The sequence below is a fragment of the Pseudomonas syringae group sp. J309-1 genome, assembly GCF_032582135.1.
GTDB classification, from domain to species: domain Bacteria; phylum Pseudomonadota; class Gammaproteobacteria; order Pseudomonadales; family Pseudomonadaceae; genus Aquipseudomonas; species Aquipseudomonas quasicaspiana.
On the sequence record NZ_JAWHNU010000023.1, the window covers coordinates 1 to 57,275 of the forward strand.

General features: G+C 57.3%; 53 protein-coding genes. 33 read left to right on the top strand and 20 right to left on the bottom strand.

Translation table 11 applies throughout. The features are described 5' to 3' along the window. Positions 1–142: 142 nt before the first annotated feature. On the bottom strand, positions 143–2,326 hold the full coding sequence (gene uvrD, locus RX972_RS14255) for a DNA helicase II (RefSeq protein WP_027902357.1): 2,184 nt from the start codon (positions 2,324–2,326) through the stop codon (positions 143–145). A 251-nt stretch (positions 2,327–2,577) separates the two neighbouring features. Here uvrD and hexR point away from each other — a divergent pair, with 251 nt between their 5' ends. After that, positions 2,578–3,444 (top strand): transcriptional regulator HexR, encoded by an 867-nt coding sequence (gene hexR, locus RX972_RS14260; protein ID WP_027902358.1) that lies wholly within the window; start codon positions 2,578–2,580, stop codon positions 3,442–3,444. 86 nt (positions 3,445–3,530) lie between these two features. On the opposite strand, the gene RX972_RS14265 is transcribed toward hexR, so the two are convergent. Further along, complete coding sequence (locus RX972_RS14265) at positions 3,531–3,863, bottom strand: hypothetical protein (protein WP_122398231.1); 333 nt, start codon at positions 3,861–3,863, stop codon at positions 3,531–3,533. A gap of 209 nt (positions 3,864–4,072) precedes the next feature. Here RX972_RS14265 and RX972_RS14270 point away from each other — a divergent pair, with 209 nt between their 5' ends. Beyond that, positions 4,073–4,297, top strand: a complete 225-nt coding sequence (locus RX972_RS14270; RefSeq protein ID WP_080238321.1) for a PA3496 family putative envelope integrity protein — start codon at positions 4,073–4,075, stop codon at positions 4,295–4,297. Here the strand turns inward: RX972_RS14270 and RX972_RS14275 are convergent. Then, positions 4,251–5,201 carry a LysR family transcriptional regulator gene (locus tag RX972_RS14275; protein WP_316876195.1) on the bottom strand — a complete coding sequence of 317 codons (951 nt, stop codon included), beginning with the start codon at positions 5,199–5,201 and terminating at the stop codon, positions 4,251–4,253. The two genes, RX972_RS14270 and RX972_RS14275, sit on opposite strands and share 47 nt — an antisense overlap. 184 nt (positions 5,202–5,385) lie before the next feature. Between RX972_RS14275 and RX972_RS14280 the strand changes: the two genes are divergently transcribed. The 4 genes from RX972_RS14280 (at position 5,386) to RX972_RS14295 (ending at position 10,613) form a co-directional block, all read left to right on the top strand. After that, positions 5,386–6,801: an acetyl-CoA carboxylase biotin carboxylase subunit gene (locus RX972_RS14280; RefSeq protein WP_027902361.1), complete on the top strand. Its 1,416-nt coding sequence runs from the start codon at positions 5,386–5,388 to the stop codon at positions 6,799–6,801. Between the two features lie 100 nt (positions 6,802–6,901). Then, positions 6,902–8,710 (top strand): sodium-extruding oxaloacetate decarboxylase subunit alpha, encoded by a 1,809-nt coding sequence (gene oadA / locus RX972_RS14285; protein WP_316876199.1) that lies wholly within the window; start codon positions 6,902–6,904, stop codon positions 8,708–8,710. 311 nt (positions 8,711–9,021) lie between these two features. Continuing rightward, positions 9,022–10,338 (top strand): type II toxin-antitoxin system HipA family toxin, encoded by a 1,317-nt coding sequence (locus tag RX972_RS14290; protein ID WP_316876200.1) that lies wholly within the window; start codon positions 9,022–9,024, stop codon positions 10,336–10,338. Beyond that, on the top strand, positions 10,335–10,613 hold the full coding sequence (locus tag RX972_RS14295; protein ID WP_099270124.1) for a helix-turn-helix transcriptional regulator: 279 nt from the start codon (positions 10,335–10,337) through the stop codon (positions 10,611–10,613). Before RX972_RS14290 ends, RX972_RS14295 begins: the two co-directional genes overlap by 4 nt. Before the next feature lie 52 nt (positions 10,614–10,665). Here RX972_RS14295 and RX972_RS14300 read toward each other — a convergent pair whose 3' ends face one another. From RX972_RS14300 to RX972_RS14315, 4 genes are all read right to left on the bottom strand, one after another. Beyond that, positions 10,666–11,259 (bottom strand): hypothetical protein, encoded by a 594-nt coding sequence (locus RX972_RS14300; RefSeq protein ID WP_316876203.1) that lies wholly within the window; start codon positions 11,257–11,259, stop codon positions 10,666–10,668. 164 nt (positions 11,260–11,423) lie between these two features. Continuing rightward, positions 11,424–12,098: a GNAT family N-acetyltransferase gene (locus RX972_RS14305; protein WP_231674915.1), complete on the bottom strand. Its 675-nt coding sequence runs from the start codon at positions 12,096–12,098 to the stop codon at positions 11,424–11,426. A gap of 10 nt (positions 12,099–12,108) precedes the next feature. Continuing rightward, positions 12,109–12,555, bottom strand: coding sequence for a GNAT family N-acetyltransferase (locus RX972_RS14310; RefSeq protein ID WP_231674916.1), 447 nt, complete (start codon positions 12,553–12,555; stop codon positions 12,109–12,111). Positions 12,556–12,727: 172 nt separating this feature from the next. Continuing rightward, positions 12,728–13,351: an FMN-binding negative transcriptional regulator gene (locus tag RX972_RS14315; RefSeq protein ID WP_316876207.1), complete on the bottom strand. Its 624-nt coding sequence runs from the start codon at positions 13,349–13,351 to the stop codon at positions 12,728–12,730. Between the two features lie 89 nt (positions 13,352–13,440). On the opposite strand from RX972_RS14315, the gene RX972_RS14320 reads away from it, so the two are divergent. Then, complete coding sequence (locus RX972_RS14320; RefSeq protein ID WP_316876208.1) at positions 13,441–14,988, top strand: PLP-dependent aminotransferase family protein; 1,548 nt, start codon at positions 13,441–13,443, stop codon at positions 14,986–14,988. A 203-nt stretch (positions 14,989–15,191) separates the two neighbouring features. Next, a complete protein-coding gene (locus RX972_RS14325) occupies positions 15,192–16,403 on the top strand; it encodes a YeeE/YedE family protein (protein ID WP_316876210.1) in 1,212 nt (403 codons plus the stop codon). 271 nt (positions 16,404–16,674) lie between these two features. Here RX972_RS14325 and tkt read toward each other — a convergent pair whose 3' ends face one another. Beyond that, positions 16,675–18,750 (bottom strand): transketolase, encoded by a 2,076-nt coding sequence (gene tkt, locus RX972_RS14330; RefSeq protein ID WP_316876212.1) that lies wholly within the window; start codon positions 18,748–18,750, stop codon positions 16,675–16,677. A 228-nt stretch (positions 18,751–18,978) separates the two neighbouring features. On the opposite strand from tkt, the gene RX972_RS14335 reads away from it, so the two are divergent. Next, a complete protein-coding gene (locus RX972_RS14335; protein WP_099270332.1) occupies positions 18,979–19,863 on the top strand; it encodes a bestrophin family protein in 885 nt (294 codons plus the stop codon). A gap of 210 nt (positions 19,864–20,073) precedes the next feature. On the opposite strand, the gene RX972_RS14340 is transcribed toward RX972_RS14335, so the two are convergent. Continuing rightward, positions 20,074–20,946, bottom strand: coding sequence for a LysR family transcriptional regulator (locus RX972_RS14340; RefSeq protein WP_099270115.1), 873 nt, complete (start codon positions 20,944–20,946; stop codon positions 20,074–20,076). Between the two features lie 197 nt (positions 20,947–21,143). On the opposite strand from RX972_RS14340, the gene RX972_RS14345 reads away from it, so the two are divergent. From RX972_RS14345 to RX972_RS14365, 5 genes are read left to right on the top strand one after another with little or no spacing between them, the layout of a single operon-like run. Further along, positions 21,144–22,139: an amino acid ABC transporter substrate-binding protein gene (locus RX972_RS14345; RefSeq protein ID WP_373562242.1), complete on the top strand. Its 996-nt coding sequence runs from the start codon at positions 21,144–21,146 to the stop codon at positions 22,137–22,139. Between the two features lie 29 nt (positions 22,140–22,168). Beyond that, positions 22,169–23,323, top strand: coding sequence for an amino acid ABC transporter permease (locus RX972_RS14350; RefSeq protein WP_122396669.1), 1,155 nt, complete (start codon positions 22,169–22,171; stop codon positions 23,321–23,323). An 8-nt stretch (positions 23,324–23,331) separates the two neighbouring features. Continuing rightward, positions 23,332–24,420 carry an amino acid ABC transporter permease gene (locus RX972_RS14355; protein ID WP_316876216.1) on the top strand — a complete coding sequence of 363 codons (1,089 nt, stop codon included), beginning with the start codon at positions 23,332–23,334 and terminating at the stop codon, positions 24,418–24,420. Continuing rightward, a complete protein-coding gene (locus RX972_RS14360) occupies positions 24,417–25,190 on the top strand; it encodes an amino acid ABC transporter ATP-binding protein (protein WP_095093048.1) in 774 nt (257 codons plus the stop codon). Before RX972_RS14355 ends, RX972_RS14360 begins: the two co-directional genes overlap by 4 nt. After that, positions 25,190–26,146, top strand: coding sequence for an isoaspartyl peptidase/L-asparaginase family protein (locus RX972_RS14365; RefSeq protein WP_231665580.1), 957 nt, complete (start codon positions 25,190–25,192; stop codon positions 26,144–26,146). Before RX972_RS14360 ends, RX972_RS14365 begins: the two co-directional genes overlap by 1 nt. A 274-nt stretch (positions 26,147–26,420) precedes the next feature. On the opposite strand, the gene RX972_RS14370 is transcribed toward RX972_RS14365, so the two are convergent. The 3 genes from RX972_RS14370 to RX972_RS14380 all read right to left on the bottom strand — a co-directional run bounded on the left by RX972_RS14370 (position 26,421) and on the right by RX972_RS14380 (position 30,557). Continuing rightward, positions 26,421–27,425: an asparaginase gene (locus RX972_RS14370; protein WP_316876218.1), complete on the bottom strand. Its 1,005-nt coding sequence runs from the start codon at positions 27,423–27,425 to the stop codon at positions 26,421–26,423. A 27-nt stretch (positions 27,426–27,452) separates the two neighbouring features. Next, positions 27,453–28,901 carry an alanine/glycine:cation symporter family protein gene (locus RX972_RS14375; RefSeq protein ID WP_099270109.1) on the bottom strand — a complete coding sequence of 483 codons (1,449 nt, stop codon included), beginning with the start codon at positions 28,899–28,901 and terminating at the stop codon, positions 27,453–27,455. 231 nt (positions 28,902–29,132) lie between these two features. Continuing rightward, positions 29,133–30,557, bottom strand: coding sequence for an aspartate ammonia-lyase (locus RX972_RS14380; protein WP_027898152.1), 1,425 nt, complete (start codon positions 30,555–30,557; stop codon positions 29,133–29,135). 312 nt (positions 30,558–30,869) lie between these two features. Here RX972_RS14380 and RX972_RS14385 point away from each other — a divergent pair, with 312 nt between their 5' ends. The 5 genes from RX972_RS14385 (at position 30,870) to RX972_RS14405 (ending at position 34,644) form a co-directional block, all read left to right on the top strand. Beyond that, positions 30,870–31,781 carry a LysR substrate-binding domain-containing protein gene (locus tag RX972_RS14385; protein WP_316876222.1) on the top strand — a complete coding sequence of 304 codons (912 nt, stop codon included), beginning with the start codon at positions 30,870–30,872 and terminating at the stop codon, positions 31,779–31,781. 213 nt (positions 31,782–31,994) lie between these two features. After that, positions 31,995–32,486 carry a 5-(carboxyamino)imidazole ribonucleotide mutase gene (gene purE / locus RX972_RS14390; protein ID WP_027902272.1) on the top strand — a complete coding sequence of 164 codons (492 nt, stop codon included), beginning with the start codon at positions 31,995–31,997 and terminating at the stop codon, positions 32,484–32,486. Between the two features lie 9 nt (positions 32,487–32,495). Then, a complete protein-coding gene (locus RX972_RS14395) occupies positions 32,496–33,578 on the top strand; it encodes a 5-(carboxyamino)imidazole ribonucleotide synthase (protein ID WP_099270106.1) in 1,083 nt (360 codons plus the stop codon). A gap of 198 nt (positions 33,579–33,776) precedes the next feature. Next, on the top strand, positions 33,777–34,025 hold the full coding sequence (locus tag RX972_RS14400; protein WP_027902270.1) for a GlsB/YeaQ/YmgE family stress response membrane protein: 249 nt from the start codon (positions 33,777–33,779) through the stop codon (positions 34,023–34,025). A gap of 85 nt (positions 34,026–34,110) precedes the next feature. Then, the gene (locus RX972_RS14405; RefSeq protein ID WP_027902269.1) at positions 34,111–34,644 is read left to right on the top strand and encodes a DUF3299 domain-containing protein; all 534 of its coding nucleotides are present in this window, start codon (positions 34,111–34,113) and stop codon (positions 34,642–34,644) included. Positions 34,645–34,751: 107 nt separating this feature from the next. On the opposite strand, the gene RX972_RS14410 is transcribed toward RX972_RS14405, so the two are convergent. Together RX972_RS14410 and RX972_RS14415 are read right to left on the bottom strand one after the other, a co-directional pair. Further along, entirely contained in the window at positions 34,752–35,660 is a 909-nt protein-coding gene (locus tag RX972_RS14410) for a D-hexose-6-phosphate mutarotase (protein WP_027901947.1), read from the bottom strand. Positions 35,661–35,853: 193 nt separating this feature from the next. Continuing rightward, a complete protein-coding gene (locus RX972_RS14415) occupies positions 35,854–36,255 on the bottom strand; it encodes an acyl-CoA thioesterase (RefSeq protein WP_027901946.1) in 402 nt (133 codons plus the stop codon). A 481-nt stretch (positions 36,256–36,736) separates the two neighbouring features. Here RX972_RS14415 and RX972_RS14420 point away from each other — a divergent pair, with 481 nt between their 5' ends. From RX972_RS14420 to RX972_RS14460, 9 genes are all read left to right on the top strand, one after another. Beyond that, positions 36,737–38,029 (top strand): MFS transporter, encoded by a 1,293-nt coding sequence (locus RX972_RS14420; RefSeq protein ID WP_099270104.1) that lies wholly within the window; start codon positions 36,737–36,739, stop codon positions 38,027–38,029. Between the two features lie 171 nt (positions 38,030–38,200). Beyond that, the gene (locus tag RX972_RS14425; RefSeq protein WP_231672782.1) at positions 38,201–39,190 is read left to right on the top strand and encodes a phosphate ABC transporter substrate-binding protein PstS family protein; all 990 of its coding nucleotides are present in this window, start codon (positions 38,201–38,203) and stop codon (positions 39,188–39,190) included. Positions 39,191–39,602: 412 nt separating this feature from the next. Next, a complete protein-coding gene (locus tag RX972_RS14430; RefSeq protein WP_316876374.1) occupies positions 39,603–41,612 on the top strand; it encodes an ABC transporter permease subunit in 2,010 nt (669 codons plus the stop codon). Positions 41,613–41,681: 69 nt separating this feature from the next. Continuing rightward, positions 41,682–43,298 (top strand): phosphate ABC transporter permease PstA, encoded by a 1,617-nt coding sequence (gene pstA / locus RX972_RS14435; protein WP_231672802.1) that lies wholly within the window; start codon positions 41,682–41,684, stop codon positions 43,296–43,298. A gap of 197 nt (positions 43,299–43,495) precedes the next feature. Beyond that, positions 43,496–44,329, top strand: coding sequence for a phosphate ABC transporter ATP-binding protein PstB (pstB, locus tag RX972_RS14440; protein ID WP_027901941.1), 834 nt, complete (start codon positions 43,496–43,498; stop codon positions 44,327–44,329). A gap of 67 nt (positions 44,330–44,396) precedes the next feature. Beyond that, entirely contained in the window at positions 44,397–45,158 is a 762-nt protein-coding gene (phoU, locus tag RX972_RS14445; protein ID WP_122396678.1) for a phosphate signaling complex protein PhoU, read from the top strand. A 207-nt stretch (positions 45,159–45,365) separates the two neighbouring features. Beyond that, positions 45,366–46,283: a response regulator gene (locus RX972_RS14450; protein WP_027901939.1), complete on the top strand. Its 918-nt coding sequence runs from the start codon at positions 45,366–45,368 to the stop codon at positions 46,281–46,283. A gap of 251 nt (positions 46,284–46,534) precedes the next feature. Next, positions 46,535–47,431, top strand: a complete 897-nt coding sequence (locus tag RX972_RS14455) for a M23 family metallopeptidase (RefSeq protein ID WP_316876231.1) — start codon at positions 46,535–46,537, stop codon at positions 47,429–47,431. A gap of 279 nt (positions 47,432–47,710) precedes the next feature. Then, a complete protein-coding gene (locus tag RX972_RS14460) occupies positions 47,711–47,899 on the top strand; it encodes a stability determinant (protein WP_122667121.1) in 189 nt (62 codons plus the stop codon). Between the two features lie 140 nt (positions 47,900–48,039). Here the strand turns inward: RX972_RS14460 and RX972_RS14465 are convergent, their stop codons facing one another. From RX972_RS14465 to phoB, 3 genes are all read right to left on the bottom strand, one after another. Then, on the bottom strand, positions 48,040–49,380 hold the full coding sequence (locus RX972_RS14465; protein WP_027901506.1) for a hemolysin family protein: 1,341 nt from the start codon (positions 49,378–49,380) through the stop codon (positions 48,040–48,042). A 120-nt stretch (positions 49,381–49,500) separates the two neighbouring features. Continuing rightward, positions 49,501–50,766 carry a phosphate regulon sensor histidine kinase PhoR gene (gene phoR, locus RX972_RS14470; RefSeq protein WP_231665609.1) on the bottom strand — a complete coding sequence of 422 codons (1,266 nt, stop codon included), beginning with the start codon at positions 50,764–50,766 and terminating at the stop codon, positions 49,501–49,503. Positions 50,767–50,892: 126 nt separating this feature from the next. Beyond that, positions 50,893–51,582: a phosphate regulon transcriptional regulator PhoB gene (gene phoB / locus RX972_RS14475; RefSeq protein ID WP_027901508.1), complete on the bottom strand. Its 690-nt coding sequence runs from the start codon at positions 51,580–51,582 to the stop codon at positions 50,893–50,895. Between the two features lie 183 nt (positions 51,583–51,765). Here phoB and RX972_RS14480 point away from each other — a divergent pair, with 183 nt between their 5' ends. Continuing rightward, on the top strand, positions 51,766–52,122 hold the full coding sequence (locus tag RX972_RS14480) for a hypothetical protein (protein ID WP_406643713.1): 357 nt from the start codon (positions 51,766–51,768) through the stop codon (positions 52,120–52,122). 96 nt (positions 52,123–52,218) lie between these two features. On the opposite strand, the gene ubiA is transcribed toward RX972_RS14480, so the two are convergent. Both ubiA and RX972_RS14490 read right to left on the bottom strand, forming a co-directional pair. Then, positions 52,219–53,109, bottom strand: coding sequence for a 4-hydroxybenzoate octaprenyltransferase (ubiA, locus tag RX972_RS14485; protein ID WP_316876235.1), 891 nt, complete (start codon positions 53,107–53,109; stop codon positions 52,219–52,221). Then, entirely contained in the window at positions 53,109–53,669 is a 561-nt protein-coding gene (locus RX972_RS14490) for a chorismate--pyruvate lyase family protein (protein WP_176560679.1), read from the bottom strand. Before RX972_RS14490 ends, ubiA begins: the two co-directional genes overlap by 1 nt. A 199-nt stretch (positions 53,670–53,868) precedes the next feature. Here RX972_RS14490 and RX972_RS14495 point away from each other — a divergent pair, with 199 nt between their 5' ends. From RX972_RS14495 to RX972_RS14505, 3 genes are all read left to right on the top strand, one after another. Next, a complete protein-coding gene (locus RX972_RS14495; RefSeq protein WP_002555879.1) occupies positions 53,869–54,036 on the top strand; it encodes a rubredoxin in 168 nt (55 codons plus the stop codon). 33 nt (positions 54,037–54,069) lie between these two features. Further along, on the top strand, positions 54,070–55,218 hold the full coding sequence (locus tag RX972_RS14500; RefSeq protein ID WP_316876295.1) for an NAD(P)/FAD-dependent oxidoreductase: 1,149 nt from the start codon (positions 54,070–54,072) through the stop codon (positions 55,216–55,218). A gap of 189 nt (positions 55,219–55,407) precedes the next feature. Then, on the top strand, positions 55,408–55,683 hold the full coding sequence (locus tag RX972_RS14505) for an HU family DNA-binding protein (RefSeq protein WP_003177201.1): 276 nt from the start codon (positions 55,408–55,410) through the stop codon (positions 55,681–55,683). Positions 55,684–55,797: 114 nt separating this feature from the next. Here the strand turns inward: RX972_RS14505 and RX972_RS14510 are convergent, their stop codons facing one another. Then, positions 55,798–56,493: an OmpW/AlkL family protein gene (locus tag RX972_RS14510; protein ID WP_099270093.1), complete on the bottom strand. Its 696-nt coding sequence runs from the start codon at positions 56,491–56,493 to the stop codon at positions 55,798–55,800. A gap of 234 nt (positions 56,494–56,727) precedes the next feature. Between RX972_RS14510 and RX972_RS14515 the strand changes: the two genes are divergently transcribed. Beyond that, the gene (locus RX972_RS14515) at positions 56,728–57,273 is read left to right on the top strand and encodes a hypothetical protein (RefSeq protein ID WP_316876308.1); all 546 of its coding nucleotides are present in this window, start codon (positions 56,728–56,730) and stop codon (positions 57,271–57,273) included. The last annotated feature ends 2 nt before the right edge of the window (positions 57,274–57,275 follow it).

Consider the following 57,275-nt stretch of genomic DNA (forward strand, 5'->3'; position numbering starts at 1 on the left):
CAATATATTCATCGACCAACAGATCGAATCGCGAGCAAGCTCACTCCTACAGGTCCCGTGTTTGCTGCGCGACAGCGCGGTGTCAGGGATACCGGGACCACTCCCACAGGAAGTATTTCCATTCAGAAAACGAGTCAGCAGTCTAAATAGCTTCCAGCTTCGCGTAGCCCATCATCAGCCACTTGCTGCCTTCGGCGAAGTTGACCTGGACACGCGCCTGAGCGCCAGCGCCTTCGAAGTTCAGGATCACGCCTTCGCCAAACACCGCATGTTGCACACGCTGCCCAAGGCTGAAGGCTGTCTCCGGAATACCGGTGCCATTGAACAGGCTGCTGTTGCTGACCTTCTGCGTGCCGCCAAAAGGTCGGGTGACACTATTGGACAAGCGCACTTCCTGAATCAGCAATGGCGGAATTTCACGTACGAAGCGCGACACCTTGTTGTAGGTCTCGCTGCCGTACAGGCGACGGGTTTCTGCGTAGGTCATCACCAGCTGTTGCATGGCGCGGGTTATGCCGACGTAGGCCAGACGCCGTTCCTCTTCCAGACGGCCCGGCTCTTCCAGGCTCATCTTGTGGGGGAACAGGCCTTCTTCCATGCCCACCAGGAACACGTAAGGGAATTCAAGGCCCTTGGCGCTGTGCAAGGTCATCAATTGAATGCTGTCTTCGTGCTCTTCGGCCTGGGTATCCCCGGCCTCCAGCGAAGCATGGCCGAGGAATGCCGCCAACGGTGTCAGCTCGGCGTCTTCTTCGTTGTTTTCGAAGTTGCGCGCGGCGCTGACCAGTTCCTCAAGGTTTTCTACCCGAGCCTGGCCTTTTTCGCCTTTCTCTTCCTTGTGGTAGTTGATCAGCCCGGACTGCTCGATGACGGTTTGCGTCATCAAATGCAGCGGCATCTCCATGACCTTGGCGGCAAGGTTTTCGATCAGCTCGACGAAACCGCCCAGCGCGCCTGCCGCACGGCCGGTCAGACCTTTATTGGCGATTAGTTGGCGAGTGGCTTCCCACATCGAAACATCGGCATGGCGAGCATGCTGACGAATCGATTCGACGGTTTTTTCACCGATGCCACGGGCCGGCACGTTGATGATCCGCTCCAGTGCCGCATCGTTGCCACGGCCTTCCAGCAAGCGCAGATAAGCCATGGCGTTCTTGATTTCGGCGCGTTCGAAGAAGCGCTGGCCGCCATAAATGCGGTACGGAATTCGCTCGCGCAGCAACGCTTCTTCAAGCACCCGGGATTGGGCGTTGGAGCGATACAGAATGGCGATTTCGCTACGGGCAAGACCGGTCTTGAGTGCGCTTTCAATGGTTTCAACCACGTAGCGGGCTTCGTCGTGTTCGTTGAATGCCGCGTACAGATTGATCAGCTCGCCATCACCGACATCAGTCCACAGCTCTTTGCCCATGCGGCCGCTGTTATTGATGATCAGGCCGTTGGCCGCTTTGAGAATACTGGCGGTCGAGCGATAGTTCTGCTCAAGACGAATGACTTCGGTGTCCGGGAAGTCCGACGAATACTGGTGGATATTCTCGATCTTCGCGCCGCGCCAGCCGTAAATCGACTGGTCGTCATCGCCCACAACCATCAGGCTGTCGCCACCCTGCGCCAGCAAGCGCAGCCATGCGTACTGCACGGCGTTGGTGTCCTGGAATTCGTCCACCAGCACATGGCGGAAGCGGCGCTGATAGTGAGCAAGCAGGCCAGGATTGTCGCGCCAAAGGTCGAGTGCACGCAGCAGCAGCTCGGAGAAATCGATCACGCCGGCACGCTGGCAGGCGACCTCATAAGCTTCATAGACCGACTTCATGGTAGTCAGAAACAGATCGCCGCTGGCCTGAATATGCTTCGGGCGCAGGCCTTCGTCTTTTTGACCGTTGATAAACCACGTGGCTTGTTTGACGGGCCAGCGTTGTTCATCAAGCCCCAGCTCGCGCATGACGCGCTTGACCAGGCGTTGCTGGTCATCGCTGTCCAGAATCTGGAAGGTCTGCGCCAGATTGGCTTCCTGCCAGTGCGCCCGCAACAAGCGGTGCGCAAGGCCGTGGAACGTGCCCACCCACATGCCTGCCGGGTTGATGCCCATCAGTTGTTCGATCCGGTGGCGCATTTCTGCTGCCGCCTTGTTGGTGAACGTCACCGACAGGACCGAATGTGGCGAGGCTTGCTCGACCTGGATCAACCAGGCGATGCGATGCACCAGCACACGGGTTTTGCCGGAACCAGCGCCGGCCAGGACCAACTGACGACCCACGGAGGCAGCTACGGCCTGACGTTGGGCATCGTTGAGGGAATTAAGCAGAAGGGAGAGATCATCGCGCATCGACGCATTCTAGGGTGCCGAGCGAAACCGGGCAAACCATGCTTTGCTCGAATCGACAAAAGCAGCATCTGGCGACGGGGGGCGAGCGGTTGTCGGGACGTGAGGGGGATAGGCATCAAGGTAGGCGACGGGCGCCGGGCGAACTGCGATTCATGATCAAAGGAGCGTTTAACTGGGCGTCCCGCAGGTCATGTAGTATAACTACAAAAAAGCTACATCCCGTCCCATGCACTTTTGCCGAGTCTGCCCCTTTGAATCTGCTGCAACACATCGCCCAGTCACGCCATCTGTTACGCAAGTCGGAGCTGAAAGTCGCCGACCACGTGCTGCTTGACCCTGCGGCTGTGATGCACAGTTCCATGGCCGATCTGGCGCATAGCGTTGGTATCAGCGAGCCCACCATCGTGCGCTTCTGCCGTGCCATTGGTTGTACCGGCTTTCAGGACCTGAAGCTCAAGCTGGCGCAGAGTCTGGCTGCCGGGGCGAGCTTCGGCCAGTTCGCGATCCACGAAGATGATTCGGTCGCTGACTACAGCCTGAAGATTTTCGATACCACGCTGCATACCTTGATGGAAGTTCGCGAAAATCTTGATCCCCATGCGTTGCAGCTTGCTGTGACTGCCATGGCGGCGGCCAAGCGGGTCGAGTTTTACGGGTTTGGTGCGTCGGGTGCGGTAGCGGCTGACGCTCAGCACAAGTTCTTCCGGCTGTTGCTCAGCGCGGCGGCTTATTCGGATCCGCACATGCAGGCCATGTCGGCGGTTACACTGGTCCCATCAGATGTCGCTGTTTGCATTTCCCAGTCCGGGCGCTCCAAGGATCTGCTGATTACGGCGAATCTGGTTCGTGAGACAGGTGCGACGTTGATCACTTTGTGCCCAAGTCAGACACCACTGGCTGAACTGTCGTCAGTCAATCTGGCGATTGATGTGCATGAAGACACCGAAATCTATACGCCTCTGACTTCGCGCATCGCGCATCTGGTAGTCATCGATGTGTTGGCAATGGGCGTTGCCATGGCGCGTGGCCCAAGTCTGGTCAACCACCTCAAGAGCGTGAAGCGCAGCTTGCGCAGTCTTCGTCTTTCGCCCAAGTCGATCAAGTCTCACGAGGATTGATCGCTTCGACTCCTGTACAAAAACTGCTACCAGCTACCCGAAAGTAGCCGGCAGCAGTTCACTGCTATGAAACCAATCCGGGTTTATCAATGAGTGACTTGCACGTCATCGATGCTTGCCAGCAGCTTGCCTTTGTAAAAGATACTGACCCCGGTGATGCTTGCGCCACTGGGTTGCGTGTACCTGACCGGTCTATCAAACAGTTCTGTTTCATCCCTCTCCACCGACAGGGTGATTTCGTCCTTTCTGCTTTCAACCATCAGATCGAGGCCTAGATGATTACCGGCAGCGGGGGATTCACTGCGAACCAGAACTGCCTGGAGGTGGTAAGGTAGCGACACGATGCCAGATACTTTTAAGGTATTAACGCCTGGCATTTTGTCGTCTTGCGCATGCCAGTCTCTGTTTTGAATGCTCATGATTTAGCTCCTTGCTAAAGTTAATTGCGTCCTGCAGGGCTACTATCTCAAGGTCTTGTTGATGGGTTGCACTACATAAATATAGCGGTTGTTACGTCTTGTTTCCGATGTGACACGTGTTGACGTTAACCATCCTGTCACGCATTCGCCGTCAGATCGTCACGCCCTCCGGGCATTCTGTACTCCCGCAACGCACTGGGAGACAGGATATGCCTCGGCACTACGATGACTCGCAACAGAGCAGCACCGTCAAAACCCGCCGTCAGCAGGAAGATCAGCGACGTATGGGGTTCCGTCGGGCAATAGAAAGCTATTCCGAAGCGCGTCGGCTCAATCAAGAGCTGTGCGACTTTGAAGAGAGCGTTTCAGAGCGCTTCTGGCAGGCGGCTAAACCTTTGGAAGACGCCCGTCGAAACGCTCCATCAGCTGGCTGATCTGCGCACGTTCGGTGCGGATGAACGCCAGGAAGGCGTGCGCCACGGGCGACAGGCGTCGATCCCTGGCCTGCACCACGCACCAACTGCGATAAAGCGGCAACTCTGCCACCGGTAACTCTTTCAGCATGCCGGTGGCGAGTTCCAGGCTGACCGCGTGTCGGGTCAGCATCGCGATGCCCAGCCCGGCCAGCACGCTTTCCCGTTGCGCTTCGTGAGCCGACATCTCTACGGTCGTGGTGAAGTGCACGCGCTTGTCCTTGAAATACTCTTCGCAGGCCTTGCGGGTCCCCGAACCATTTTCCCGAATCAGCAAGGTATAGGGCTCCAGATCCTTGAGCGCTAACGTACGTCCGTCGCATAACGGATGGTCCGGCGGAGCGACGGCTACAATCGGATTATTGAGAAACGGCAGGAATTCCAGGCCCATGTCTTGCGGCACCATGGACATCACGACCAGATCATCGCGGTTATCCGACAGCCTTCTGATCACTTGAGCGCGATTGACCACTGTCAGGTTGAGGACCACCTCCGGGTATTTACGCTTGAAGGCGGCAAACAAGTGCGGGATGAAGTATTTACAGCTCGATTCGACGGCCAGCTTCAATTGCCCTTGTAGCGAGCCCTGCATATCGGTGAGCTGCATATCCAGGCTTTCCAGTCGCCCGAAGATATCGCGACTGGCCGATTGCACCGCTTCTGCGGCCTCGGTCAGGTAGAGCTTTTTGCCGACGTATTCAAACAGCGGTTGGCCTACGAGCTCTTCCAGCTGGCGAATCTGCAGGCTGACAGCCGGTTGAGTAAGCGACATTTCCTCCGCTGCTCTGCTGTATGAACGCAGATCACACACTTCGTTGAAAATTCGTAATTGACGCAATGTCATACGCATCAATGACTTACGCATTTTTAACGACCCCGCTTGTTCGCTGAATCGTCAACTATAAGTCTTTACTTATACACAACCCAATTTTTACTCATTTTTGTTAATCCCTGATCGGGCATAGGGTGTCCCTGCGGCAATCAACCACATGCCCCGTTACAAAACCGGTTCAGCTATAAAAACCGGTTCAACGGTCGAGGGAATACTCGTGATAACAAAAATCCTGATCGCCAACCGTGGAGAGATCGCTGTCCGGATCGTGCGCGCTTGCGCCGAGATGGGCATTCGCTCGGTGGCAATCTTTTCCGACGCCGACCGTCACGCGTTGCATGTGAAGCGTGCTGACGAAGCCCACAGCATTGGTGCCGAACCGCTCGCGGGTTATTTGAACCCGCGCAAGCTGGTTAACCTGGCGGTGGAAACCGGCTGCGATGCGTTGCATCCCGGCTATGGTTTTCTATCAGAAAATGCCGAACTGGCTGACATCTGCGCTGAACGTGGGATCAAGTTCATTGGTCCGTCCGCGGAAGTCATCCGTCGCATGGGTGACAAGACCGAAGCACGCCGCAGCATGATCAAGGCAGGCGTACCTGTTACGCCCGGCACCGAAGGCAACGTGGCGGATATTACCGAGGCGCTGGTTGAAGGGGACCGCATCGGGTATCCAGTGATGCTCAAGGCGACCTCGGGTGGTGGTGGGCGCGGTATCCGTCGCTGCAACAGCCGCGAGGAACTGGAGCAAGCCTTCCCGCGAGTGATTTCCGAAGCGACCAAAGCATTTGGCTCAGCGGAAGTTTTTCTCGAAAAATGCATCGTCAATCCCAAGCACATCGAAGCGCAGATCCTCGGCGACAGCTTTGGCAATGTCGTGCATCTGTTCGAACGCGATTGCTCGATTCAGCGCCGCAATCAGAAGCTGATCGAGATCGCCCCCAGCCCGCAACTGACCCCAGAGCAGCGCGCCTACATTGGCGATCTGTCGGTGCGCGCAGCGAAGGCCGTGGGCTACGAAAATGCCGGGACTGTGGAGTTCCTGCTCGCCGAGGGCGAGGTGTACTTCATGGAGATGAACACTCGCGTGCAGGTGGAGCACACCATCACCGAGGAAATCACCGGCATCGACATCGTCCGCGAACAGATTCGGATCGCCTCCGGGCTGCCGCTCTCGGTCAAGCAGGAAGACATCATTCACCGTGGCTTTGCCCTGCAATTCCGGATCAATGCCGAAGACCCGAAGAACAACTTCCTGCCGAGCTTCGGCAAGATCACCCGTTATTACGCGCCCGGCGGACCCGGTGTACGCACCGATACGGCGATTTATACCGGCTATACCATTCCGCCATATTACGACTCCATGTGCCTGAAGTTGATTGTCTGGGCGTTGACCTGGGAAGAGGCGATGGACCGCGGATTGCGCGCTCTGGATGACATGCGTCTGCAAGGGGTTAAAACCACAGCGGCGTATTACCAGGAAATCCTGCGTAACCCTGAATTCCGTAGCGGCCAGTTCAATACCAGTTTCGTTGAAAGCCACCCTGAACTGACTAACTACTCGATCAAGCGCAAACCCGAAGAGCTGGCCCTGGCTATCGCTGCCGCCATCGCCGCTCACGCAGGCTTATGAATAAGCAGCGGCAAGCTCCAAGCCGCAGGCTTCAAGCAAAAGCAGATCTGCTCTTACTTGCCGCTTGTAGCTTGCAGCTTGTCGCTATGAGGAGATCCAAATGTCTAAGAAAATCTTCGTAACCGACACCATCCTGCGTGACGCCCACCAATCTCTGCTCGCAACGCGCATGCGCACCGAGGACATGCTGCCGATCTGCGACAAGCTCGACAAGGTTGGCTACTGGTCGCTGGAGTGCTGGGGCGGCGCGACGTTTGATGCCTGCGTGCGCTTTCTGAAAGAAGATCCGTGGGAACGCTTGCGCCAACTGCGGGCCGCATTGCCCAATACACGTCTACAAATGTTGCTGCGAGGCCAGAACCTGTTGGGTTATCGCCACTACAGCGACGACGTGGTCAAAGCTTTCGTCGCCAAGGCCGCGGTCAATGGCATTGATGTGTTCCGTATCTTCGACGCCATGAACGACGTGCGTAACCTGCGCGTCGCCATCGAGGCGGTGAAAGCCGCTGGCAAACATGCTCAGGGCACCATCGCTTACACGACGAGTCCGGTGCACACCATCGAGGCCTTCGTCGGTCAGGCCAAACAGATGGAATCCATGGGTTGCGACTCAGTGGCAATCAAAGACATGGCCGGTTTGCTGACGCCTTACGCCACGGGCGAACTGGTCAAGGCACTCAAAGCCGATCAGTCGCTGCCGGTGTTCATCCATTCCCACGACACGGCGGGTCTGGCTGCCATGTGCCAACTCAAGGCCATCGAAAATGGCGCGGACCATATCGACACCGCCATCTCCAGCTTCGCCTGGGGCACAAGCCACCCTGGCACTGAGTCCATGGTGGCCGCGCTCAAAGGCAGCGAATTTGATACAGGCTTGAACCTGGAACTGCTGCAGGAAATCGGTCTGTATTTCTATGCAGTCCGTAAAAAATATCACCAGTTCGAAAGCGAATTCACGGCTGTCGATACGCGGGTCCAGGTCAATCAGGTGCCGGGCGGGATGATTTCCAACCTTGCCAACCAGCTAAAAGAGCAGGGTGCGCTGAATCGTATGGGCGAAGTCCTGGCCGAGATTCCGCGGGTACGTAAAGACCTGGGTTATCCACCACTGGTCACGCCGACTTCGCAAATCGTCGGTACCCAAGCGTTCTTCAACGTTCTGGCCGGTGAGCGTTACAAGACCATCACCAATGAAGTGAAGCTCTACCTGCAAGGCGGCTACGGCAAGGCGCCGGGTCAAGTGGATGAAAAACTGCGTCGTCAGGCGATCGGTAACGAAGACCTGATCGACGTGCGACCTGCTGACTTGCTTAAGCCGGAAATGACCAGGCTGCGCGGCGAAATCGGTGCTTTGGCTAAATCCGAAGAAGACGTCCTGACCTATGCCATGTTTCCTGACATTGGCCGCAAGTTCCTCGAAGATCGCGCTGCTGGCGCGCTCAAGCCCGAAGAGTTGTTGCCTATTCCGGAAGCGGGTGGCGTGAGCAGTGCGAGTGGGGAGGGCGTACCGACCGAGTTCGTCATCGACGTGCACGGCGAAAGTTATCGCGTGGATATCACTGGCGTGGGTGTGAAGGCTGAAGGCAAGCGCCATTTCTACCTGTCCATCGATGGCATGCCGGAAGAAGTGGTGTTCGAGCCGCTCAATCAGTTCGTCAGCGGCGGTGCCAGCAAGCGCGCCCAGGCCACAGGGCCGGGCCACGTCAGCACTGCCATGCCCGGCAACATCGTCGATGTGCTGGTCAAGGAAGGCGACATGGTCAAAGCCGGTCAGGCGGTCTTGATTACCGAAGCCATGAAGATGGAAACCGAAGTCCAGGCGTCAATCGCCGGCAAGGTGGTCGCCATTCACGTGGCCAAGGGGGATCGGGTCAATCCGGGCGAGATACTGGTTGAGATTGAGGGTTGATCAGACACGGTCCCGTACTGTGGTGGGCTCATGTGGGAGCGGATTTATCCGCGAATGCTGCGGTGAAAACGCTGCATATGTTTCAGGTGTACCGGCCTCTTCGCGTATAAATTCACTCCCACAAGGCCGTAATGCCAAGCGTTGAATTTCAAGATTTCCTCGGGGGGCCTTCGTGGCTCCCTTTTTTTATCTCTACACTCATAACTGCATTACATTGCATTTTTAAACCCGAACAGCACAGCAAAAATGCACTATAGTGCAGATGCAGTCCGTTTATACGGCTTTCAGGTGCAATAAATTGCAGGTGGCCCATGTATAACCTCACTCTCCAGATCTATGGCGGTGGCGTTTGGAAGGATGCCATGACCCTTTCATTCGACGACCCTTCAAAAGGGTTTCTCGGCCCTTGCCGCTTCGCCTACAAAGCGGGGTATGTTCTGGGCGCCTATCCAGATTCTTTCTCCCAAGGTGTGAGCGCCCGCCTGCCGGTGGATTTTGAAACCTTTTCATTGCCCGAAGCCCCGGCTTTCCTGCATGACATTGCTCCTTCTGGCGCGGCCAAGCGCTTCCTCATCGCCCAGCTAGGTCGACAAAAGCCGGAAGGCTTGAGCGATGACTTGTACCTGCTTGGGCGTAGCACGCCCGCTCCTATTGGCAACTTGCGGATCAAGGAGTCAGTAGCGGTTCTGGAAGAGGGCGAGGCCATGGGCTTTACGCGTGGGGATGTCATCACCCGTGACCAGCATTTTCTTGAGTATGCCTATGAACAGGGCGCTGCCATTGGTGGGGCTACTGGTGCGGGGGGCGAAGCGCCGAAGTTGTTGATGACGCAGGGCGTCGACGGCTTGCTGTATCCCGATGCGGTGCTGGTTGATGAACAGGCTCGGGGGCACTGGTTCATCAAGCTCGCCCGAAACCAGGCCCTGAAAAACGATCAGGATATTCTGCGCAGTGAGTACTTGTACTACAGGGCGCTGCAAGGGCTTGGTATCGATACCGTTGCGACAGAGGACATGGCGCTGGAGCAGGCGAACAAACCGAGCCTGTGGATGAAACGCTTTGATCGTCGTATCACCGGGCAAGGCGTAGAGCGGTTGGCGGTGGAATCGATCTATTCGCTGGCCGGAGTGACATTGCCAGGTAGCCGCATGGATCATCTGGAAGTCATCACACTCTTGAGCGCCCTTTGGTCGCAAGCAGGGCAGGAGGAAGAAATACCTGATCTGGTGGCCGAATACCTACGCCGTGACTTGATCAACCAGATCCTTGGCAACTCGGATAATCACGGTCGCAATACGGCAATTATTCGCAGTCAAGACGGTTATCGACTTGCGCCCATTTATGATCTTGCACCCATGGTAATGGATGCCGAAGGCATCACGCGTACAACAAAATGGTCGAAGTCCATTGAGCGGGCAGGGATAGTGAACTGGCGGGCAGCGTGTGATTCACTGGCAGATATTCTTGATCCGCAGCAAGCTTTCGAGCGCTTGCGTCACGACGCCCAGCAGCTAAGAGCACTGCCGGATATGTTGCGTGACAGCGGTTTGCCGGACACGACGTTCAACCATCCGGCCATCGCTTTGGGCAAACTGGACGAGCGGCTGACGACCTGGGGGCTGCAATGACCTTATCCATCGACGCCCGCGCGCTGCTGATCGAAAGTGTTCAGCAGGGTATCGCTGACGGTAGCCTTGAAATGGGTGAAGCAGTTAAGCGCCTGCGGGTGGAGGGAGCGAGGCTGCATCAAAGTCAGTACGCCCGACTGTGCAAAATCTCGGTGCGCACGCTGATTCAGATCGAGCAGGGTGAGGGTAACCCGACGCTCAAGTCGTTGAACGCCGTGTTCCGGCCGTTCGGTTTGCAGATGGGCGTGGTGAGGCGTCATAAGCAGATCAGCTAATGGCGTCTCACCACGCATCAGGAATCAGAAGAAATCCAGCTCCTGTCGATTCTTATGGTTTTTTATAGCGCTGCTGAATGGCCTCAGCCACTTGCTTGAAGGTGATGCTTTTAGTCGCGATCTTCTGCATGCCGTCTTCAGGCAGGTAACCCAGTTTTACATACAGGACTTCTCCCTTTTCTCTCTGCGCCTCGGTCAGACCGAGAAGGGACTTTCTGATGGCTTCCAGGCTAGTCGGACTTGAAACAAATGTTACCCAGTCCGGTACCGGAATGGTGCTGGCGAAGTAACTGGCAACGTTGACCAACGCATCGCCCAAAGGAAATACGGCTTTGAAACGTTCCTGAGGTTTATACGTTGCGATGCCCATATAGATCTCGGGCAGCTCTTTGATCCTGTTCTCGATCCCTCGTTTTTGATTGGAAAGAAGAAACTCGAAAATTTCCAATGAGGTACCGACGATAACCAGCGACTGAGCACCAATAGCCGATTCATCAAAAAGGTAACCGTTAAAGGTGGAGGAAGTTAAGGCCTTCATCCTCCCTCCCTGATCGAGAATAATGCTGCCGTACTTTCCGTTATGCAGAACCGGGGAAACTGCGCGCCATGGGTTTTTGTGCACCGATGCCTTTGTGTGGATATTCATTCTCACAACGTCCTTGTTGTTTATTACGGGTTAGTGACTCTATGCCTGATAGGCATGACTGAACGTTAGTCGCTTAAACGAGATCGTAGGCGTTGATATGTGTCCAGTTATTGGATCGACGCAGTTCTGAGTTCACGAGCAACGCGAGTAGGGCCGAAAAATTCTTAGCGCTTTCGAAATGCCTCCAACCCTTCTACCTGCTGCCCCTCCTTGAAGTTATCCACTGCCAGCCAACCCTCAAATGCCTTCTGCAACTCAGGCCACTCCTCGTCGATGATCGAATACCAGGCTGTGTCCCGATTGATGCCTTTGACGACCATGTGCTGGCGGAAGGTGCCTTCATAGCTGAAGCCAAACCGCTCGGCGGCGCGTTTCGAGCGAGCGTTGTTGGCGTTGCATTTCCATTCCAGACGGCGATTGCCCAGCGCGAATGACTCTTTAGCCAATAGATAAATCGCCTCAGTACCTTTCGGCGTACGTTGCATCGATGCGCCGAAGGTCACATGACCGATCTCGATCCGGCCGTGGGCGGCGACAATGGACAGAAAGCTTATGCAGCCGTTGGTGGCCCCTGTGGCCTGATCGACGATGGCGTAGAACCAGGGATCGGTGTCGGCTGCGTGGCGGGTTAGCCAGGCATCAAAATCGCTGCGCTCCAGAAACGGACCGTACGGCAAATAGTCCCACAACTTCGGATCAGAGCCTGGGCCTTGCAGCGCAGCCCACAAACCATCGCCATGGCGCGCGACACTGAGTTTTTCCAGGCGGATGAAGCGTCCTTCCAGCGTTCGGGCATCTGGAAGTCTGGCGGGCTGCCAATCAGGTACAGGGTTCGGCATGGACTCTTTCCTAGATCATTTTGCGAAATTGAATGTAGCCCGGGCGTTCGGCGATACGTTCATAAAGCTGAATCGCGGTGGCGTTGGTTTCGTGAGTAAGCCAGTGCACCTTGTCGCAGCCATTGGCTTTGGCAGTGGTGTAAACGTGCTCTATCAACAGGCGGCCTACACCGGTCCCACGTTGTTCCGGTGCTACCAACAGGTCCTGAAGATAACAGGCATTGGCAATGCTCCAGTTCGAACGATGGTAGATGAAATGGACCATGCCCACCGCTTTGCCGTCTTGCCAGGCCAATGCCGCATTGGTCGGTTCGGACCGGTCGAGAAAGCGCGCCCAGGTACTGGCAATTACAGCGTCGGATAGCTCGGTTTTGTAGAACGTCAGGTAGGCCTGCCATAGCGGTAACCATGCTGCGTGATCGTTCTCGGTAACGGGGCGGATCTGAATGTCGGTCATGACAGTCTCCTGGCGGAATAGCTGACTGAATTAAGTGCTTTTCTGTAGGCGCTGCCGAAGGCTGCGAAGCATTTCTCCTGATACATCGCGATCGCAGCCTTCGGCAGCTCCTACAGGCTCTATGTTTGCCGCGAGACAGCGTGCAGATCCCGATTTGCGTCACAAGACACTTTCAGCTCATCTGGCGAGCCAGTTCCTGATCTTTTGAATCTGCGCTGGCCGTCAGCCCTTCACGTACGCCTGCGTAATCAGCAGCAGAGCGGTTCTGACCTAGCTTGCGTTTACCTTCCAGACGCTCGATGGGTAGCGAGAAGCCGACAATGGCACTGAGCATCTTGTCGATGTAATCGGCGGGCGCATCGGCCACGGCCCAAGGGGTGGCGCGCCCGTTTTCATGTTTGTCGGTCAGGCCACTGACCACGTCCAGCAGTCGCTGCGGATCATTGAAAACCTGCGCAACGCCGTACGCGTGAATGGCCACGTAATTCCAGGTGGGCACCACTTTGCCGTGCTCGGCCTTTGCTGGATAAAACGACGGGCTGATATAAGCGTCTGCACCGGGGAAAATCACCAGAGCCTGTGCGCCGCTCTCCAAAGCGCGCCACTGCGGGTTGGCCTTGGCCAGATGTCCGTACAGGGTGCCGTTCGAGCTTTCATTCGAGCGTAACAGCAGCGGCAAATGGGTAGCCTGCATACCTTGTTCGTCCTGGGTGACCAGGATCGCCAGTCGAGTCTGCTCAATCAGCGCGTGCAGGCTGCCCAGGTCTTCGTCTTTGAAAGCGCTCGGTATGTACATGGAAATATCTCTTGGCCGAAGTCTCAATCCTAGGCAGGCTATTGGTTGGTTGTAAGAGCCATTAATAGCCAATTCGATAGGGCCAATGTATGTCCGAACAACCGCCATCGTTCCCGTTCAGCCTTGCCGGTATTGAGCTTGATCGCCGTCAGGGTCTGAGTCGTCAGCTTTATCAGGCACTGCGCGCGCGTATCCTGGACGGGCGCTTGAACAGTGGGACGCGACTGCCAGCCAGTCGCGATCTGGCTGAATCCTTGAGCATCTCCCGCAACAGTGTGATGCGCGCCTACGATCAGCTCTACGCCGAGGGTTTCACCGACGGGCGTGTTGGAGACGGAACCTACGTGGCGCAATTACCCAATCAGGTGATGCCCGGCAAAAAATTATCCACAAAAGTGTCCACAGGGTTATCTACAGGCTTACCCACAGCTTTATCCACAAAACTGAAAAATGCTTCACCCAGTTCTCTTGATCAAGTTATCCACAGCCCGGCGATCAAGAAGCTTGAGAACCACCATCTGGGCACTTATTCGCCAAGCGCCCCGCGGGCTTTTCGGGTCGGCGTGCCGGCGTTCGATCTTTTCCCGTTTGCCGTTTGGGGCAAGCTTTACGCAGCTTTTTGGCGTAAGCCGGATCTGGGGATGCTCGGTTACGGCCCGGCCGCTGGCGACACACGTCTGCGCGAGCTGGTCGCTGCCTATCTCCGCACTTCCCGTGGTCTGAAGTGCACCGGTGAGCAAATAGTAATCACCAGCGGTGCGCAGCAAGCGATCAGCCTTTGTGCACAGCTGTTGTTGGAGGAGGGCGATGGCGTCGCGATAGAGAATCCAGGCTACCGCGCCGCCGGTCACGCGTTCGCCATTGCCGGAGCAAAATTGCATGGCATTGCTGTTGATGAAGACGGCATGCGGTGTGATCAGTTGCTGCAGCAGGCCTGCAAACTGGCTTACGTCACGCCGTCTCACCAATATCCGACGGGTGTGGTGATGAGTCTGGCGCGCCGCCTTGAGCTGCTCGCCTGGGCCGAGAAGGCACAAGGCTGGGTTGTCGAAGACGACTACGATGGCGAATACCGCTACAGCGGCGCGCCATTGGCACCCTTGGCGGCACTGGACCGAAGCGGGCGGGTTTTGTATGTCGGCACCTTCGGCAAGATTGCTTATCCGGGGTTGCGTCTTGGTTATCTGGTGCTGCCTGCCGGGTTGGTGGAACCTTTCAGCCGTCGACGTGCGGTGGACATGCGCCATTCGGAAGTCAGTACTCAGGTGGTGATGGCCGAGTTCATCGCTGCGGGCCATTTCCAGCGTCACATCCGCCGTATGCGCCGCGCTGCCTTGAGCCGTCGCAATACTCTGCTCAGTCACTGGCCCGAGAACATAACGGGCTGCGCAGCAATGCCCAAAGTTGTCGCGGGGCTGCATGTGGCAGTGAGAGTGGACAGCCTTGAGCGGGAAACAGAACTGATCGAAAAAGCCAAAAGTGTCGACGTTGAAATCAGCCCGTTGAGCGGTTATTGGCTGCCCGAATCCAGTGAGCCTGTGGATAACAGGGCAGGGCTGGTGCTGGGATTTGCGGCCGTGCCCGAGGCGGATATTGTGGATGCGCTGAAGAGGCTGACGCAGGTTTGGCGGGATTGATCAAGGTCAGCGCACATCCCCCGTGGGAGCGAATTTATTCGCGAAGAGGCCGGTACATTCACAGCATTTTCATCGTCAGGAATACTGCCTTCCCGGATGAATCCGGTCCCACGGGTTGAAGTGTTTGCCGATAGTTCGGCAGGATCACGAAAGCTTGTGCGCGATATACTCGCCGTTATTACCCTTTTAAACCGAGACCTCCCATGAGTACTTCTCTTGCTGCGGCACCGGCTCGCAAGCCCGGTGCGCCGCTCATTGCTGCTTTCCTGTTGTTGTTCATCGCGATGTTTCTGCTGAGCAGCGTTGGCGTGCGTCAGGTGCTCCTGCTCATCGTCGGCGCGGCGTTGGGCTTGACGCTTTATCACGCAGCCTTTGGTTTCACCTCCGCATGGCGTGTGTTCATTCGTGAGCGGCGCGGTGCTGGCTTGCGGGCGCAGATGATCATGCTGGCCATCGCCGTGGTGCTGTTCTTCCCGGCGTTGGGCGCGGGGACGTTGTTCGGTCAGCCAGTGAATGGTCTGGTTGCACCAGCAGGTGTATCGGTTGTATTTGGTGCTTTCATCTTCGGCATTGGTATGCAGCTGGGCGGCGGCTGTGCTTCCGGGACCCTGTTCACGGCGGGCGGCGGTAACGCACGGATGCTGGTGACCCTGCTGTTCTTCATCCTCGGCTCGTTGATTGCGACTCATCACGTTGACTGGTGGTTTGCACTGCCGTCTTTTCCGGCAACATCCATCGTTAAGAGCTTTGGTGTGATCCCTGCGCTGGTGCTGAGTCTGGCGGTGTTCGCTGCCATTGCATTCGTGACTGTGCGCCTGGAAAAGCGCCGTCACGGCCAACTGGAAGCCGCGGTGACCAGTGAACACGTCGGCCTGCGCCGCTTCCTGCACGGTCCATGGCCACTGGTGTGGGGCGCGATTGGTTTGGCATTGCTTAACTACGCAACCCTGGCCCTGGCCGGTCGCCCTTGGGGCATCACTTCGGCGTTTGCCCTGTGGGGCGCGAAGGTCGCGGGTTCTCTGGGTGTCGATGTAGGCAGTTGGGCCTTCTGGCAGATGCCCGCCAATGCCAAGGCGTTGGCCGCGCCAGTGTGGGAAGACATCACCAGTGTGATGGATATCGGCATCATGATCGGTGCGCTACTGGCAGCTGGTTTGGCAGGAAAATTCGCACCCAACCTGAAAATCCCGACGCGCTCCATCGTCGCGGCAGTGATCGGCGGCCTGCTGCTGGGCTACGGTTCACGTCTGGCCTACGGCTGTAACATCGGCGCGTACTTCAGCGGTATCGCATCCGGCAGCCTGCACGGCTGGTTGTGGCTGGTAGCTGCGTACATTGGCAACGTGGCGGGCGTCAAATTCCGCCCGTTCTTCTTCCCGGGCGAGAAGCCGCAGGTTGCGTTGAGCGGTTGCTAATCGACACCATTGACCTGCTGTAGCAAATCCTGTGCAGACTGTGTGAAAACTACTGCGCTCGGCAATACTGCGTTAAAAACAGGCGAAAAATGCTCATTTAGAACACCTAGACTCCGCTTTTTCGCCTGTTTTTGCCTTGTCTTGCCGTCGCTCGCTACGTTTTCACACAGTCTGTGTGGGAGCGAATTTATTCGCGAAGAAGCGTGTACATCCGACCTGATCTATAGGTCTGGAATACCGCATTCGCGAATGAATTCGCTCCCACAAGGGATCACTGCTCTAACTGCTCCTTCGCCAGCTTCACAATGTTCTCCACCGTAAAGCCGAACTTGGCCTGCAGTTTGTCGATGGGTGCCGAGGCGCCGAAGGTGTTCATCGTGACCTTGGTGCCCGTGTTACCCACATAGCGATCCCAACCCAGCGGGCCAGCCTGTTCCACCGCAACCCTGGCGGTGACAGAGGGCGGGAAGACGCTGTCGCGATAAGCCTGATCCTGATCTTCAAACAACTCCCAACTCGGCATCGATACCACGCGTGCAGCAACGCCTTGAGCTTTCAGTTGCTCGAACGCCTGTACGGTCATGCCAACCTCGCTGCCGGTGGCAATCAGAATCACCTCAGGCTCGCCGTCTTTGGCATTGGCTAACACATAAGCGCCTTTCTCCAGTCCTTCCGCCGACGCGTATTGCGTGCGGTCCAGCGTGGGCAGCGGTTGGCGAGACAGCACAATGCAAGACGGACGACTGGTTTGCGCCAAGGCGATTTTCCAGGCCTGTGCGGTTTCATTCGCATCACCGGGGCGCAGTGTCAGCAAGCCGGGCGTAGCGCGAAGCTGGGTCAATTGCTCGATAGGCTGGTGAGTCGGGCCGTCTTCGCCAACGCCGATAGAGTCATGGGTGAAGACAAAGATCACCGGCAACTCCATGATCGACGCCAGGCGAATCGGCGGCTTCATGTAATCGCTGAACACCAGAAACGTCGAGGTGTAGGGTCGTACGTAAGACAGCGCCATGCCGTTGGCAATCGAGCCCATGGCGTGTTCGCGAATACCGAAGTGCAAGTTGCGGCCGCTGTAATTGTCAGCCGAAAAACTCCCTGCGCCGTCGAACGTCAGGTTGGTTTTGGTCGATGGCGACAAGTCAGCCGATCCGCCCAGTAACCAGGGGATTTTCGCCGCGAAGGCATTGAGGACCTTGCCACCGGAAGCGCGCGACGCGATGCCTTTGGCGTCGGTCTCGAAGGTTTGCAGGTTGTCCTGCCACTGCTCGGGCATTTCTCCAGCGCGCATGCGTTGCAGCTCATCGGCCAGATCCGCTTGTTCTTCTTCCAGCTTATTGAGCGCGCCTTGCCAGCTTTCATAATCGCTGGCATTGCGCTCAATCAGGGCGTCGTGCAACCAGGTGCGCGCTTCGTCGGGCACCAGAAAGCTGGAGTTTTCGTCCCAGCCATAGGCTTTTTTGGTCAGCTTGATTTCATCGTCACCCAAGGGCTCACCGTGGGCCGCTGCGGTGTTGTGTTTGTTGGGCGAGCCAAAGCCGATCACGCTGTCGACTACGATCAAGGTCGGCGCGTCATCGGTGCGTTTGAACACCTCAAGGGCCCGGGCCAACGCTTCGGTGTCGTTGGCATCGGCCACATGCAGAGTGTTCCAGCCGTAGCCTTCAAAGCGGGTTTGCACGTCTTCGCTGAAGGCCAGCTCAGTGTGGCCTTCGATGCTGATGGTGTTGTTGTCGTAGATCCAGCACAGGTTGGCAAGTTTCAGATGTCCGGCCATGGAGGCCGCCTCAGCGGTCACGCCCTCCATCATGTCGCCGTCACCACACAGCACGTACACGTTGTAATCGAACAGTGTGCGTTCAGGTGCGTTGAAGCGCTCGCCCAGCCAACGCTCAGCCATCGCCATCCCGACACTGTTGGCGCAGCCCTGGCCGAGTGGGCCAGTGGTGGTTTCCACGCCCGTAGTCATGCGGTATTCCGGGTGGCCGGGGGTTTTGGAGTCCATCTGGCGAAACTGCTTGATGTCTTCAAGGCTTATCGCTGGTTTGCCTGATGGTTTGCCGTGCTCATCAATTTCAACCACGCCTGCCAGATGTAGCAGCGAGTAGAGCAACATGGAGGCATGACCAACCGACAGCACGAAACGGTCGCGATTTGGCCAGTCCGGATGTTCAGGGTGATAGCGCAGGAACTGATTCCAGACGGTGTAGCCCACCGGCGCCAAAGCCATTGGCGTTCCTGGGTGGCCAGAGTTGGCCTTCTGCACGGCGTCCATGGCCAGGGTGCGAATGGTGTTGATACAGAGTTGGTCGCGTGCGGTGCGTTGTTCGCTGGAAAAAGACGAGCCCATTGAATTTACCCTCAGTGACGTGCTGCTGAACATCCAGATAAGTGTGGAGCGCAGCCGAGGGCTTTTTGTTCATTGTATTTTGGGGCTGTCCGATGGCCATTACGGCCCAACCTTAACTGAACATTAAACGGTTCAGCTTTTATGCGGTCAGTCGCGAACCATATACCTCAATGGCATTCGAAGCAGGTGAGCGGCGTGTATTACGCAGTAGCCCATGAGGTAATCGTTTTGAAGCAAGCCATCATCGACAAATACCGATTTCTGATCAAAACCATTGGTTACGTAGGCTGGTCACTGTTCTGGCTGCTGATCTGGGACATCGTGGTCACGGCGGACTTCATGCTGTTTCTGGATCGCAAGATCAGCTTGCCCTCGTTGCCCTTGACCTTGCTGGCCTCTGCGCTGGTGGTACTCACCAGCTTTCGCAACTCCAGTGCCTATAACCGTTGGTGGGAAGCACGTACCTTGTGGGGCGCGATGGTGAATAACTCCCGCAGCTTCGCCCGTCAGGTGCTGACGCTGGTTGAGGATGAAGGCGAGCTGAATCCCGTGAAAGCAGTGTTGCTGCGTCGCCATGTGGCCTTCGTGAAATGCCTGTCTGCGCATCTGAAGGGTGAATCCTGTGGCGACGAAGTACAGTCATTGATAACCCGCGAGGAATACGCACGCAGGCACGAAACCAACAACTTCCCCAACGACATACTTAATACTTCGGCCGCACTGTTGGCCAAAGAGTACAAAGCCGGCCGTCTGGACAGCATCCGTCTGGCGCGTCTCGAATCGACAATGGTGGAGCTCTCCAACTGCCAGGGCGGCATGGAGCGTATCGCCAATACGCCGCTGCCTTACCCTTACGTGGCGTTCCCGCGTTTGTTCATCAGCCTGTTCTGCGTAATCCTGCCGATTGGTCTGGTGGACACGTTGGGCTGGTATACGCCGCTGGCGTCCACTGTCGTTGGCTTCATGCTGCTGGCCATCGAAAAGATCGGCACCGACCTGCAAAGCCCGTTCAAAGCCAGCGAGCATGAAATCCAGATGACCAAGCTGTGCGAAAACATCGAGCGCAACCTGGAGTCCATGCTTCGGGATGCGAAGGTTGAGTGCACGGTTTAAGCGAGTTTTGATGCAGGATTTGTTACGGCTCGGGCGCTTTATCTAACTGCATATAACTGCCTGATGTGCCGAGGAGATCTGTTGGAGCGAGGCTTGCCCGCGAACTAGACAACTCGGTATATCAGGAGCACTGCGTTATCGTTCTTCGTCGGAGTGCCGCCCAGACCAAGCCTCGCTCCAACAGATCGGAGGCTACAGACTGTGTTGCATTCAAGAAATCCGCCTCCAAAACGCATCCGCCTCGGCATTCCTGTTACCCCGCCAGCGCACCAGAATCACTTCCAGGTGATCGGACTCCATTTCCGGGTAAAGGCGCACTAACTCTTTTCGCTCGATCAACGGTGCAACCATGGTGTGTGGCATGCAGGCCACGCCGTGTCCGGCAGCCGCCATCGGCTTCAAGGCTTCCGATACTGTCGCTTCGAATACCCGGCGCAGGCGGTGCGGTTGCGGGTGGCGTTTGACCTGTTTGTGTGACAGGTCATGCAGTTGTGCGCTGCGGGCATAGGTCAGCCATGGGATGGGCGCATCGGAGTTGGCGCAGCGAGCTGCCACTTCTGGCGTGGCGACCCAGTAGAGTTCATCGTGGCCCAGCGACAGCTCTTCGAATTCGCTTTGTCGGGAGTACGGCTCGGTCTGGGCATCGCGATAGAACAGGATGAAATCGCAGCGGCCGGACATCAGCGCCATGTAGTAATCATCGGTACTGCGATAGCCCGTATCGATGCGGGTGAACATGGGCGACTCGGCGGACGAGAACTGGCTGATCCAGTCCGGAAAGAAATTGCAGCCCAGGGTATGCAGCGAGGCAAAGGTCAGGGGGCGGTCAATGATCTTCACGCTTTGCTCGCAATCTCGCGCCAGACGTACCAGCTCCGAGGCATTGGGTAGCAGCGCCTCACCAGCAGCGGTCAGCCGGATGGGGTTTTTGCTGCGATCTATCAGCGTCGCGCCCAGGCGGGTTTCGAGCAACTGGATGCGTCTGCTCAGCGCCGATTGCGATGAACCGCGCATGCTGGCAGCGGCGGTAAACTTGCCCGTATCGGCCAGGGCCAGAAAGTCTTCGTACCAATCGATATCCATAGTTATTCCAAAATTCGATAGCGCGACCAGCATAGTGGATCAACAGTCGCTAACGCATGCGGGTTTTGTATGGCTATTGTGCAGGTAATCGCCACCTGCCGATCCATCGTGGTTCATCCATAATTAGAAAAATCTGTCGTAGAAGGGGCAATGCTATGCAAAAACGGAATGGCCTTAAGACTTTCATCAAGTCGTCAATGTTGCTGATCAGCCTCGTGGGTGCTGCAGGTGCGCAAGCGGGTGTACTGGAAAAGGTCAAAGCGCACGGTGCTGTGCGTTGCGGCGTTGCCAGTGACAAACCAGGTTTCTCCCTGATTGATGACAAGGGCCAATGGACCGGCATGGACGTTGACCTCTGCCGCGGCGTAGCAGCCGCTGTGTTGGGCGACGCAAGCAAGGTTGAATACATCGCGACCACCGGCAAGAACCGTTTCACTGCATTGGCCTCTGGCGAAATCGACGTGCTGTCCCGCGCGACTTCCTGGACGGCGGATCGCGTTGCCAGCCTCGGTGTGGACTTCACCACCGTCTGGTTTTACGACGGCCAGGGTTTTATGACCCACGCCAAAGATGGTATCGAGAAGTTGACTGACCTCGATGGCGCGACTTTTTGCCTGTCACCTGGCACCACTTCGGAACAGAACCTCGACGATTATTTCAGCCAGCGCGGCCTGACGTACAAAACCGTGATCATCGAGAAAAGCCCTGAATTGTTCGCAGCCTTCCAGAGTGGCCGCTGCAACGCAATTTCCAATGACTTGTCTGGTCTGGCCTCACGCCGTGCCGTCATGAACAACCCGCAAGACTACGCGTTACTGCCTGAAGTGATCTCCAAGGAGCCGTTGGGTGCTTATGTTGCTCAAGGCGATACCGTGTGGCGCAACATCGTGACCTGGACCGCCTATGCGCTGATGACTGCCGAAGAGTTCAGCATCACCTCGGCCAACGTCGATGAGATGCGCGCCAAGAAGGGCGGCTCGGCGGACGTCGCGCGTTTGCTGGGCACCGAAGGTTCGGTGGGCAAGGCGTTCGGTATGGATAACGACTGGGCGTATCGCGCTATCAAGCAGGTCGGCAACTACGCCGAAATCTACGACCGTAACCTCGGCGAGAAAACCATTCTGAACTTCCCTCGCGGCCTTAACCGCTCTTGGAAAGATCAGGGCCTGCTGTACGCGCCACCAATCCGCTGATCGCGTCACTCTCCAACGGAATCACTGTCATGTGGACCCAACGCTTGCAGAACGCTCGAGTGCTGAGCGTGCTGCAGCAAGGCCTGGTTCTGGCCATTGTTGCAGCTGTGTTTTACGTGCTGGCGCACAACGCCAGTCTCAATTTGAAAGCGCTGAACATTGCTTCCGGCTTTGACTTTCTGTCACAGCGTGCCGGTTACGACATCAGCTTCAAACTGATCGACTTCACCCCCAACGACAGCTACGGCCGTGCGTATCTGGTGGGGTTGCTCAATACGCTGCTGGTCTCGGTGATGAGTATCGTGACCGCTACCGTCGTGGGCGTGGCGTTGGGTCTGTGCAAGGTTTCCGAGAACTGGCTGATCAATCGCCTGGCCGGTGCGAGTATCGAGTTTCTGCGCAATGTGCCGTTGGTGGTGCATCTGGTCTGGTGGTACGGACTGGCGCTGGCGTTGCCCGGTGTAAAGCAGGCGGTTTCGATTTTCGATGTGGCTTATCTGAGCAACAGCGGGTTGATATTGCCATGGCCTGCACAAGGTTCACTGGTGGGCTGGGGCCTGGCATTGATGGCGCTGGGCGTTTTGCTCGGTTTGATCGCCTGTCGCTTTCGTGATGCCAAGGCCAAATGGCGCAGTTTCACGCCACGCCGCTGGCCATTGCTGTTGGCGGGTGCGGTGCTGTTACCGCTGCTGGTGTATGCCCTGAGCGACGCGCACTGGAGCTGGGAAGTCCCGGTTGCCAAAGGTTTCGGCTTCAAAGGTGGCGTAGCGCTGGTGCCGGAACTGCTGGCCTTGTGGTTGGCGTTGTCCTTCTACAGCGCCAGTTACATTGCCGAAATTGTCCGTGGCGCCATCCAGTCGGTGCAGCGCGGCCAATACGAGGCCGCCAAGGCACTGGGCTTCGAATACGGGCCGACCATGCGCCAGTTGATCGTGCCGCAGGCGATCTATCCGATGATTCCGCAGGTCACCAACACCTACCTGAACATCGTCAAGAACTCATCTCTGGGTGTGGTCATCGGCTTCATGGAAATGGTGTCCTCCACCGGTGGCACCACCTTGAACCAGACCGGTCAGGCCATTGAATGCATCGCGCTGGTGATGGGCACGTACTGCGTCATGAGCCTGCTGATTTCCATTGCGATGAACATCTACAACCATCGCATCGGTCAGCGAGGCCATTGAGGATGAACATGATCAATCAAGCATCCCCTGCGCGCTTGCCGCCGACTAAACCACTGCCGGTACGAGTTCGGAAGTGGACGCGCGAGCATCTGTTCCCCAGCGTGGGTCACAGCTTGCTGACCGTTGCCGTGCTGGTGTTGCTGCTGTGGAGTATTCCGGCAGCGCTGAACTGGCTGGTGTTCGATGCCACGTTCGTCGGTACTGCACGCACCGACTGCAATCCCCATGGCGCGTGCTGGCTGCCGATTACCCAGCGCTGGAACCTGTTCGTGTATGGCTTCTATCCGGAGGCCGAGCGCTGGCGGGTCAATCTGGCGCTGTTTTTGGCGGTTTTCGCCTTCGTGCTGCTGTTCTTCAAGCGCCTGGATCGTCGCCTGCTGATTGGTTATCTGGCGCTACTGCCGGTGGTCATGTGGTGGTTGCTCAAAGGCGGCGCGGGTTTGCCGGAGATTTCGTCGACCAAGTTCGCGGGGATGATGGTGACGGTGTTTCTGGGCACGGTGGGTATGATCTTCGCCTTGCCCATCGGGATTCTGCTGGCCTTGGGGCGGCGCTCGAAGAAGCCCGTGATTCGCATCCTGAGCGTGATGTACATCGAGCTGGTGCGCTCTGTGCCGGTTATCTCGCTGCTGTTCATGGCCTCGCTGATGATCCAGCTGTTTCTGCCGCCGGGTTCTGCGTTCGACATCCTACTGCGTGTGCAGCTGGTGCTGATCCTGTTTACCGCTGCCTACATGGCCGAGACCCTGCGTGGTGGTTTGCAGAACCTGCCGAAGGGCCAATACGAAGCGGCTCAGGCGTTGGGTTTTGGCTACTGGAAAACCATGGGCCAGATTGTCCTGCCGCAAGTCTTGAAACAGTCGATTGCGCCGCTGCTGACGCAATTCATCGGCCTGTTCAAGGAGACCACGCTGGTCATGATCGTCGGCGTGCTGGACATCGTCGGTATCGCCATGAGCACCGCCGCAGCGCCGGAATGGGTGGGCTATGGCCATGAGATCTACATTTTTCTGGCGATCTACTTCTTCGTCGTCTGCTTCGCACTGTCGCGCTATGCCCGGCACCTTGAAAAGAAACTGGAACAGAACCGCTCATGACTGATCATCGCGAGGCTGACGCAGCCCCTATCGTGCGTATCGAGCAACTGAACAAATGGTATGGCCAATCCCACGTCCTGCGGGACATCTCGTTGTCGGTCAAGCCGGGCGAGAAAGTGGTGATTTGCGGTCCTTCGGGTTCGGGCAAATCCACTTTGATTCGTTGCATCAATCAACTGGAACAGCATCAGCAAGGCACCGTCGAAGTGTTGGGCGAAGTGCTGGATGGCAACGTGAAACGCCTGGAGCGCATTCGCCGACAAGTCGGCATGTGTTTCCAGCATTTCAACCTGTTCCCGCACCTCACGGTGCTGAAGAACTGTACGTTGCCGCAGACTTCCAACCTCGGGGTGCCCGAAAAGGAAGCCATCGAGCGCGCTTTGGCTCTGCTCGACAAAGTGCGCATGCGCGATCACGCCAACAAGTTTCCGTCGCAGTTGTCCGGTGGCCAGCAGCAGCGCATCGCGATTGCCCGTGCGTTGTGCATGCAGCCCAAGGTCATGCTGTTCGATGAACCGACCTCGGCACTGGACCCGGAGATGATTGCCGAAGTTCTGGAAGTCATGACTGGCCTGGCTCAGGAAGGCATGACGATGATTTGCGTGACTCACGAAATGGGTTTCGCCCGCAAAGTTGCCGACCGTGTCGTGTTCATGGATCAGGGTGAAATCGTCGAGCAGGCGACCCCGGATCGTTTCTTCTCTGCGCCGGAATCCGAGCGCACCCGTCGTTTCCTCAATCAGATCCTCGACCATGGAGTCCACGCGTGATGGCCAACCCTATTGCTATAGCCCTGCACGGTGGGGCGGGCGTACTGACTCCGGGTTTGCTGACGCCGGAAGACGAAACAGCCATTCACGAGGCTTTATTGCGGGCACTGAAAGCGGGTCTGACGTTGCTCGAGCAGGACGGTAGCAGCCTGGATGCCGTGCAGGCAGCGGTTATCGAGCTGGAAGAGTGCCCGTGGTTCAACGCCGGTAAAGGCGCGGTGTTCACCCACACCGGTGATCACGAACTGGACGCTGCAATCATGCACGGCGCCAACCGCGAGGCAGGTGCCGTGGCGGGGATTCATTTCGTGCGCAATCCGATCCTGGCTGCCCGCGCCGTGCTTGAGCACAGCGAGCATGTTTTGCTTGCGGGCGTTGGCGCTGATGCGTTTCTGGAAACACAGAATCTGGAGCGTGTCGCCAACGACTGGTACGACACGGATCTACGTCGCCGTCAGTGGCAGACTCAGCTTCAACAGCCCAATAGCGTTTCGCTGGAGCCAGGCGGCGTCGACAAGAAGTTCGGCACCGTGGGTGCCGTCGCGCTGGACCGTCACGGTCATGTGGCTGCGGCGACGTCTACTGGCGGGATCACCAACAAACGTTTCGGCCGTATCGGCGATTCGCCGTTGATTGGCTCCGGTACCTGGGCAGACGACCGCAGCGCAGCGATCTCCGCTACCGGTCATGGCGAGTTCTTCATCCGCACCGTAGTGGCCCACAACATCGCGTCCCGCGTGCTGCTGACCGGCGAAACGCTCAATACGGCCTGCGACACGGTGGTGTCAGGTGAGTTGAAAGCCATGGGCGGCAACGGTGGCGTGATTGCCGTATCACCAACCGGCGAAACCGCATTGAGCTTCAACACACCGGGCATGTACCGCGCGTGGCGTGATGAACAGGGTGGTTTGCATACCGCGATTTATGCAGAGGATGATCGTCTGCATCTGGCTTAAGACTTGATCGTTTTGTAGGCACTGTGGGAGCGAATTCATTCGCGAAGAGGGCATTCCAGAAAAGTATCTGGTTCTGACACACCGCCTTCGCGAATGAATTCGCTCCCACACAGACTGTGTGAAAACGTAGCGAGCGACGGCAAGACAAGGCAAAAACAGGCGAAAAAGCGGAGTCTAGGTGTTCTAAATGAGCATTTTTCGCCTGTTTTTAACGCAGTATTGCCGAGCGCAGTAGTTTTCACACAGTCTGCACAGGTTCGAGTGTTCGCTGCGCTTAGCGCAGCTCCCCGCACAGATCCACTTCAACCAACCGGCGTACTTCAGCCAGCGGCAAGCCTGCACCCAGCAACAGATGCAGCTTGCCCAGCGCTGCTTCACGGGTCATGCCGCCACCGGACAGCACGCCAGCACCGCGCAGGCGGCTTCCCGCTTCGTAGACGTCCAGTTCGACACCGCCTTCATGGCACTGCGTGATTGCAACGACGCAGATGCCTTGCTGGTGGGCGCGTTCCAGGCTGGTCAGGAAAGCCGGGTCATCGCTGGGGCCGGTACCACTGCCGAAGCATTCGAGCACCAGCCCCTGGATGCCGCTGTCGATAACAGCGTTGAGTTGTGCTGCACCGATACCTGGAAATAACGGCAGGATGGCGACGCTGGCCGCGACTTTAGGCAGGCGATAATCCAGCTGTGCAGGATGCACAGCCGGTGTTTCGCCACTGTGGGCGCGGTTCAGCGCTGCGAACGGATGGCGACCGAAGCTGCGGATTTTTGCGCAACGGGTCGGTGCCAGCAGTTCACCGTGGAAGTACAAATGCACGCCTGAGTTCAGACCTTCGCCCAGCGCGACCAGTGAGCCGTTGACGTTTTCCCAGGCATCGCTGTCCGGGACGCCAGCAGGCAGCATTGAGCCGGTGAATAGCACTGGAGCATGGAGCCCCAGCAACTGGAAGCTCATGGCGGCGGCGCTGTACGCCAGCGTGTCAGTACCGTGAAGGATCAACACCGCGTCGCAACCGTGGACATCAACTGCGTCGATGACTGCTTCGCGCAGACGCAGCCAGTAGGCCGGTGTCATGTTGGCGCTGTCGATCAGCGGGGCCATCTCACGAAAGCGCCATTCAGGCACCACCAGATCAGGCAGTTCGGCCAGTTGCCCGGCCATGCGTGCCTCGAAGCCCGATGCAGGTGCCAGGCCATTGGCGCTGGCCTGCATGCCGATAGTGCCACCGGTATAAAGAACCATGACTCGCTGAGCGGGTTGTGGCTGTTCATGAGTCATGATTCTTCTCCGGTATGACTTTAGCTATCAGGCTTGGGTAGCAGGCTTTGCCGTGGCCTCGACCGGGTTGACCGGTGTGTGGTCAGGGTTGGCAGGCCATGCGTTGCGGTCCAGGTCCAGATCCGGGAACTGGCTCGAATCGAATACTGGAGTCTTGATGCCCGCCTTACGTTGCGCATCGTAGTCGCGCAGGATGCGCATGGCGACTTTGAACAACATTGCCAGGGCGATCAGGTTGACGAAGGCCAGCAACGTCATGGTGATGTCGGCGAAGGCGAATACGGTGTTCAGATCTACTACGGCACCCCAAAGGATCAGCACCAGCACGAAAATCCGATAGCCGACGATGGCTTTCTTGCTCTCGCCCACGAGGAAACGCAGGCTGTTTTCGCCCAGATAGTAGTTGTAAAGAATCGAGGTAAAGACAAACAGCGCCAGGGCGACACTGATGAAGATACGACCCCAGTCACCGACCACGGCTGCCAGCGAGTTCTGTGCCAGAACGATACCGTTGCCGCTGTAACCCACATCGTAGATGCCCGAGAGCAGAATCAGCAACGCGGTGCAGGTGCAGATCACGAAGGTGTCGAGGAACACGCTGAATGCCTGAACCACGCCCTGTGAGATCGGGTGCTCAACCTGCGCAACAGCGGCCACGTTTGGTGCACTGCCCAGGCCTGCTTCGTTAGCGAACACGCCGCGTTTCACGCCCATGACGATTGCGCTGCCGATCAGGCCGCCAAACACCGGGTCCAGACCAAATGCGCTTTTGACGATGGTCGCCAGCATGGCCGGAACGTGGTCAATCTGCAGGACGATGACGTAGATGGTCACCGCGATATAGATCAGGGTTTTCACGGGCACCAGAAGGTCGGAAATCGCCGCGATACGCTTGATACCGCCGACAAACGCCAGACCTAGCAGCACAACCAGGCAGATGCCGGTGGTCATGGTATCGATGCCGAAAGCGCCTTTGAGGGAGTCGGTTACTGCGTGGGATTGCAGACCGTTGAAGGCAAAACCGAAGGTCACCAGCAGCAACACTGCCATGACCATCCCCAACCAGCGCTTACCCAGACCATGCTGAATGTAATACGCCGGACCGCCACGGAACTGGCCTTCGGAGTCTTTGCGTTTGTAGAGCTGAGCGAGCGAACACTCGATGAAGCTGCTGGCCATGCCCACCAGTGCGGTGACCCACATCCAGAAAACCGCGCCTGGGCCGCCCAGTGTTACGGCGATACCGACACCGGCAATGTTGCCTGCGCCAACACGTCCGGCAAGGCTGAGCATCAATGCCTGAAAGGAACTGAGCTGGCCGGTGCTGTTGCGTAAACTATCCCTGAAAACAGCGAACATGTGGAAAAAGTGGCGAAACTGGACGAAACGCGAACGTATCGTGAAATAACCGCCGAGCCCTACGATCAGTACGATCAGCACTTTACCCGAAAGGAAGTCGTTGATGACTTCAAGCATTGGAGAATCCTCGCTGTTGTTTTTAGGGGCGCGCACTATACCGGTGCGCTCGTCTTGCGTCTGCAATACTTTTCCTTTCCAGTGCAGCGATACATCCATGTTGTTATTGGCAGTGAGCGTTTTGCAGGTAAAAAAAAGGGTCCGGAGAGAATGATCTCTGGACCCCCAAAAGGGGTGAGGAGTGTCTAGGTCCTCAACACCTGGTGAGCGTGTAGCTGTCGAGCATTTGCATCAGGCCTTCAATGGGACCAGACGCGGGGCAATCATGTTTTCCGGTCGCAGGATGTCGTCCAGCATGGCGTCGTCCAGCAAGCCTTCTTCGCGAACCAGTTCCAGTACGCCGCGCCCGGTTTCCAGCGCGATACGGGCGATACGGGTGGCGTTTTCATAACCGATGTAAGGGTTCAGTGCGGTGACCAGGCCAATGGAGTGCTCGACCAGTTCGCGGCAGCGGGCTTCGTTGGCGGTGATGCCGACGATGCAGTGCTCGCGCAGCATGTCCATGGCGCGTTGCAGCAGGCGAATCGAATCGAAAATCTTGTAGGCGATCAGCGGCTCCATCACGTTGAGCTGCAATTGACCGCCTTCGGCTGCCATGGTCAGTGCCAGGTCGTTGCCGATGATTTCGAAGGCAACCATGTTGACCGCTTCCGGGATGACCGGGTTGACCTTGCCGGGCATGATCGAGCTGCCTGGCTGACGCGCTGGCAGGTTGATTTCGTTGATGCCGGTGCGTGGGCCGCTGGACAGCAGGCGCAGGTCGTTGCAGATCTTCGACAGTTTGACGGCGGTACGCTTGAGCATGCCGGAGAACAGCACGAAGGCGCCCATGTCGGAAGTGGCTTCGATCAGGTCAGCCGCCGGAACCAGTGGTTGGCCGCTGATGATCGCCAGACGGTCAACGGCAAGCTTCTGGTAGCCCGGGTCGGCGTTGATGCCGGTACCGATGGCGGTTCCGCCCAGGTTCACCTCGGTCAGCAGTTCTGGTGCCAGGCTGCGAAGACGATTCAAGTCTTCGGTCAGTGTTGTGGCGAAGGCACGGAATTCCTGGCCGAGAGTCATCGGCACAGCGTCCTGCAGCTGGGTACGGCCCATTTTCAGTACGTGGTTGAATTCCTGGCCCTTGGCCGCGAATGCCTGAATCAGGCTGTCGAGGCTGGCCAGCAGAGCGTCGTGACCCAGCAGCAGGCCCAGACGAATAGCGGTCGGGTAGGCGTCGTTGGTCGATTGAGCCATGTTGACATCGTTATTCGGGTGCAGCTGTTTGTAATCGCCTTTCTCGAAGCCCATGGCTTCCAGAGCAATGTTGGCGATGACTTCGTTGGCATTCATGTTGGTTGAAGTGCCAGCGCCGCCTTGAATCATGTCCACCACGAAGTGCTCGTGGAAATCGCCGCGAATCAGACGTGCACAAGCTTCGCTGATCGCTGCATGCTTGGCCGCATTGAGGTGGCCCAACTGATGGTTCGCGTCAGCGGCTGCCTGTTTGACCATCGCCAGTCCGACTACCAGCTTCGGGTAGTGCGAAAGCGGAACGCCGGAAAGGTGAAAATTGTTCACCGCTCGCAACGTTTGAATACCGTAATACGCGTCAGCAGGGACTTCGAGAACACCAAGCAGGTCTTTTTCGGTGCGCGATGATGCAGGCGAGGACATGATAGAGATAATCTCAAGAGAGGCACGGACAAGGCCGGAACGCCGCTGATACTGGTCCTCTGGCATATTTTTGACCAATGCTGTTACATACTGGGCCATGCCGAAACGGCATAATGCAGATGTGACGCGATAGGTGTTACTGGCGTGTATATACATTTCCGGCGGTTAGCGGGGTCTTTGTGGGAGCGAATTTATTCGCGAATAGATGTCCCTGACACGTCTGTTTGTCTGACACACCGGCTTTCGCGAATGAATTCGCTCCCACAGGACCCATCCCAATTCAGATGGATAGGGTGCAGGTAAGAGGACAACATGAATCTGGAAAGCAAATGGCTGGAAGACTTCAGTGCGCTGGCCTCTACGCGCAGTTTTTCCCAGGCGGCAGAGAAGCGTTTTGTGACGCAACCCGCCTTCAGCCGGCGTATTCGCAGCCTTGAAGCGGCGCTGGGGCTGACGCTGGTCAATCGTTCGCGTACGCCCATCGAGCTGACGGCGGCTGGCCAGCTGTTTCTGGTCACGGCGCGTACCGTGGTCGAGCAACTGGGTGAAGTGTTGCGTCACTTGCACCATCTGGAAGGCGGGCAGGGCGAAGTCATGCAGGTTGCTGCGGCGCACTCCCTGGCGCTGGGCTTCTTCCCGCGCTGGATTGCTCAGTTGCGCAACGAAGGCCTGAACATCGCGACCCGGCTGGTCGCCACCAACGTTGGCGACGCTGTGCATGCCTTGCGTGAGGGCGGCTGTGACCTGATGCTGGCGTTCTACGATCCGGATGCCGCCCTGCAGATGGACCCGGAAATCTTCCCGTCGCTGCATCTTGCCCACACCGAAATGCTGCCGGTATGCGCCGCCGATGAGCATGGCGAGCCGCTGTTTGCTCTGGAGGACGGTGGCAGCGTGCCGCTTCTGGCTTACAGCGCCGGAGCTTTTCTGGGCCGTTCGGTGAATCTGTTACTGCGCCAGCGAAACCTGCGCTTTACCACGATCTACGAAACGGCCATGGCCGACAGTCTCAAGAGCATGGCACTGGAAGGTCTGGGCATCGCCTGGGTACCGAGGCTCAGCGTGCGTGCCGAATTGGCCCGCGGCGAACTGGTCGAGTGCGGTGGCCCGCAATGGCATATTCCACTGGAGATCCGCCTGTATCGCTGCGCCTTGGTACGCAAGGCCAGCGTGCGCTTGTTATGGCGCAAGCTTGAGAGCGCCGCGACCCCTGATGGAGCTTGACCCGCAGGTCAGTAAATACGGGGTTTGCAGGTCATAAACGGCTCACAGGACAGATGGTCACGAGGGGTGCTTCAAACGCTCTTCTTTGGGGTATACTGCGCGGCCTTTGGCCGGCTCGACCGGTCATTATTCGTACAGCAAGCCACGCCGGTCCTCCCGCGTGGCTTGTTTGTTTTTTGATGCGCCTGCGGGCGCCCGATGAGAGGCACGACGATGAGCGCACTGGTTGGCGTGATCATGGGCTCCAAGTCCGATTGGTCCACCCTTAGCCACACCGCCGATATGCTGGAAAAGCTCGGCATTCCGTACGAAGTGAAAGTGGTGTCTGCGCACCGCACTCCGGACTTGCTGTTCCAGTATGCCGAACAGGCTGAAGCACGCGGTATTGAAGTGATCATCGCCGGTGCTGGTGGCGCTGCTCACTTGCCGGGCATGTGTGCGGCCAAGACCCACCTCCCGGTACTGGGCGTTCCAGTCCAGTCCTCCATGCTGTCGGGCGTCGACTCGTTGCTGTCCATCGTGCAGATGCCTGCTGGTATTCCGGTTGCGACCCTGGCCATCGGCAAGGCCGGTGCGATCAACGCAGCGCTGCTCTCTGCCAGCATCCTGGGCGCCAAGCATCCACAATTCCACGCAGTGTTGAAGAAATTCCGCACTGAGCAGACAGACAGCGTTCTGGACAATCCAGACCCGCGCGACGCCTGAGGTTTTGCAATGAAGATTGGTGTAATCGGTGGCGGCCAGTTGGGCCGCATGTTGGCCTTGGCAGGAACCCCACTGGGGATGAACTTCGCCTTCCTGGACCCCGCGCCAGACGCGTGCGCAGCCGCATTGGGCGAACATCTGCGTGCCGATTACGGCGATCAGGATCATCTTCGTCAGCTGGCTGACGAAGTGGATCTGGTGACCTTCGAGTTCGAAAGCGTACCTGCTGAAACCGTGGCGTTCCTGTCGCAGTTCGTGCCGGTTTATCCGAGCGCCGAAGCCTTGCGCATTGCCCGTGATCGCTGGTTCGAAAAAAGCATGTTCAAGGACCTGGGCATTCCGACGCCTGAGTTCGCCGACATTCAGTCCCAGGCCGATCTGGATGCTGCTGTCGCCGCTATCGGCCTGCCTGCAGTGCTCAAGACGCGCACCCTGGGTTATGACGGCAAGGGCCAGAAAGTTCTGCGCACCTCAGCTGACGTCGAAGGTACTTTCGCGGAACTGGGCAGCGTTGCCTGTTTGCTGGAAGGTTTTGTACCGTTCACCGGTGAAGTCTCGCTGATCGCCGTGCGTGCTCGTGACGGGGAAACCCGTTTCTACCCGCTGGTGCACAACACCCACGACAACGGCATCCTACGTATCTCCATTGCCAGCACCGATCACCCGCTGCAGGCGTTGGCTGAAGATTACGCCGGTCGTGTGCTCAAGCAGCTCGATTATGTTGGCGTGCTGGCTTTCGAGTTCTTCGAAGTCGATGGCGGCCTGAAAGCCAACGAAATCGCGCCTCGTGTGCACAACTCAGGGCACTGGACCACCGAAGGTGCTGAGTGCAGCCAGTTCGAAAACCACCTGCGGGCGGTAGCGGGCTTGCCGCTGGGCTCAACGGCCAAGGTGGGGGAGAGCGCAATGCTCAACTTCATCGGTGAAGTGCCGGCTGTTGATAAAGTGACCGCTATTGATGATTGCCATCTGCATCATTACGGCAAAGCGTTCAAGGCGGGCCGTAAAGTGGGCCACGCCACCGTGCGCAGCGCTGATCGCGCAACGCTGGATCGCCAGGTGAAGCTGGTTGAGGCCCTGATCAAAAACTGATCAAGACGCCCTTGTAGGAGCTGCCGAAGGCTGCGAAAGCGGGGTGTCAGACATACCCCTTTCGCAGCCTTCGGCAGCTCCTACGGATTTTGTGCCTGTCTTATGCATTGAACCATTCCAACCCCGCACCTCTCTGATAGCGTGATGCCAATGGCTGACCAAGCTTTGGCATATCACTTATTTGAGAGGGAAAACGGCATGGGTATTATCGGAACCATCTTCATCGGCTTGATCGTTGGCCTGCTGGCGCGTTTCCTCAAGCCAGGCGACGACAGCATGGGTTGGATCATGACCATTCTGTTGGGCATCGGCGGTTCGCTGGCGGCCACGTATGGCGGTCAGGCGCTGGGCATCTATCAGGCAGGCGAAGGCGCAGGCTTCCTGGGTGCATTGGTTGGCGCAATCGTACTGTTGGTGATCTTCGGCCTGATCAAAAAGAAAAGCTGATGTTCAATGGCCCTCTGCGTTCCGGCACGCAGAGGGCTAGAATGCCGGGCAGTTTTTCAACTTCCCATACTTGCCGAGCCTGTCGATGCGTCGTCTCTTAGTTATCCCTCTGCTTCTGATCTGCGGCCTGGCCCGCGCTGAAATCCCTGAAACCGACTGGCTGGACCTGATGCCCAAGTCGGATCAGAAAGCCCTCGAAGCCATGCCTGAAATTGACCACAACTCCCCTGAAGCCCAAGGGACGTTTGACAGCAAAGGTGGTTTGAAGCAAAGCAAGGGTTTGCCTGCCGTCATGTACTCAGCCAAGACCGTACCGGCCATGAATGGCAAGGAAGTGCGTCTTGGAGGTTATCCAGTACCGCTTGAAACGGATGCCAAGGGCCACAGCACGCTGTTTTTCCTTGTTCCGTATCCTGGCGCCTGTATCCACGTGCCACCGCCACCGCCCAACCAGCTTGTGTTGGTGCGTTACCCCAAAGGCCTGAAGATCGAAGACATCTACACGCCGCTGTGGGTGGTTGGCAAACTGAAGGTTGAAAAGGTCAGCAACGATCTGGCTGATGCGGCTTATGCAATGGATGCAGAGAAAGCGCGAGTGGTGGTTGAGGCGGATTTGTAGGGCTTACGCAGGCCGGTAGGAGCGCGCTTGCCCGCGATGAGCGATGACGCGGTTTGTCAGACAGACCGAGTTATCGTTCATCGCGGGCAAGCGCGCTCCTACAGAAATCAGGCTTCCGACAAAGACTCAGCCCAGATACTCACATCCAGCACATGCATCTGCTCCGGCTCCAGCGTCACGATATCGTCCAGCACGTTGGCTGTTTCGACGCATACCATGCCCTGCCAGCCATCAGCGGCCATATCGTTGAAGGTTTTGGTTTTCTCGATCCACGGATTCCACACGATGGCTGACTTGGAGCCGTTGGTGCAGATATGGATTTTGCGCTGCCATGTCGGATCGACAATGCTCAGCATGTCCGGGGTGTTGAGGTAAATGCGGTCGGTCTCGCCTGCGAATTTCACATCGCCGGACTGCTTGCGCTCTTCCCAGTTTTCCAGAGTTTCGATGTAACGCACGCCATCGAGGCCTTTGATGCTGATTTCGCGTACATCGCTGACGGCGAAGTAGGTGTGCAGCGCTTGGCTGAAACTCACGGTTTCAGTACCGGAGTTGTAGCTCACTAGGCTGACATTCAGTGCTTCGTCCAGACGAATGCTCAGTTTCAGACCCACGTTATGCGGCCAGCCTGGCAGCTTGCCTTCCGTCTTGGGCTGGATGAAATCGACGATCAACGCGTCGTCATCTTCGGCCATCCCCATCAATTCCCAGTCAATGGCGCGTACTTCGCCATGAGCCTTGGCGGGCTCGTCGCTCACGCGCATGGCCTGAACACTTTCCGGGTTACGCTGAAGATTGCCGAACCATGGCCAGCACACAGGCATGCCGCCGCGAATCGGAGTGCCTTTTTTGAAGGCGGCTTGATCATTGGACCAGATCAGCGGCTGCTGCCCGGCCAGCTTGTAACTGACGATATGCGCACCTTGCTGGGCGACAACGAGTTCAGCTTCACCGTGGCTGATTCTCCAGCAGTTAAGCTCATCGATGGTGACGGATTCGACCTGGGGCGTTGGCATATAAAGAACTCTCAAACAAAGACTAAGACAAAATGGACCATGTCCAGGTCGATGAGTTTACCTTTCTCCAGCCAGCCTTACCTTCTTTGGAGTGTGATTCACTGTAGGAGCTGCCGAACGCTGCGAATCGCGGTGTTTCAGGAATAGGCCTTTCGCAGCCTTCGGCAGCTCCTGCAATTACAAATACCCAGCCTTATCGCCGCGCTGGAACCGACCGGGTGCGCCCGCTGCCATCTATAGCCACAAACACAAACACCGCTTCGGTCACTTTGCGCCATTCGCTGGACAGCGGGTCATCGCTCCAGACTTCAACCATCATCTGGATGGAGCTGCGGCCAATTTCCAGTGCCTGGGTATAGAAGGACAGCTGCGCGCCCACTGCCACCGGAACCAGAAACGCCATGCGATCAATGGCCACTGTGGCAACCCGCCCGCCCGCGATCTTGCTGGCCATTGCGGTGCCTGCCAGATCCATCTGGGATACCAGCCAGCCGCCGAAAATATCGCCGAAGCCGTTGGTTTCGCGGGGTAGTGCGGTGATTTGCAAAGCGAGATCGCCTTGCGGGATTGGATCTTCTTGTTCGAACTCGATCATGCCTAGGGTGCCTCTGACCCATGACTCTTAGTATTGTTGCCGCGGTTGGCAGGCGCTATTCAAAACCATTTGCGTGAACATAAAGCGTTCAGCGCAGGTGGAACACCTGAAGGGGAAACTCTGCGAAAGCGGCTGAATGGCAGCTGATTTCGCACAGCACCCCCGACTGACTGAGGCTTGTGCGCTACATTCCGACACACAACCGACAGTAATCCGACGGTCTGCGAGTATATCGGGCGATGCGTCATGAAACGACCATCGAGTACTGATTTCGACGATATACGCATCAGGCTGTGTGCTTTTTGAAACAATTTGCTATCGTGCCGGACCCGACAAGGCGGCATGACTGCCTGTGTCACGCAATTTTGGTGCCTATCCGCACAGTTGCTCCGGACAATCGCAGTTGCAGGCCACCCCGCCGTAACCTGCTTTACTGTCGCTAACCCTATTCAAGAGAAGCCTCCTTAGAGAAGTATTGTTCATGTCAACTGTGCCTTCGAGTACCGCGCAGCCTTCGCGCCCGCTGACCCGCAACGACTACAAGACCTTGTCGCTGTCCGCGTTGGGCGGCGCGCTGGAGTTCTACGACTTCATCATTTTCGTGTTCTTCGCTGCTGTGGTCGGCAAACTATTTTTCCCGGCGGATATGCCGGAATGGCTACGCATGATGCAGACCTTCGGGATTTTCGCCGCAGGATATCTGGCGCGTCCTCTGGGCGGCATCATCATGGCGCACTTCGGCGACCTGCTGGGGCGCAAGAAAATGTTCACCCTGAGCATTTTCATGATGGCGGTGCCGACGCTGATCATGGGCCTGCTGCCGACATATGCCCAGATCGGCATGTGGGCGCCGATTCTGCTTCTGCTAATGCGCGTCATACAGGGCGCAGCCATTGGCGGTGAAGTGCCGGGCGCCTGGGTGTTCGTTTCAGAGCACGTTCCTGCGCGTCATATCGGTTATGCCTGTGGCACGCTGACCTGTGGTCTGACGGCCGGCATTCTGCTGGGCTCCCTGATGGCGACCCTCATCAACAGCATCTACACCCCGATTGAAGTGTCCGACTATGCATGGCGTATCCCGTTTCTGGTAGGCGGTGTGTTCGGCCTGTTGTCGGTGTATCTGCGCCGTTGGTTGCATGAAACGCCAGTGTTCGCCGAGCTGCAGTTGCGCAAAGCGCTGGCCGAAGAAGTACCACTCAAGTCAGTACTGCGTGATCACCGCGGTGCAGTTGCTATCTCGATGCTGCTGACCTGGTTGCTGTCGGCGGGGATCATCGTGGTCATTCTGATGACCCCGACCATCCTGCAGGGCGCGACCTTCGGCTTCCCGGCTGCTGTGGCGCTGAAGGCCAATAGCCTGGCGATCGTTTTCCTGAGTCTGGGCTGCATCGCTTCGGGCGCACTGGCCGACCGCATTGGTGCTGGCCGTGTGTTCCTGTTTGGCAGCCTGGGCCTGTTGATCTGCTCATGGACCATGTACCACACGCTGGCGGCCAATCCTGATTGGCTGTTCCCGATGTATGCAGTGACCGGCCTGTTCGTTGGTGTCATCGGCGCAGTGCCGTACGTGATGGTCAAGGCATTCCCGGCCGTGGTGCGTTTCTCGGGATTGTCGTTCTCATACAACCTGGCTTACGCGATTTTTGGCGGCCTGACGCCGATGGTCGTGACGCTCATGCTCAAATCCAGCCCTATGGCACCCGCCTGGTATGTTGCGATTCTGTGTGTGCTGGGCATGCTGATTGGCTGCTACCTGATCGCTAAAAAGCGCTGATAGTTCGAGTCTGAAGACTTCCGTTTCATGCCGCGTGGTACTCAAGGCCGCCATTCCTTAACAGGGTGGCGGCCTTTCATTTAATTGTCACAATTAAGTCATAGAGTCGTCACGCGTCAGGCCAATACTCGGGCCAACGGACCTGTTTCTTCACCTCGCTCGGAGCAAGGTATGACTTTTAAACGTTTGATCACCGCACTCACTTTCGTTGCCGCTGGCGTCGCTACTGCCAATGCGGTTGCTGCTGTTGATCCGGCGATCAAACCGTACGTAAAGACGTCGGGTGTTTCGGGCAACTTGTCCAGCGTGGGCTCCGATACCCTGGCGAACCTCATGACGCTGTGGGCTGAGGCGTACAAGAAAGAATACCCGAGCGTGAACATTCAGATTCAGGCAGCCGGTTCCTCTACTGCGCCACCGGCACTGACCGAAGGCACCGCCAACCTGGGCCCGATGAGCCGCAAGATGAAAGACGGCGAGTTGTCGGCGTTCGAACAGAAATACGGTTACAAGCCAACGGCAATCCCGGTTGCGGTGGATGCGCTGGCAGTGTTTGTACACAAGGACAACCCGATCAAGGGGCTGACCATGGCGCAAGTGGATGCGATCTTCTCGGTCACTCGCCTTTGCGGTGCCAAGGCAGACGCCAAGACCTGGGGTGATGTGGGTATAACCGGCGACCTAGCAAACAAACCTATTCAGCTGTTTGGTCGTAATTCGGTGTCCGGCACCTATGGTTACTTCAAGGAAGAAGCACTGTGCAAAGGCGACTTCAAGGCTAACGTGAACGAACAGCCGGGTTCGGCTTCGGTTGTCAGCTCCATCAGCAGCTCGCTCAATGGCATCGGTTACTCGGGCATTGGTTATAAAACGTCCAGCGTGCGTACCGTCCCTCTAGCCAAAAAAGAAGGTGGCGAGTTCGTTGAAGACAACGAGGCCAACGCCTTGAACGGCACTTATCCGCTGTCGCGCTTCCTGTATGTGTACGTCAACAAGGCTCCGAACAAACCGCTGGCCCCACTGGAAGCAGAGTTCATCAAGCTGGTGTTGTCGAAGCAGGGGCAGGAAGTGGTCATGAAAGACGGCTACATTCCGCTGCCGCCGAGAGTGGTAAGCAAGGCTCTGACCGATCTGGGCCTGCAGGAAGCAGCCGCAAAATAATCCGGGTTGCGGTGGGATCTGTTCTAATCAGGCCCACCGTTAACTGAACAGTTCGCTGCCATGATCCTAGGTGGCGGGCTTTTTTGCGTCACCCCGCTGTAATGTTTTTGTCATACAGGGCGACTAGGGTGTGCGCATGAATGATCTGGCCAATTCATCAATGAATCAGAATTCACCTGCCAAGCGCATTGATTTCAATACGCCTGAGCTGCAACGCAGGCGCCGCATACGCGCTTTCAAGGACCGCCTGACCCGTTGGTATGTCGCCATTGGCGGCCTCGCCGTGCTCGCGGCTATCACCTTGATCTTCTTTTACCTGGCTTATGTGGTTGCGCCTTTGTTTCAGGGCGCAAGCCTGAGCAAGGAAGACGCTCTGAAGCCTGCCTGGCTGAACGACGCCGGCAAGTCGCTAATGCTGACTGTCGAAGAGCAGAACCAGGTCGGAATGCGTATTTCCGACAAGGGCGAAGCCGTGTTTTTCGGCATCGCGGACGGTGCAGAAATCAAGCGGGTCAGCCTGCCGTTGCCTGCTGGCGTGAGCGTGGCTTCGCTTGGTCAGGATCAGCCGGGTACGCCGCTGATTGCGTTGGGCTTGTCCAATGGTCAAGTCTTGGCGTTCAGGCACAGCTACCTGATCACCTACCCGAACAACCATAAAACCATCACGCCGACCATCACCTGGCCTTATGGCGAAGCACCGCTGGTGCTGGATGAAGGGGGGCAGGCGGTTGAGCATGTGAGCATCAATGCCAATGGCGAGAAGCTCCTGATCGCAGGCACCACCGGCAAGCAATTGCATGTTTTGTCGCTGGCCAAAGAAGAAAACATGATGACCGGCGAGGTCACCAGCGAGCAAACTCGTATCGAGTTGCCGCAGATGTCCGAGGCTGTGAAAGCCATCTATATCGATCCACGCCAGCAATGGCTGTATGTGATCAACGGTCGTGCGCAGGCTGACGTGTTCAGTCTGCGTGATCGCACGCTCAACGGCCGCTACAAACTGCTTGAAGACGGCAATGCCGAGATCACGGCCAGCACCCAGCTGGTGGGCGGCATTTCGTTGATCATCGGTAACTCAAAAGGCGGCATGGCCCAATGGTTTATGGCCCGTGACGTCGATGGCGAACAGCGCTTCATGCACATTCGCGACTTCAAGATGGGTACGGCGCCGATTACCCAGATCACTGCTGAGCAACGGCGCAAGGGCTTTATCGCACTGGACGCTTCGGGTCAGCTCGGCGTTTTCCATAGCACTGCGCATCGCACGTTGGTGGTCGAAAAAGTTGCTGACGGTTCGGGTATCTTTGCCCTGTCACCGCGTGCGGATCAGATTCTGGTAGAGCAGGGCGGTGCGTTGCGGCCGATGAGCTTGAAGAATCCGCATCCGGAAGTGTCCTGGAGCGCATTGTGGGGCAAGGTCTGGTACGAGAATTACGATGCACCTCAATACGTTTGGCAGTCCACCGCCTCCAATAGCGATTTCGAGCCCAAGCTGAGCCTGGCACCGCTGACGTATGGCACGCTCAAGGCTGCGTTTTACGCCATGCTGCTGGCTGCGCCTCTGGCGGTTGCCGCTGCGATCTATACCGCTTACTTCATGGCTCCCGGGATGCGCCGCAAGGTCAAACCGGTAATCGAGCTGATGGAAGCCATGCCGACGGTGATCCTCGGCTTCTTCGCAGGGCTGTTTCTGGCGCCCTATCTGGAAGGTCATTTACCGGGTGTGTTCAGCCTGATGCTGCTGACGCCCGTTGGCATTCTGCTCGCCGGTTTCACCTGGAGCCGGTTGCCTGACTCGATTCGCCTGCGGGTTCCCGATGGTTGGGAAAGCGCGATCCTGTTGCCAGTGGTTCTGCTGGTAGGCTGGTTTTCACTGAGCATGAGCCCGCACCTGGAGAACTGGTTCTTCGGCGGTGACATGCGCATGTGGATCTCCCACGATTTGGGCATTACCTACGACCAGCGCAATGCGTTGGTGGTCGGCATTGCCATGGGCTTCGCCGTTATTCCGAATATTTACTCGATTGCCGAGGATGCGGTGTTCAGTGTGCCTCGCGGTTTGACGCTGGGTTCGCTGGCACTCGGCGCTACGCCGTGGCAGACCCTGACCCGCGTGGTCATCCTTACCGCAAGCCCGGGGATTTTCTCGGCACTGATGATCGGCATGGGTCGTGCGGTGGGCGAAACGATGATCGTGCTCATGGCCACCGGCAATACGCCGATCATGGACATGAACCTGTTTGAGGGGATGCGCACTCTGGCGGCCAACGTGGCTGTGGAGATGCCTGAGTCGGAAGTGGGTGGCAGTCATTATCGAGTGTTGTTCCTCGCAGCCCTGGTGCTGTTGATGTTCACCTTTGTGATGAACACCCTCGCAGAGCTGATCCGTCAGCGCCTGCGCAAGCAATACTCGTCTCTCTAAGGAAGGTAGAAGTTCGTGAAACAGAACTCCCTCAAGAGTTGGATTAAAACCGGCGCCCCTGGCGTCTGGATGAGTGCGGGCGCGGTATCCATTGCGGTCATCATGACACTGGGCTTGTTGTCGGTGATTGCCGTGCGCGGTCTGGGGCATTTCTGGCCGGCCGATCTGATGTACGCGCAATACGATGTGCCCAATCAAGAGAAACACGTTCTGATCGGCGAAGTCGTCGAGCAAGAGCAAGTCCCTCGCGCCCGCCTCAAAGGCGCGGGTTTGCCGGTACCGGAAGATGGCCCGGAGTTCATGACCCGTGAGCTGGTCAAGGTCGGCAATCGTGACGTCAACCCCAGCGATTTCACCTGGGTCGTGGGCGAGTGGATATCCAACCAAAGCCTGCCGCCCGAGCTGATGACGATTGAACGTCGCGAATGGGGCAATTTTTACGGTTATCTGGTCAACGTCAAAGAAGGCGGCAAGGTCGTCGCTGAAGGCGAAGCGGCCTGGCCGACGCTACAAGAACGTATCAAGCGTGTCGAAGGTCTGGCTCGCGAGCTCTATCAGCTTGAAAAGAAAGACGTCGGGGCGATCAACCACGGTATCGAACGGTTGCGTCTACAGGCCCGCAAACTGGAGCTGGATGGCAAGCTTGATGCGCAGGCTCAAGCCGACATGGCCAGCGAACGTGCCGAACTGGACAGTCGCTACACCGTTATCGAAGAGCGTCTGACCTCGCTGCACGAGGCGTTTGATCGCGACAGCCTTACGGCGCGCGACGCCAACGGCAAAGAAGTCGAAATCAGCCTGGGCAAAGTCGTCCACGCTTACCAGCCCAACGGCATGGGCACGCTCACCAAAGTCGGGTTCTATTTCAAGAAGCTGTGGGAATTCCTCAGTGAAGACCCGCGGGAAGCCAACACCGAAGGCGGGATTTTCCCGGCAATTTTCGGCACGGTGATGATGACCCTGATCATGGCGGTGATCGTCACGCCATTTGGTGTACTGGCAGCGGTTTACCTGCGTGAGTACGCCAGACAAGGCCCGGTCACGCGCTTGATTCGTATCGCAGTGAACAACCTCGCGGGCGTTCCGGCTATTGTTTACGGTGTGTTCGGTTTGGGCTTCTTTGTCTATGTACTGGGCGGATCTCTGGATCAGCTGTTCTTCCCCGAAGCCTTGCCTGCTCCGACGTTTGGTACGCCTGGCCTGCTCTGGGCGTCGCTGACGCTGGCATTGCTGGCCGTGCCAGTGGTGATCGTCGCGACTGAAGAAGGTCTGGCGCGTATCCCGCGCACCATCCGCGAAGGCTCGCTGGCGTTGGGTGCGACAAAGTCTGAGACGCTGTGGAAGATTGTTCTGCCCATGGCGAGCCCGGCCATGATGACCGGCCTGATTCTGGCGGTGGCGCGTGCAGCGGGTGAGGTTGCGCCGCTGATGTTGGTGGGCGTGGTCAAACTGGCTCCGTCGCTGCCGGTGGATGGCAACTACCCTTACCTGCATCTGGATCAGAAGATCATGCACCTGGGGTTCCATATTTACGACGTGGGCTTCCAGAGCCCTAACGTCGAGGCGGCGCGACCATTGGTTTACGCCACGGCGCTGTTGCTGGTGTTAGTGATTGCCTTGCTTAACCTGTCGGCGGTGGCTATTCGTAACCACCTGCGCGAGAAATACAAAGCGCTGGACAGTTGATTGAATGATTAGAGATCGCCCAACAATTGGCCTGTAGCAGCTCACGAGTAACGCGAGGCAGCGATAGCGATTTGTCTGACACACCGCTTCGCGGCCGTCGTTACCTCCGACAGCTCCTACAGACCCGATCAATCAGACGGTTGTATTTTGTTTGAGAAGGGCGATTCAACAGAATGGTTAGCGTAGGGAGCAATTCCATGCAGCATGAAAACCCGGCACGAGGCATCAATATGTCGGCCCTGGGGCGCAACAAGTCCGGCCTGCATCTGGCCGACGAAACCGTGGCTATCGAAGTGCCGGGTCTGAACCTGTTTTATGGTGACAAGCAGGCGCTGTTCGATGTCAGCCTGAATATTCCGAAGCAGCGTGTGACGGCCTTCATTGGTCCGTCCGGCTGCGGCAAGTCGACATTGTTGCGTACGTTCAACCGCATGAACGACCTGGTCGATGGTTGCAGCGTAAAAGGCGCAATCAATTTGTACGGCCACGATATCTACACCAAAGGTGAAGACGTCGCCGAATTGCGCCGTCGTGTCGGCATGGTGTTTCAGAAGCCCAACCCGTTCCCCAAGACCATCTACGAAAACGTGGTGTATGGCTTGCGGATCCAGGGCATCAACAAAAAGCGCGTACTCGATGAAGCTGTCGAGTGGGCACTCAAGGCCGCAGCGTTGTGGGACGAGGTCAAAGACCGTCTGCATGAGTCAGCGCTGGGGCTTTCCGGCGGTCAGCAGCAACGTCTGGTGATCGCCCGGACCATCGCCGTGGAGCCGGAAGTCCTGCTGCTCGACGAACCCTGTTCAGCGCTCGATCCAATTTCGACGTTGAAAGTTGAAGAGCTGATCTACGAACTGAAATCCAAATACACCATTGTGATCGTTACTCACAACATGCAGCAGGCGGCACGGGTTTCGGATTACACCGCGTTTATGTACATGGGCAAACTGGTCGAGTTCGGTGACACGGACACGATGTTCACCAACCCGGCTAAAAAACAGACTGAAGATTACATCACCGGTCGTTACGGCTAGGTCCTGCTCAAACCCTGAAGCACCGCTGCGTTTTCGCACTTAACCGGACGTTCCAAGGACACCAAGCATGATTCATAAAGACAGCCTCACGCATCACATCTCCCAACAGTTCAACGCTGAGCTTGAAGAAGTACGCAGCCATCTGCTCGAGATGGGCGGTTTGGTCGAGAAGCAGGTCAACGATGCCGTGACTGCCTTGATCGAAGCGGACTCCGGTCTGGCCCAGCGCGTTCGTGAAGTCGACGACCGCATCAACCAGATGGAGCGCAACATCGATGAAGAATGCCTGCGCATACTGGCGCGTCGTCAGCCGGCGGCTTCCGACCTGCGTTTGATCATCAGCATTTCCAAGTCGGTGATCGACCTGGAACGCATCGGTGATGAATCGACCAAGATCGCTCGTCGTGCCATTCAGTTGTGCGAGGAAGGCGAATCGCCGCGTGGTTACGTCGAAGTGCGTCATATCGGCGATCAGGTGCGCAACATGGTTCGCGATGCTCTGGATTCGTTTGCCCGCTTCGACGCCGAGCTGGCGTTGTCCGTGGCGCAGTACGACAAAATCATCGACCGCGAATACAAGACGGCCCTGCGCGAGCTGGCGACCTACATGATGGAGGATCCGCGTTCGATCTCCCGCGTACTCAATGTGATCTGGGTCCTGCGTTCGCTGGAACGTATCGGCGACCACGCGCGGAATATTTCCGAGCTGGTCATCTACCTGGTGCGCGGAACCGACGTGCGGCACATGGGCCTCAAGCGCATGAAAGAAGAGGTGCACGGGATCACTAGCGAAAGCGCTAATGTTCCGGACAAATCTGACGATAAGTAAGATTGCCTGCGAAAAAACGCCCAGCTCGCAGCTGGGCGTTTTTGTTCTCGGGTTTAAGAACTTCCAGCCGCCCGCGAATTAAATGTCCTGGCGCCGTCAAACAGGTTGGCCTTTGGCCATCAGCCAGCGCTATGCTTGCCGAAATATAGGGTGTGTTCAGCATCAACGCGGTTCGCCAGCAGTGGCGACACACCCGCAGGAGCGTCGATGAGTAAGATCAGTGTTTTGATTGTGGATGACGCGACTTTCATTCGCGATTTGGTTAAGAAAGGTCTGCGCAATTATTTTCCCGGTATTCACACCGAGGACGCCGTCAACGGTCGCAAGGCTCAGGTCACCCTGAACCGCGAAGAGTTCGACCTGATCCTGTGCGACTGGGAAATGCCGGAGATGTCTGGCCTTGAGCTGCTGACCTGGTGCCGCGAACAGGACAATTACCTGAAAACCGTTCCTTTCATCATGGTCACCAGCCGTGGTGACAAAGAGAACGTGGTTCAGGCGATTCAGGCCGGGGTGACCGATTTTGTCGGCAAACCCTTCACCAACGAACAACTGCTGACCAAGGTCAAGAAAGCCCTGGCTAAAGTCGGCAAGCTCGAAGCCGTGATGTCCACCGCGCCGTCGCGCATGAACTCACCGCTCAATGACTCGCTCAGCGCGCTGACTGGCGGCAAGGCTGAGGTCGTTCGTCCTGCGGCCAGCCCGGCAGTGACGTCTGCACCTGGTTTTGGCGGCGGTCTTGCCAAGGCCCCACCGGTACCGCAGCAAATAGCAGCAAAAGAGCCGGCAGGGCGTGGTCAGGGCCAATTGCGCCTGCCCAGCGGTAATCACAGCAGTGTGATCAAGGCGCTGACCCTCAAGGAAGCGTTGCTGGTGGTCCGCCGTAGCGAAAGCCTGCCACAGATCCTTGAGCAGGCTGTGCTCGATCTGGAGCAAGGCGAGAGCAACGAAGTGGCGCGGCTCAACGGTTATCTGCACGCCATCGTGGCCTTCGAGCAGAAGCCCGACAGCGAGTGGCTGCAAGTGACCTTCCGCTTCACCGATCAGGATGCCCAGAAACTGGATTACATTTCCCGTCTGATCGCCCGCGGTACTGCACAGAAGCACTTCTCGCCGGGTGCTTGATTGCCTGTGATCCTGTAGGAGTGAGCTCATTCGGGAAAGAGGTGTGTCAGTCAGTGATGCTTTACTGGACTGGCCTCTTCGCGAATGAATTCGCTCCCACTGGATATCGTTACCAGCTTGAGGTGACGCTCACGCGCATCTGGCGCGATTTCCTTGACGTCCACTCTATTGCCGTTTGATACAGCTGAGTCCTCATTTGCAGGAATCGCTGTTAGGCTTGCCTCATCTTCTTTACAACCCAGACCCATCCCATGCTTGAGCGCTTACTCATCCTGTGTGCTCTGTTGCTGGCTGCGCAATCGGCCGGGGCGGTGACGATCTATAAATTCACCGATGCCAACGGCGTGGTCTCGTTTACCGACCGCCCCACACCGGGTGCCGCCGTGGTGGTGTTCAAGGATCGGATGGTCGAGCACATCGAGCGTCAGGTGCACCTGAGCACCAAGCGAGACAAAGGCGTGGATAGCCTCTATGTCCGCAACGATCTGTATGCGCCGGTTGAGGTCGAGCTGAAAATCAGCGGCGGGAAGAACGTTCTTGGCGTCGCCGACCAGACCATTCGTCGCACGATACCTGCGCGTGGCAATGAGCGGGTCACGGTCCTGAGTCCCAAAGTCGTCGGCAAGCCGATGAGCTACAAAACCAGCCTGCGCTCAATCGTGGGTGATCCGCAGCGCACGAGTCTGGCGTATCGCTATCCATTGCCGTGGGTGGGCGGGCCGTTTCGCTTGAGTCAGGGGCCTAACGGCAAATACAGCCATTTCGGAGCCAAAGGCCGCTACGCCATGGACATCGCCATGCCCGAAGGCACGCCAATCATTGCGGCACGAGGTGGTGTGGTCGTCAAAATCGAAAACGACCAGACCGGCAAAGGCTCAAACCCTTCCGGCAACTTTGTGCGAATCCTGCATGACGACGGCACCATGGGCGTTTACCTGCACCTGATGCGTGGCTCGGTCAGCGTCAAGGAGGGACAGCACGTCATCGTAGGCAGCGCATTGGCGCGCTCCGGCAACACCGGCAACAGCAGCGGACCGCACCTGCACTTCGTCGTCCAGCGCAACGTGGGCCTGGCGCTGGAGTCCATCCCCTACGAGTTTGCACAGCCGGTGCAAAGCCTGCCTAATTTTGCGGTGGGTGGGAATTGAGAGAACGATCAGCAGCAAACGTTGACCTGTAGGAGCTCACGAGCAGCGCGAGGCAGCGATGGCGGTGAATCAGACAGGACGCCATCGCTGTCTCGCGGTGCTCGTGAGCTCCTTGTATCTACAGAAAACATTCTAAATCAGGGATCACTTTGGCTAACACGATTTTAGGCCTACAGTTCCTCAGAACGAATCAGCGTAGGATTTTTCCGATTTTTCGGATGGTCGAGACAGCTTCCTGTGACAGGTCTAAGCTCTGAACGGTCCCAACCGGAGTTACTCGTGAGCGCCCTACTTTCACCAGTCGTTTCAGAGTTCGAAACCCAAGAGCAAGCCGACAGCTATGATGTCTGGTTCCGTGAAAAGGTACAGCGGTCGCTGGATAGTCCGGGAACCGGCGTACCCCATGATGAAGTGATGGCGAGAATGGACGCGATCATTGAAGCATCTGAACGTAAGCAGTGTCCCTGACACAGCGCTGTCGCGCAGCACACGGGTTACCGGTAGGAGCCAACTTGTTGGCGAGACGTCGGGCCTGCATAGCCAGAAAAAGCTGCCTCGCCAATAAGCTGGCTCTACAGGGCTGTATCAATCCTCAGACTGATACAGCCTCAATCAATCTTGACCACCTTGGCCAACACGATTTTCGGACCTTTCATCTTTTTGATGATGATCCGCAGCCCTTCGAACTCCATGACTTCCTCGACTTCCGGTACCCGTTTGAGGGTTTCGTAGATCAGGCCTGCCAAGGTTTCGGCTTCCACGTGGTCCAGATCAATGCCGAGCAGGCGTTCGACCTTGAACAGTGGAGTATCGCCGCGCACCAGCAGTTTGCCCGGCTGATAAGCGAGGATGCCGCGTTCGACCTTGCGGTGTTCGTCCTGAATGTCGCCGACCAGCACTTCGAGCACGTCTTCCATGGTCAGGTAGCCGATGATCTTGCCGTCGGCTTCTTCCACCAGCGCAAAGTGCGCGCCGCCCTGGCGGAACTGCTCAAGCAGGCGCGACAGCGGCATGTGCTTGGACACTCGCTCAAGCGGACGCGTCAGTTCGGCCAGATTGAAGGATTCCGGGATGTGGTCCAGCGCCGCCAGTTCCAGCAGCAAATCTTTGATGTGCAACAGACCGACAAACTCGCCACGATCAGCGTCGTATACCGGATAGCGGCTGAACTTGTGACGGCGGAACAGCGCGAGAATTTCTTTGAGCGGCGCGTTGAAATCAAGCGTCACCAGGTCTTCCCGGGAGTTGGCCCAGTCGACCACTTCCAGTTCGCCCATCTCCACGGCGGACGCGAGTACTCGCATACCCTGATCGCTAGGATCCTGGCCACGGCTGGAGTGCAGAATCAGTTTCAGCTCTTCACGACTGTAGCTGTGTTCGTGATGCGGACCAGGCTCGCCTTGGCCTGCAATGCGCAGAATCGCGTTGGCGCTGGCGTTCAGCAGGTAAATGGCCGGGTACATCGCCCAGTAGAACAGGTACAGCGGCACCGCCGTCCACAGCGACAACAGTTCCGGTTTGCGGATCGCCCAGGACTTGGGGGCCAGCTCGCCGATCACGATGTGCAAGTAGGAGATGATGAAGAAGGCGGTAAAGAACGACACGCCCTTGATCACTTCCGGCGAGTCCACGCCCATGGCTGCCAGCAGCGGCTCCAGCAAGTGCGCGAACGCTGGCTCACCGACCCAGCCCAACCCCAGCGAGGCCAGGGTAATACCCAGCTGGCAAGCGGAGAGATAAGCGTCAAGCTGACTGTGAACAGTGCGCAGGATGTGTCCGCGCCAGCCGTTTTTTTCTGCAATGGCTTCAACCTTGGTTGAGCGCAGCTTGACCATGGCGAACTCTGCCGCAACGAAAAAGCCGTTGAGCAGGACCAGAACCATTGCGAAGAGAATCATGCCGAAGTCGGCGAACAGTGAAGCGAGGTTAAAACCAGGGGAAGGGTCCATGATGGAGTTTTACGGGTTCCGTTTTAGCGAGAGAGGTTATTGCTGCACCGATATTGGGTGCACAAGAGCCGCAATGTAGCGGCTCAATGCCTGCTTGCCTAGTGGCGGAGGTGTCGCAGGCTAGGCTTGGGCCAGCTGGATCGGTGGAAAATGGCAGGTAAACACGCTGCCTTTGCCCGGCACGCTGTTGATTTCCAGTGTTCCCCGATGGCGCAACAGCACATGTTTGACGATGGCCAGGCCCAATCCCGTTCCGCCGGTATTGGAGGCGCGGCTGGAGTCCACTCGGTAGAAGCGCTCGGTCAGGCGAGGCAAATGCTTGGTTTCGATACCGATCCCTGAATCCTGCACGCTGAGGTGCGCGCCGCGCTCATCGGCCCACCAGCGAATCTGGATTTTGCCTTCGGCGGGGGTGTACTTCACGGCGTTGAAAATCAGGTTGGAAAACGCGCTGCGCAGTTCGGTATCGCTGCCCTTTAGTAGCGTATCGGTTTCGATATTCAGGTCGATCTGCTGATTCTTGTTGCCAGACAACGCCTGCGCATCACTGGTGATGGTCTTGAGTAATGTACTGACGACGATCGGGTGATTATCCGACGGATAGTCTGTCGCTTCGAGCTTGGCCAGCAGCAACAGGTCGTTGAGCAGCGTCTGCATGCGCCCGCCTTGCTGATGCATTTGCTGCAAGGCGCGCACCCAGCGCGGGTTCACTTCTTCGACGTTATCCAGCAAGGTTTCCAGATAACCGAAGATTACCGTCAGCGGCGTGCGCAGTTCGTGGGACACGTTGGCGACGAAATCCTTGCGCATCTGTTCCAGCTGATGAATACGCGTGACGTCGCGCACCAGCATCAGGTGCTCGTTGTTGCCGTAGCGGGTGATGAGCAGCTGAATGCGCAACCGGTCATTGGTCGGCGAGGGGATTTCCAGCGGTTCGGCAAAGCTGTCCTGCTCGAAGTACTCCTTGAAACGCGGGTGACGCACCAGATTGGTCACTGGCTGGCCGCTGTCTTGCGGGGTTTTTAGGCCCATCAGGGTTTCAGCGGCGCGGTTCCACCATTCTAGGTTGCCTTCGCTGTCGAGCATGATCACCGCGTCCTTGAGGGCGGCGGTGGATTCCTGCACTCGGTCGATCACCGCTTGCAGCCGACCGCGTACACGCTGATCACGACGTTGCAGGTGATAGATGCTGTCGAAGACTTCGCCCCACAAACCGTAACCATCAGGCGGCGGTTCGTCGGTCTGGTGGTTACTGAGCCATTCGTGCAGGCGTAAGAGTTGTTTGAGGGTCCAGGCCAGATACAGCCCCAGACCGATGGCCAGACTCCAGCCATATTCGCCGCTGATCAGCCCGACCACGAGGCAGGCCGTCACCAGCAACAGCATGTGGCGGATCAGGGTGCCATGCCAATTTTGATTCAATTAAACGTACATCCATGTCGAGCGCATACCGGGCGGTTGCGCTGCCTGTTTGCGGCTATCTGTTCAAGCTGTCGGTTTACGAACAGGTCATCAGCTCTTAGTAGAAAAGCGATAGCCCGTGCCGCGCACGGTTTGTACCAGATTTTCATACGCATCACCGAGCGCTTTGCGCAGGCGACGAATGTGCACATCAACGGTACGCTCTTCGACATAAACATTGCCTCCCCAGACTTGATCCAGCAATTGGCCGCGAGTGTAGGCGCGCTCCTGGTGGGTCATGAAGAACTGCAGCAAACGGTATTCAGTCGGGCCCATCTCGGCAGGTTTGCCATCGATGGTCACGCGGTGGCTGATCGGGTCGAGCAGCAGACCGCCCACTTCGATAGGCGCTTCGCCATCGGTAGGCCCTGCACGGCGCAGCACAGCCTTGAGGCGTGCGACCAGTTCGCGAGGTGAAAACGGCTTGGTGATGTAATCGTCAGCGCCGACCTCAAGACCCTGGATCTTGTTGTCCTCTTCGCCCTTGGCGGTCAGCATGATGATCGGGATATCCCCGGTCAGCTCATCACGCTTCAGGCGTCGGGCCAGTTCGATGCCGGATGTGCCGGGCAGCATCCAGTCGAGCAGGATCAAGTCCGGCTTGCGGTCTACGATGATGGCATGGGCTTGCTGAGAGTTCTCTGCTTCCATGCAGTCATAGCCGGCCATTTCCAATGCAACGGCGATCATTTCGCGAATAGGCGCTTCGTCGTCAACGATCAGAATGCTCCTGCCAACCATGCTTGAACCTCTTGTCATTTAACTGTCTTGGGGCGCATTAGATAACGGAATTATTGCAGTCGTGTGACAGTCACGGTAGGGGCTAGCATGCCATGTTATTTAAGGACTAATGTGCAGTCTTGTCCGACAACGGTTTCCACATAAGAAAAGGATCTACCGATGCTCAAGATTTCATCGACATTCATGGGCTTGATAGCGGCTGCGGCAATCGCGTCTTCCAGTCTGGTTATGGCTGCTGAGCCTGGCATGACAGGGGACAACGGCTACCTCACCGACCACAGCGGTAAAACGCTCTATACCTTCGATAAGGACTCAGTTGGCAAGTCCGCGTGTAACGACACATGCGCAATCAACTGGCCGCCACTGGAGGCTAAAGCCAACACCGCAGCGTCCGGCAAATGGACTCAGATCAAGCGCGACGACGGTAAATTACAGTGGGCCTATGGCGGCAAGCCGCTGTACTTCTACAAAGATGACAAGAAAGTCGGTGACGTCACTGGCGATGGCAAAGGCGGCGCCTGGCACATCGTCAAACCTTGACCTGATGAACTTTCTGTAGGAGCTGCCGGAGGCTGCGAATTGCGGTGTGATTGAAACATTGCTTCGCAGCCTCCGGCAGCTCCTACAGGCCTCGCGTTAATTCAACGCGTAATCCGCAACAATCCCGATAAAGATCGCCAGCCCAGCCCAATGGTTATGCAAGAACGCCTTGAAACAGGCGTCACGGTCGCGATTGCGGGTTGACCAGAACTCCCAGGCGAAACATCCCGCTGCCACCAGCAGACCCAGGTAGAAAAACATTCCCAATTCAAAGCGCGCACCGGCCAGTAGCAGGCAGCCCAGCGCCAACCCTTGCAGCGTCAGAATGATGATCCGGTCAGCATCGCCAAACAGCACGGCAGTGGATTTCACCCCGATCTTCAGATCGTCTTCCCGGTCGACCATCGCGTAATAAGTGTCGTAAGCCACCGTCCACAGCAGATTGGCGATGTACAGCAGCCACGCGGCGGCGGGCAGACTGCCGGTTTCGGCGGTGAACGCCATCGGCATCCCCCAGGAAAACGCCGCGCCCAGCACCACTTGCGGGTAATAGGTGTAACGCTTCATGAATGGATAACAGGCTGCCAATGCCAGCCCGCCGAATGACAGCCAGATGGTTGTCGGATTAGTCAGCAGCACCAGCAGGAAACTCACCAGCACCAATACTGCAAACAGGACCAACGCTTCTTTTGAACTGACCTTGCCACTGACCAGCGGGCGCTGTTCGGTGCGTTTGACGTGACCATCGACCTTGCGGTCGGCGAAGTCATTGATCACGCAGCCCGCCGCACGCATCAGGAACACACCCACCACAAAAATCGCGATATTAAGCAGCGACGGCGAACCCTTGCCGGCAATCCAGAGTGCCCAAAGCGTCGGCCACAGTAATAGATAAATACCAATCGGCTTATCAACACGCATCAGGTGGATGAAGTCCCAGATGCGCGGATTCAGGCGATTAAGGGATTTGAGTAGCGTCAGGTACATCAGCAATGCTCCACGGTGCGAATCGTCTGCCAGAGCGTCGGCAGGAAGACTTCGGCTACCAGTATTTTCAGAGGGCCGCGGCTAAAGCACGAGCGTCGTCCCCATAAGCCTTCGGCGGCATCTGCTACGGGCAGCCATGCCGCTGGATAACGACAGACCTGCAGCGAGCCGCGATCAAATTCCGGATCACAGAACAACAACTCGCCCAGCGAGCGCGTGCCCAGTTCATCCATGTGCAGGCCGCTTTCCTGTAGCGCGCTACGTGCGGCAACGCTGCGGGCGAATACCCACTTCTCGCCATGCCCGCGCAAATAGACCTCGCGCACCCAGCCAACGCTTTGTTCAGGCAGATCCAGCGCAACACACTCATCGTCGCGCAGCGCTTGCCAGCCTTCGACGAGCGGCGTGACACTGAAATGGTCGGAAGACAATGCGGTCAGACGGCGGGTCAATGAGTCCCGATGAAACAGCCATGCTTGAACCAACGGTTCGGCGGTGGCCTCAAGCGACTCGCGCTCAAGCCAGTTCACGGCGAGGGAAGGGGGATTTTGCTCAGTCACGGCAAGCATTTTTCAGGCTGATCGAGGCCGCGAGCTTAGCATGATTGCCCCCTACGGCCGACGACCGGTAACGCCCTGTAGTGATCACCGGGGTTGCATGTCAGCGTCGCGATCAGTACAAAACGCCCTGAGTTTGGCGCAAGCGTGGCACCTCACGACCACGTACGCCCCAATTAGCCTGAAAACATGAGAGATAACGATGAAAAAGTGGCAATGCATTGTCTGTGGCCTGATCTACAACGAAGCCGACGGCTGGCCGGATGACGGCATTGCGCCGGGCACTCTATGGCAGGACGTACCCGAAGATTGGCTATGCCCGGACTGCGGCGTAGGCAAAATGGATTTCGAAATGATCGAAATCGGCTGATCCGGTTTTTTAATCTCTGGTCTGGAAGTACGTATGAACGCACCTGTTGTGATTGTTGGCACTGGCCTGGCGGGCTACAACCTCGCTCGGGAATTTCGCAAGCTCGATGGCGAAACGCCGCTGCTGCTGATCACCGCTGATGACGGACGCTCCTACTCCAAACCGATGCTCTCCACCGGCTTTGGCAAGAACAAGGAAGCCGATGGGCTGAGCATGGCTGAACCCGGTGCGATGGCCGACCAACTCAAGGCCGAAGTGCGAACCCACACCCGCATCAGCGGCATCGATCCAGGGCACAAACGCCTGTGGATTGGCGAGGAGGCGGTTTACTACCGCGACCTGATCCTCGCCTGGGGTGCTGAAACCATTCGGGTACCCGTTGAGGGTGACGCCAGCGACGCCGTATTCCCGATCAATGACCTTGAGGATTACGCCAGTTTTCGCGCGGCAGCAGCGGGTAAGCGTCGGGTACTGATTCTCGGCGCCGGTCTTATCGGCTGCGAGTTCGCCAATGACCTGATTCTGGGTGGCTACGAAGTTGACCTGGTGGCACCTTGCGAGCAAGTGATGCCGACCTTGCTGCCTCCTGCTGCCGCAGCTGCGGTGCGTGCAGGACTGGAAAGTCTTGGCGCGCGTTTCCACCTCGGCCCGCTGATGACCCGCTTGCAGCGCACTGCTGATGGCCTTGAAGCGCACTTGTCCGACGGCCAAGTCATTCAGTGCGATGTGGTGGTGTCTGCCATCGGCTTGCGCCCACGAGTCGATCTCGCTGCGGCGGCAGGCTTGCAGATTGGTCGCGGCATCGTCGTGGACCGGGAGCTGAAAACCTCCCATGCGAATATCTATGCGTTAGGCGACTGTGCCGAAGTCGACGGTTTGAATTTGCTGTACGTCATGCCGCTGATGAGCTGCGCCCGCGCCTTGGCCCAAACCCTTGCGGGCACAACGACCGCTGTTAAATACGGCCCTATGCCGATTACCGTAAAAACCCCGGTATGCCCCCTCGTTGTGTCGCCGCCGCCCCGTGGCATAGAAGCTATCTGGAGCGTTGAGGGCGAGGGCGCTGACATCAAGGCTCTGTGCCACGACTCTGCTGGCAACCTCTTGGGCTACGCGCTGACCGGAGCCGCCGTGATGGAAAAACTCGCTCTGAATAAGGCGCTTCCCGCCCTGTTGGCATAAATACTGGCCGTTCTGTCGGATAAGCCACATTTTTGGCCCTATATAGGCCATTCGTCCACTGGCGTCCGCCAGAACAGCATGCCATCCTCATTCCCGTCTGCCGCAACGTAGAGCCGTTGCGTCACCTGACTACCGTTCTGCATGAGCGGCGCGGGACATAAAAACAAAAATCCGTATAAGAGGCTTCATATGCGTAAACCAGAACTAGCGGCCGCCATTGCTGAAAAGGCGGACTTGACCAAAGAGCAAGCCAATCGCGTTCTCAATGCAGTACTGGAAGAAATTACCGGTGCACTGCATCGCAAAGACAGCGTCACCCTGGTCGGCTTCGGCACCTTCCTGCAACGCCATCGCGGTGCCCGCACTGGCAAAAATCCACAAACCGGCGAGCCGGTGAAGATCAAGGCCAGCAACACGGTCGCCTTCAAGCCGGGTAAATTCCTGAAAGACAGCGTCAACCCCTAGTCATCGGCTGTACGCCTTCGCGGGAGGCGAGCAGTGAAAAAACGGGCACACCAACATGCGTTGGGTGCCCGTTTTTTGTTGTGTTGTCATTCATGCCACGCGCTGTCTGCCGCCTCAGAACTTGTAGCCAAGCCCCACCATGTAAACGAACGGATCCACGTCGACATTCACCTTCGCCCGGACCCCAAGGTTGGTGTTGCTGACATAGGCGTCGGTTTCAATATCGATGTAACGCATCTGCGCATTGATCATCAGGCGGTCAGTGAGCATGTAGTCCGCGCCGACTTGCGCTGCCCAACCCCATGAGTTGCTGGCGTGAAAGTTATCGAACCCGGCAGCACTCGCGCTGCTGCCTACGCTCTCGTCGTAGATCCAGGTGTAGTTGATCCCGGCGCCCACATAGGGTTGAAAGGCTGACTTATTGTCCAGCGGGTAGTAAATCAGGCTCAGCGTCGGCGGCAGATGCTTGAGTGAGCCAAGCTTGCCGTCCGCAATGCCACCGGAAGTGCCTTTGATCGTCACGTCATGTTCAAACGGCGTAGCCGCCAGCAGTTCGATACCCAAATGATTGGTGATCATATAAGCGAAGTTCAGACCCAGCTGGGTATCGCTGTTCATACCCGCCTTGCCACCCAGATCCGTACCCGCCAGACCTCCGCGATCCACACGCACGCTGGAACTGCTTTCTCGCGGGTCGACCGTCACTGCACCGGCCCGGACAATAATATCCCCGGCCTCATAGGCTTGGGCCGTAGACGCTGCCAGGGTGAATATCAGCACCGGCGTGCCAAGAAGGGTCAATCTGCGCATACATCACTCCACTATTCATTCGAACAACGACCAGCCGCTGCGGGCTGCGTCAAGGAAGTCCGAGTATCAGGAAGTGACGACGTGTGAACGTCTGCCGGATGGCATAGTATCTGCGCGAACAGGCCCGTTAATGCGTTACCAGGTTTGTCCCAGAGCGTCAGCGCCGAGAACTTGAGCCCCAAAAACCGGTCTTAGCGCTGTGCCAAATTTGCACCTCTTTTGGAAAACCTAGTGATGACTAGTAAGTCCGCTTTCTTGAATTCCCCCCTTTCGTTCGCAGCATTGTTGATCGGTGTCCTCGCTGTCTCACCGGCCCATGCCGCCGCCGATGCAAGCGCCAATGCCGCGGCCCCTCAGAGCAGCACCGTTGCCAGCCGCACTGAGTCCGCGGACGTCGATTCTTCGCGCGACCTTGAGTCAGCCTTGATCAGCGTGCAGCAACTGCAGGAAGACTCCCGCCAGAACGCCAGCGAACTGAACGCCCTCAAGGAAACCGTAAAAGCCCAAAGCCGTTTGATCGAAGAGCTCAAACGCAACAACGGCACCACCACCCAACCCAGCACCGCCGATGTAGCCGACCTCAAAAGCAAGATGGACGAGCAAAGCCGCACCATCAGCAAACTCCAAAGCCAGCTGAGCGATCTGCAACGCAATTCGGGTACGAACGGCACCTCAAGCTCCAGCGAGATCAGCAGCCTCCAGCAGGACATTACTAACTTGCGCAGTAGCGTGGGGAGGCTGGAGAGTTTGGTGAGTAGTTTGAGTAGTAAGGTTAAGTGATA

Coding starts and splice junctions, on each gene's coding strand:
- uvrD (WP_027902357.1), bottom strand. CDS start 2,326: ATGCGCGATGATCTCTCCCTTCTGCTTAATTCCCTCAACGATGCCCAA.
- RX972_RS14265 (WP_122398231.1), bottom strand. CDS start 3,863: ATGAGCATTCAAAACAGAGACTGGCATGCGCAAGACGACAAAATGCCA.
- RX972_RS14270 (WP_080238321.1), top strand. CDS start 4,073: ATGCCTCGGCACTACGATGACTCGCAACAGAGCAGCACCGTCAAAACC.
- RX972_RS14275 (WP_316876195.1), bottom strand. CDS start 5,201: ATGCGTAAGTCATTGATGCGTATGACATTGCGTCAATTACGAATTTTC.
- oadA (WP_316876199.1), top strand. CDS start 6,902: ATGTCTAAGAAAATCTTCGTAACCGACACCATCCTGCGTGACGCCCAC.
- RX972_RS14290 (WP_316876200.1), top strand. CDS start 9,022: ATGTATAACCTCACTCTCCAGATCTATGGCGGTGGCGTTTGGAAGGAT.
- RX972_RS14295 (WP_099270124.1), top strand. CDS start 10,335: ATGACCTTATCCATCGACGCCCGCGCGCTGCTGATCGAAAGTGTTCAG.
- RX972_RS14300 (WP_316876203.1), bottom strand. CDS start 11,259: ATGAATATCCACACAAAGGCATCGGTGCACAAAAACCCATGGCGCGCA.
- RX972_RS14305 (WP_231674915.1), bottom strand. CDS start 12,098: ATGCCGAACCCTGTACCTGATTGGCAGCCCGCCAGACTTCCAGATGCC.
- RX972_RS14310 (WP_231674916.1), bottom strand. CDS start 12,555: ATGACCGACATTCAGATCCGCCCCGTTACCGAGAACGATCACGCAGCA.
- RX972_RS14315 (WP_316876207.1), bottom strand. CDS start 13,351: ATGTACATACCGAGCGCTTTCAAAGACGAAGACCTGGGCAGCCTGCAC.
- RX972_RS14320 (WP_316876208.1), top strand. CDS start 13,441: ATGTCCGAACAACCGCCATCGTTCCCGTTCAGCCTTGCCGGTATTGAG.
- RX972_RS14325 (WP_316876210.1), top strand. CDS start 15,192: ATGAGTACTTCTCTTGCTGCGGCACCGGCTCGCAAGCCCGGTGCGCCG.
- tkt (WP_316876212.1), bottom strand. CDS start 18,750: ATGGGCTCGTCTTTTTCCAGCGAACAACGCACCGCACGCGACCAACTC.
- RX972_RS14340 (WP_099270115.1), bottom strand. CDS start 20,946: ATGGATATCGATTGGTACGAAGACTTTCTGGCCCTGGCCGATACGGGC.
- RX972_RS14345 (WP_373562242.1), top strand. CDS start 21,144: ATGTTGCTGATCAGCCTCGTGGGTGCTGCAGGTGCGCAAGCGGGTGTA.
- RX972_RS14350 (WP_122396669.1), top strand. CDS start 22,169: ATGTGGACCCAACGCTTGCAGAACGCTCGAGTGCTGAGCGTGCTGCAG.
- RX972_RS14355 (WP_316876216.1), top strand. CDS start 23,332: ATGATCAATCAAGCATCCCCTGCGCGCTTGCCGCCGACTAAACCACTG.
- RX972_RS14360 (WP_095093048.1), top strand. CDS start 24,417: ATGACTGATCATCGCGAGGCTGACGCAGCCCCTATCGTGCGTATCGAG.
- RX972_RS14365 (WP_231665580.1), top strand. CDS start 25,190: ATGGCCAACCCTATTGCTATAGCCCTGCACGGTGGGGCGGGCGTACTG.
- RX972_RS14370 (WP_316876218.1), bottom strand. CDS start 27,425: ATGACTCATGAACAGCCACAACCCGCTCAGCGAGTCATGGTTCTTTAT.
- RX972_RS14375 (WP_099270109.1), bottom strand. CDS start 28,901: ATGCTTGAAGTCATCAACGACTTCCTTTCGGGTAAAGTGCTGATCGTA.
- RX972_RS14380 (WP_027898152.1), bottom strand. CDS start 30,557: ATGTCCTCGCCTGCATCATCGCGCACCGAAAAAGACCTGCTTGGTGTT.
- RX972_RS14385 (WP_316876222.1), top strand. CDS start 30,870: ATGAATCTGGAAAGCAAATGGCTGGAAGACTTCAGTGCGCTGGCCTCT.
- purE (WP_027902272.1), top strand. CDS start 31,995: ATGAGCGCACTGGTTGGCGTGATCATGGGCTCCAAGTCCGATTGGTCC.
- RX972_RS14395 (WP_099270106.1), top strand. CDS start 32,496: ATGAAGATTGGTGTAATCGGTGGCGGCCAGTTGGGCCGCATGTTGGCC.
- RX972_RS14400 (WP_027902270.1), top strand. CDS start 33,777: ATGGGTATTATCGGAACCATCTTCATCGGCTTGATCGTTGGCCTGCTG.
- RX972_RS14405 (WP_027902269.1), top strand. CDS start 34,111: ATGCGTCGTCTCTTAGTTATCCCTCTGCTTCTGATCTGCGGCCTGGCC.
- RX972_RS14410 (WP_027901947.1), bottom strand. CDS start 35,660: ATGCCAACGCCCCAGGTCGAATCCGTCACCATCGATGAGCTTAACTGC.
- RX972_RS14415 (WP_027901946.1), bottom strand. CDS start 36,255: ATGATCGAGTTCGAACAAGAAGATCCAATCCCGCAAGGCGATCTCGCT.
- RX972_RS14420 (WP_099270104.1), top strand. CDS start 36,737: ATGTCAACTGTGCCTTCGAGTACCGCGCAGCCTTCGCGCCCGCTGACC.
- RX972_RS14425 (WP_231672782.1), top strand. CDS start 38,201: ATGACTTTTAAACGTTTGATCACCGCACTCACTTTCGTTGCCGCTGGC.
- RX972_RS14430 (WP_316876374.1), top strand. CDS start 39,603: ATGCTGACTGTCGAAGAGCAGAACCAGGTCGGAATGCGTATTTCCGAC.
- pstA (WP_231672802.1), top strand. CDS start 41,682: ATGAGTGCGGGCGCGGTATCCATTGCGGTCATCATGACACTGGGCTTG.
- pstB (WP_027901941.1), top strand. CDS start 43,496: ATGCAGCATGAAAACCCGGCACGAGGCATCAATATGTCGGCCCTGGGG.
- phoU (WP_122396678.1), top strand. CDS start 44,397: ATGATTCATAAAGACAGCCTCACGCATCACATCTCCCAACAGTTCAAC.
- RX972_RS14450 (WP_027901939.1), top strand. CDS start 45,366: ATGAGTAAGATCAGTGTTTTGATTGTGGATGACGCGACTTTCATTCGC.
- RX972_RS14455 (WP_316876231.1), top strand. CDS start 46,535: ATGCTTGAGCGCTTACTCATCCTGTGTGCTCTGTTGCTGGCTGCGCAA.
- RX972_RS14465 (WP_027901506.1), bottom strand. CDS start 49,380: ATGGACCCTTCCCCTGGTTTTAACCTCGCTTCACTGTTCGCCGACTTC.
- phoR (WP_231665609.1), bottom strand. CDS start 50,766: ATGCTGTTGCTGGTGACGGCCTGCCTCGTGGTCGGGCTGATCAGCGGC.
- phoB (WP_027901508.1), bottom strand. CDS start 51,582: ATGGTTGGCAGGAGCATTCTGATCGTTGACGACGAAGCGCCTATTCGC.
- RX972_RS14480 (WP_406643713.1), top strand. CDS start 51,766: ATGGGCTTGATAGCGGCTGCGGCAATCGCGTCTTCCAGTCTGGTTATG.
- ubiA (WP_316876235.1), bottom strand. CDS start 53,109: ATGTACCTGACGCTACTCAAATCCCTTAATCGCCTGAATCCGCGCATC.
- RX972_RS14495 (WP_002555879.1), top strand. CDS start 53,869: ATGAAAAAGTGGCAATGCATTGTCTGTGGCCTGATCTACAACGAAGCC.
- RX972_RS14500 (WP_316876295.1), top strand. CDS start 54,070: ATGAACGCACCTGTTGTGATTGTTGGCACTGGCCTGGCGGGCTACAAC.
- RX972_RS14505 (WP_003177201.1), top strand. CDS start 55,408: ATGCGTAAACCAGAACTAGCGGCCGCCATTGCTGAAAAGGCGGACTTG.
- RX972_RS14510 (WP_099270093.1), bottom strand. CDS start 56,493: ATGCGCAGATTGACCCTTCTTGGCACGCCGGTGCTGATATTCACCCTG.
- RX972_RS14515 (WP_316876308.1), top strand. CDS start 56,728: ATGACTAGTAAGTCCGCTTTCTTGAATTCCCCCCTTTCGTTCGCAGCA.